Genomic DNA, 57,671 nt, shown 5'->3' on the forward strand with positions numbered 1-57,671 from the left:
CCCTCAGGAAGAGAAAACAACCGTGATTCCGGGAGTAGTGGCGAGCGAAACCGGATGAGGCCAAACCGTATGCGTGTGAGACCCGGCAGGGGTTGCGTGTGCGGGGTTGTGGGATCTCTCTTCTACGGTCTGCCGGCCGTAGGGCGAGTTATAAACCGTTGATGTAGACGAAGGACATGCGAAAGGTCCGGCGTAGAGGGTAAGACCCCCGTAGTCGAAATGTCAGCGGCTTGCTTGAGAGACACCCAAGTAGCACGGGGCCCGAGAAATCCCGTGTGAATCTGGCGGGACCACCCGCTAAGCCTAAATATTCCCTGGTGACCGATAGCGGATAGTACCGTGAGGGAATGGTGAAAAGTACCCCGGGAGGGGAGTGAAATAGTACCTGAAACCGTGTGCCTACAAGCCGTGGGAGCGTCGGAAACACTTCGGTGTTTCTCGTGACTGCGTGCCTTTTGAAGAATGAGCCTGCGAGTTTGCGGTGTGTTGCGAGGTTAACCCGTGTGGGGAAGCCGTAGCGAAAGCGAGTCCGAACAGGGCGATTCAGTAGCACGCTCAAGACCCGAAGCGGAGTGATCTAGCCATGGGCAGGTTGAAGCGGAGGTAAGACTTCGTGGAGGACCGAACCCACCAGGGTTGAAAACCTGGGGGATGACCTGTGGTTAGGGGTGAAAGGCCAATCAAACTCCGTGATAGCTGGTTCTCCCCGAAATGCATTTAGGTGCAGCGTCGTGTGTTTCTTGCCGGAGGTAGAGCACTGGATAGGCGATGGGCCCTACCGGGTTACTGACCTTAGCCAAACTCCGAATGCCGGTAAGTGAGAGCACGGCAGTGAGACTGTGGGGGATAAGCTCCATGGTCGAGAGGGAAACAGCCCAGAGCATCGACTAAGGCCCCTAAGCGTACGCTAAGTGGGAAAGGATGTGGAGTCGCACAGACAACCAGGAGGTTGGCTTAGAAGCAGCCACCCTTGAAAGAGTGCGTAATAGCTCACTGGTCTAGTGATTCCGCGCCGACAATGTAGCGGGGCTCAAGCGTACCGCCGAAGTCGTGTCATTGCAGCAATAAGCCCCAACGGGTGCTGTGATGGGTAGGGGAGCGTCGTCTGCCGGGTGAAGCAGCACCGGAAGGTAGTTGTGGACGGTTGACGAGTGAGAATGCAGGCATGAGTAGCGATACACACGTGAGAAACGTGTGCGCCGATTGACTAAGGGTTCCTGGGTCAAGCTGATCTGCCCAGGGTAAGTCGGGACCTAAGGCGAGGCCGACAGGCGTAGTCGATGGATAACCGGTTGATATTCCGGTACCCGCTGTGAAGCGTCAAACATCGAGCATCGTGATGCTAAGGCCGTGAAGCCGCCCTGATCTCTTCGGAGTTGAGGGGAGTGGTGGAGCCGCTGAACCAAGCGGTTAGTAGGTGAGTGATGGGGTGACGCAGGAAGGTAGTCCATCCCGGGCGGTGGTTGTCCCGGGGTAAGGGTGTAGGACGGTGTGTAGGTAAATCCGCACACCTTGTGTCTGAGACCTGATGCCGAGCCGATTGTGGTGAAGTGGATGATCCTATGCTGTCGAGAAAAGCCTCTAGCGAGTTTCATGGCGGCCCGTACCCTAAACCGACTCAGGTGGTCAGGTAGAGAATACCGAGGCGTTCGGGTGAACTATGGTTAAGGAACTCGGCAAAATGCCCCCGTAACTTCGGGAGAAGGGGGGCCACACCTGGTGAGAACACTTGCTGTTCGAGCTGGGGGTGGCCGCAGAGACCAGCGAGAAGCGACTGTTTACTAAAAACACAGGTCCGTGCGAAGCCGTAAGGCGATGTATACGGACTGACGCCTGCCCGGTGCTGGAACGTTAAGGGGACCGGTTAGCTCCATTTCGGTGGGGCGAAGCTGAGAACTTAAGCGCCAGTAAACGGCGGTGGTAACTATAACCATCCTAAGGTAGCGAAATTCCTTGTCGGGTAAGTTCCGACCTGCACGAATGGCGTAACGACTTCTCGACTGTCTCAACCATAGGCCCGGTGAAATTGCACTACGAGTAAAGATGCTCGTTTCGCGCAGCAGGACGGAAAGACCCCGGGACCTTTACTACAGTTTGATATTGGTGTTCGGTTCGGCTTGTGTAGGATAGCTGGGAGACTTTGAAGCTCATACGCCAGTGTGGGTGGAGTCGTCGTTGAAATACCAGTCTGGTCGTGCTGGATGTCTAACCTGGGTCCGTGATCCGGATCAGGGACAGTGTCTGATGGGTAGTTTAACTGGGGCGGTTGCCTCCTAAAGGGTAACGGAGGCGCCCAAAGGTTCCCTCAGCCTGGTTGGTAATCAGGTGTTGAGTGTAAGTGCACAAGGGAGCTTGACTGTGAGACCGACGGGTCGAGCAGGGACGAAAGTCGGGACTAGTGATCCGGCGGTGGCTTGTGGAAGCGCCGTCGCTCAACGGATAAAAGGTACCCCGGGGATAACAGGCTGATCTTCCCCAAGAGTCCATATCGACGGGATGGTTTGGCACCTCGATGTCGGCTCGTCGCATCCTGGGGCTGGAGTCGGTCCCAAGGGTTGGGCTGTTCGCCCATTAAAGCGGTACGCGAGCTGGGTTTAGAACGTCGTGAGACAGTTCGGTCCCTATCCGCTGTGCGCGTAGGAGTCTTGAGAAGGGCTGTCCCTAGTACGAGAGGACCGGGACGGACGAACCTCTGGTGTGCCAGTTGTTCTGCCAAGGGCATGGCTGGTTGGCTACGTTCGGGAGGGATAACCGCTGAAAGCATCTAAGCGGGAAGCCTGCTTCGAGATGAGGACTCCCACCCACTTGATGGGGTAAGGCTCCCAGTAGACGACTGGGTTGATAGGCCGGATCTGGAAGCCAGGTAACTGGTGGAGGTGACCGGTACTAATAGGCCGAGGGCTTGTCCTCAGTTGCTCGCGTCCACTGTGTTAGTTCTGAGGCAACGAACAGTTGCCGGCTAGAGCTGAAACGCATAACTACAAAGTGTGCTTGTTCGCTCGAAACCATTAGGGTTTCGGTGGTCATAGCGTAGGGGAAACGCCCGGTTACATATCGAACCCGGAAGCTAAGCCTTACAGCGCCGATGGTACTGCAGGGGGGACCCTGTGGGAGAGTAGGACGCCGCCGAACAATCTTTGGAGGACCCCTGGTCCCAGCGTTCAGCTGGGACCAGGGGTCCTTTTGTTTTTACAATGCTTGCGGTACCGAAGACAGGAGTCACCATGTCCACCAACTCTCCCGACGACCGACCGGAGCGCGATCAGCGGCGACGGGACAGTGGGGACCGTGGCGACCGCGGCGGCTACCGCGGCGACCGTGGTGACCGCAGTGACCGTGGCGGCTTCCGGCGCGACGACAACCGCGGCGGCGACCGCGGTGGCGACCGTGGCGGGTTCCGCCGCGATGACCGCCGTGATGACCGTCCCTCGTACGGTCGCCGTGACGACGACCGCAGTGGCGACCGTGGCGGCTTCCGCCGTGACGACAACCGTGGTGGCGGCTACGGCCGGCGCGACGACCGTCGTGATGACCGACGTGACGATCGCCGGGATGACCGTCCCTCGCGTCCCAGCTTCCAGCGCGATGACCGCGGTGACCGTGGTCCCCGTCGTGACGACCGCGGTGGCCGCCCCGGTGGCTTCCGCCGCGATGACCGACGCGACGACCGCCCCTCGTTCCGCCGTGATGACGACCGGGGTGGCGACCGCGGTGGCCGCCCCGGTGGCTTCCGTCGCGATGACCGTCGTGACGACAGCCGTGGCGGTGGCTACGGCCGCCGTGACGACCGCCCGTCCTACGGTCGCCGTGATGACGACCGCGGTGGCGACCGTGGCGGCTTCCGCCGTGACGACCGTCGCGATGACAACCGTGGTGGCGGCTACGGCCGGCGCGACGACCGCCGTGACGATCGCCGGGATGACCGTCCCTCGCGTCCCAGCTTCCAGCGCGATGACCGCGGTGACCGTGGTCCCCGTCGTGACGACCGCGGTGGCCGCCCCGGTGGCTTCCGCCGTGACGACCGACGCGACGACCGCCCCTCGTTCCGTCGCGATGACGACCGCCCGTCCTACGGTCGCCGTGATGACGACCGCGGTGGCGACCGTGGCGGCTTCCGTCGCGATGACCGTCGCGATGACAGCCGTGGCGGTGGCTACGGCCGCCGTGACGACCGCCCGTCCTACGGTCGCCGTGATGACGACCGCGGTGGCGACCGTGGCGGCTTCCGCCGTGACGACCGTCGCGATGACAACCGTGGCGGTGGCTACGGCCGGCGCGACGACCGCCGTGACGATCGCCGGGATGACCGTCCCTCGCGTCCCAGCTTCCAGCGTGACGACCGCGGTGACCGTGGTCCCCGTCGTGACGACCGCGGTGGCCGCCCCGGTGGCTTCCGCCGCGATGACCGACGCGACGACCGCCGGGACAGCCGGGGCGACGACCGCCGTGGCGGTGGCTACGGTCGCCGTGACGACCGGGACCGCGACCGGGACCGTCACCACGACCGGGAGCCGATCAAGCGGCTGCCGATCCCGGAGGACGTCACCGGCGACGAGATCGACAAGGACGTCCGGCAGGAGCTCCAGAGCCTGCCCAAGACGCTCGCCGAGGACGTCGCCCGCAACCTGGTGATGGTCGCCCGCCTCATCGACGAGGACCCCGAGGGTGCCTACGGCTACTCCAAGGTGGCCCTGCGCCTGGCGTCCCGTGTGGCCGCCGTCCGCGAGGCCGCCGGTTTCGCGGCGTACGCGAACCAGAAGTACAGCGAGGCCCTCGCCGAGTTCCGTGCCGCCCGCCGGATGACGGGCGGCGTGGAGCTGTGGCCGGTGATGGCCGACTGCGAGCGTGGGCTCGGCCGGCCGGAGAAGGCGCTGGACATGGCCGGCGCCCCCGAGGTGCACAAGCTGGACAAGGCCGGTCAGGTGGAGATGCGGCTCGTCGCGGCCGGTGCCCGGCGTGACATGGACCAGCTGGACGCGGCCATCGTGACCCTCCAGAGCTCCGAGCTGGCCTCCAACTCCATCCAGCCGTGGACCGCACGGCTGCGCTACGCCTACGCCGACGCGCTGCTCGCGGTCGGCCGTGAGGACGAGGCGCGGGAGTGGTTCGCGAAGGCCGTCGAGGCCGACCGGGACGGCAGCACCGACGCCTCCGACCGGCTCGCCGAGATGGATGGCGTGGAGTTCGTGGACGCCCTGGACGAGCACGAGGGCGAGGGTGACTCCGCCGAAGCCAAGGCCGCCGACGTTGACGTCGACGCCGATGCCGAGTCTCCCGAGGTCCCGGAGGCCAAGGCTCCCGAGGCCGAGGCCGACGACAGCGCCGATGACGACCTGGTCGACGACGAGGGCGACGCCGAGCGCGACGAACAGCGCGACAAGGACTGACGACTGACGCCCGTCGGTGAGTGATCGAGGGGGCAGGTTCCCGACGGAACCTGCCCCCTTTCGCATACCCGCGACCGTCCCCGGAGCAGCGCCCCGAGCCGCCCGGGATCAGATCTCCAGCGCCCGCAGCACCAGCCCCGACGCCGGCTTCGGCCCGAACGACGTCGACTTGCGCGGCATGGTCACGCCCTGGCGGGCCAGATCGCGTACGACCTCCTCGCGCACCGGGTGCATCAGCACGGCCGTACCGCCGTCGCGCTCGGCCTTCGCCACGGTCGCGGCCGTGTCATGGATGTAGGCGATGTGCGCCGGGGAGTCCTCGGGGATGTGCCAGACGTGTTCCAGCAGGGCCGCGTGCAGGACCGTGGCGTCCAGGGAGCGCCAGGCGGCCGGGCGGTCCGCGGGGACGGCACGGTCCAGCAGCGCCGGGTCCGGGCGGTCCAGCAGATGGAAGGCGCCGTCGCCGGCCAGCAGGAAGGCGTTGCCAGCGCAGGACGCGTCCGCCAGCGCCGCCAGGGCCTCGGCCAGCGGCACCTGGAGGTGTCGTACCTGGAACAGGCCCTCCACGGCGGCCAGCGCGTCCGCCACCGGCAGGCCGTGCAGCAGCCGGTGAATGGCGCGCACGCGCAGCGGATAGCGGGCCGTGTCGACCAGCAGGACGAGGCCGTAGTCCCAGGGGCCGGGCCCGGACTGCTCGTCGCGCAGCCGCAGATAGGTGGCCCAGCGGTGGTGGCCGTCGGCGATCAGGGCCTGGTGATGGGCCAGACCGGACTGGATCCTGGCCACGTCGGTGGCGTCCGTGATCGCCCACAGGCGGTGCCGGAAGCCGTCCTCGGTGGTGGTGGCCAGCAGCGGCGGCTTCTCCGCGGTGCGCTCCACCACCTCGGCGGCCGTGCCGTCGCCGCGGTAGGTCAGCAGCAGCGGTTCCAGGTTGGCGCGGGTGGCGCGCATCAGGGCGGCGCGCTCGGCGACCACCGGCGCCATGACGCCCTCGTGCGGCAGCACCACGCCCTCGGCCGGTTCGGAGACCCGCAGCGTGCCGATGACACCGCGCTGGAGCATGCCCTCGCCGTCGCTCTGCTCGTACACGTACAGGGCGGGTTCGGGGTCCGCGGCGAGGATGCCCTCGGCGAGCCAGCGGCGCAGCGTGTCGGCGGCCTGCTCGGTGCGTTCGCTGGGCGTGTGGGCCTCGGGGAGGATCAGCCGGACGATGTTGTGGGGGTCCGCCGACTGGAGGTGGTGCACTCCGTCGGGCCGTACCACGACGTCGTACGGCGGGGAGGTGACGGAGGCCAGGCTGCCGACCCGATCGGGGTCGTATCGAAGGCCGCGGAACGGGGTGAGTTCCAGGCCCCGGCGCGCCATTGCTTCCGAGTGACCTGCTGTGTCCATCCCGGCATCGTATGTCAGTGGCATGCGGGATGATCGGGGGTAAGCGAGCGAGCGAGGAGCGATGCGGATATGAGCGACGGCGTCAGGACCGGGCCCGAGAGCAGCGAGCGGCCCCTGAGCGAGGCGTACGACACGGCGCTGCTCGACCTCGACGGGGTGGTGTACGCGGGTGGCAACGCGATCGCGCACGCCGTCGGCTCCCTGGAGCGGGCCCGCGCGGGCGGGATGCACCTGGCGTACGTCACCAACAACGCGCTGCGTACGCCGGGCGCGGTCGCCGAGCATCTGACCGAGCTGGGGATACCGGCGGCGGCCGAGGACGTCATCACCTCGGCGCAGGCGGTGGCCCGGCTGATCGCGGAGCAGGTGCCGGCGGGGGCGCGGGTGCTGGTGATCGGCGGTGAGGGGCTGCGGGTGGCGCTGCGCGAGCGGGGCCTTGAGCCGGTGGAGTCGGCGGACGACGATCCGGCGGCGGTGGTGCAGGGGTACGGCGGGCCCGAGCTGACCTGGGACCGGTTCGCGGAGGCGTCGTACGCGGTGGCGCGCGGGGTGCCGTGGTTCGCGTCGAACACCGATCTGACGATCCCGAGCGGGCGCGGGATCGCGCCGGGCAACGGGGCTGCGGTGGAGGTCGTACGGATCGCGACGGGCAAGGAGCCGCAGGTGGCGGGCAAGCCGCTGCCGCCGATGCACCGGGAGACGGTCATCCGGACCGGCGCGAAGCGGCCGCTGGTGGTGGGGGACCGGCTGGACACCGACATCGAGGGCGCGTTCAACGGCGGGGTGGACTCGCTCCTGGTGCTGACCGGCGTCACCGACGGCCCCCGGCTGCTGGCCGCGACGCCGGAGCACCGGCCGACGTATGTGGACGCGGATCTGCGCGGGCTGCTCACCGGCCAGCCGGAAATCACCCGGGAGGGTGAGGGATTCCGGTGCGGCGGGTGGACGGCGACGGCCGGGAACACCCGGCTGGAGCTGGACGGCGACGGCGAGGCCCTCGACGGACTGCGGGCGCTGTGCGCGGCGGCGTGGACGGCGGCCGGGGAGGGCTCCTGCGAGCTGGACGGAGGGAAGGCGCTGGCGCGGCTCGGACTCTGAGTCGCCTTCAGCCGGCTCGGCGGCTGAGCCGCCCGTCAGGGCGTCGCGCGGCTTTCGGTACCCGGGGACCTCGACCCCAAAGGAGGATAGGCTAACCTAACCTCGTGTTGGTCGACAGTCCTCCGGAACCGCGCGCGGCGACCGCCCCCGCGCCCCCAACCCGCCGTGCGGTGCGGCCCCTTGGGCTGCTGCTCTCCGTCGTGCTCCTGACGCTGGTCGCCGTGGCGAGCATCGCGATCGGGGCGAAGGCGCTCACCCTGGCACAGGTCTGGCACGGCCTGTTCCACGGCTCGGGCACCTACGGCGACGTCGTGGTGGACGAGCGTCTCGCGCGCACCGTGCTCGGGCTGCTGGCCGGCGCCGCCCTCGGCCTGTCCGGCGCGGTGCTCCAGGCGCTCACCCGCAATCCGCTGGCCGACCCCGGGCTGCTCGGCATCAATGCCGGCGCCTCGGCGGCCGTCGTCACCGCCATCTCCTTCTTCGGCGTCACCAGCCTGAGCGGCTATGTGTGGTTCGCCTTCCTCGGCGCCGCGGCGGTGGGGGCGCTGGTCTGGTTCCTGGGCGGCAGCCGGGGCGCCACCCCGGTCCGCCTCGCCCTCGCCGGTACGGCGATCAGCGCCGCTCTGTACGGCTATCTCCAAGCCGTGATGATCATGGACGACGCGGCGCTCGGCCGGATGCGCTTCTGGACCGTGGGCTCACTGGCCTCCGCGAGCGAGACGACCATCGTGCAGGTGCTGCCGTTCCTCGCGGTGGGCGGTGTGCTCGCCCTCGGGCTGGCCCGGCCGCTGAACGCCGTGACCATGGGCGACGACACCGCCCGCGCCCTCGGCGCCCATCTGAACCGCACCCGCGCCCTGGCCATGCTGGCCGCCACCGTGCTGTGCGGCGCCGCGACCGCCGCCTGCGGCCCCATCGTCTTCGTCGGCCTGATGGTCCCGCACGCGGTGCGCTCCTTCACCGGCCCCGACCTGCGCTGGATCCTGCCGTACGCCGCCGTCCTGTCGCCCGTGCTGCTGCTCGGCGCCGATGTCATCGGCCGGGTCGTGGCCCGCCCCGCGGAGCTCCAGGTCGGCATCGTCACCGCGGTCATCGGCGGCCCGGTCTTCATCTTTCTGGTACGACGACGGAGGACGGCCCAGCTGTGAGGACACACCCCAGGAGCCGTGCCGTACGCGTCCCCGGCGGGCTGTCGCTGCGCCTGGACCCGCGTGCGCTGACCGTCGTCGTCCTGCTGCTGCTCGCCGCGCTCGCCGCCGGTCTCGCGCTGATCGGCACCGGCGACGCGCGGATCCCCGTGGCCGACGTGGTGCGGACGCTCGCCGGCAACGGCAACGCCTACCAGCACTTCATCGTCCATGAACTGCGCCTGCCCCGGGTCCTCGTCGGGCTGCTGGTGGGCGCCTCGCTCGGGCTCGGCGGCGCCCTGTTCCAGTCCGTCTCCCGCAATCCGCTGGGCAGCCCGGACGTGCTGGGTCTGTCGCAGGGGGCGACGGCGGGCGCGCTGGTGGTGATCGTGCTGATGTCCGGCAGCGCCGCCGAGGTCACCCTCGGCGCGCTGATCGGCGGCCTGGTCACCGGGCTCGCCATCTATCTGCTCGCCTGGAAGCAGGGGGTGCACGGATACCGGCTCGTCCTGGTCGGCATCGGCGTCAGCGCGGTCGTCACCGCCGTCAACGGCTATCTGCTCACCAAGGCCGACCTGGTCGACGCGGCCCGCGCGGTGGTCTGGATGACCGGCTCGCTCGACGGCCGCGACTGGGACCAGGTCTGGCCGCTGCTCGGGCTGTGCGCCGTGCTGCTGCCGCTGGTCCTCACCTACGGCCGGGGCCTGCGGATGCTGGAGATGGGCGACGACACCGCGGGCGCCCTCGGAGTGCCGGTGCAGCGGGTGCGGCTGATCCTCATGGTCAGCGCCGTGCTGCTCACCGCGGCCGCCACCGCCGCCGCCGGACCGGTCAGCTTCGTCGCCCTCACCGCCCCCCAGCTCGCCCGCCGCCTCACCCGCTCGCCGGGCCCCAACCTGGTGGCCTCCCTCTGCATGGGCGCCGCCCTGCTCGTCACCGCCGACTGGGCCTCGCAGCGCGTCTTCGGCGCGGGACGGCTGCCCGTCGGCGTGGTCACCGGCGTCCTCGGCGGCGGCTATCTGCTGTGGCTGCTGGTCACCGAGCGCCGGGCCGGCCGGATATGAGCGCCACCCGTTTCCCTAGGAGCACTGTGAACCGCCTGTCCGCCGAGCACGTCACCCTCGCCTACGACCAGCGGGTCATCGCCGAGCAGTTGTCGGTGGAGATCCCCGACCACTCCTTCACGGTGATCGTCGGGCCGAACGCGTGCGGCAAGTCGACGCTGCTACGGGCCCTGTCCCGGATGCTGAAGCCCAGCCAGGGCAAGGTCCTGCTCGACGGGCAGGCCATCGGGTCGCTGCCCGCCAAGCAGGTCGCCCGCACCCTCGGCCTGCTCCCGCAGTCGGCCGTCGCGCCGGAGGGCATCACCGTCGCCGACCTGGTCGGCCGGGGCCGCTATCCGCACCAGGGCCTGCTGCGCCAGTGGTCCACCGAGGACGAGCGCGTCGTCCAGGAGTCCATGCGGCAGACCGGGGTCGCGGAGCTGGCCGAGCGGTATGTCGACGAACTCTCCGGCGGGCAGCGGCAGCGGGTGTGGATCGCCATGGCGCTCGCCCAGCAGACCCCGCTGCTGCTCCTGGACGAGCCCACCACCTATCTCGACATCCAGCACCAGATCGATGTCCTCGACCTGTGCGCCGAACTGCACGAGACCCAGGGCCGCACCCTGGTCGCCGTCCTGCACGACCTGAACCACGCGGCCCGCTACGCCACCCATCTGATCGCCCTGCGCGGCGGTGAGGTGATCGCCGAGGGCGCGCCGAACGACATCGTCACGGCCGAGCTGGTGGAGCGGGTGTTCGGGCTGAAGTGCCAGGTCATCGAGGACCCGGAGACGGGGACCCCGCTGGTCGTGCCGGCCGCCCGCAAGGCACGGGCTCAGCGGGTCACAGCAGCTTCCTGAGCCGGAACAGATCCAGCAGGCTCGCCTCCAGGCGCACCCGGCCCTTGCCCCAGGCGGTCGCGAAGTGCAGCCCGCCGCCCACCAGGGCCAGCAGATCGTCACCGGCCATCGCCAGCCTGATCTGCGCCCGCTCCCGCGGGGGTCCGGGCAGGGTCTCGTCCACCGCCAGGCGGCCCCCGGTCATCCGGCCCGCGAAGGTGACGTCCAGATCGGTGATGTGGCAGCTCACCGAGCGTTCGAGCGCGGCGGCGTCCCGCACGTCGCCCTCGGCGCCCCCCATGTTGTCCGAAAGCTTTCGCAGTGCGGCGCGGCACTCCTCGATCGTGGCCATCGCCACCGACGGTACCCCAGCGGTTCGATGTAGCGTCTGGGCATGAGCGAGTCCGTGTCCGAGGCCGAGATCGCCGGGAACCCTGAGACCGCCGGGCGGGCCGAGCCCCCGGCCGAGTCCCACGCGCCGCCCGAGCCCGCGTACGACCCCGCGGCCCCGACCCCCCTGAACCTCCCGCGCACCCCCACCGGCGACGCCGAGGTGGACGCGCGGCTGGCGCGGCTGGCCGATGCCGACCACCTCGCCACCGACGGACATGTCGAGGTGTACGAGGATGTACACCGGGGGCTGCGCGACGCGCTGACCGCGCTCGACGGCCGCCCGGGACCTCCGGTCCCCTCACCGTCGTACGAACAAAGCAGGAGCTGAACCGAACGTGGCAGGAGTCGCACGCCGTCGTCTGGACGCGGAGCTGGTCCGCCGGAAGCTCGCGCGCTCGCGTGAGCACGCCAGCCAGCTGATCGCCGCCGGGCGGGTCACCATCGGCAAGACCGTGGCGACCAAACCGGCCACGCAGGTGGAGACCGCCGCCGCGATCGTGGTCCAGGCCGACGACAGCGACCCCGACTACGTCTCCCGGGGCGGCCACAAGCTCGCCGGCGCGTTCGCGGCCTTCGTGCCGCTGGGCCTGGTGGTCGAGGGCCGGCGCGCGCTGGACGCCGGCGCGTCCACCGGCGGCTTCACCGATGTCCTGCTGCGCGCGGGCGCCGCCCATGTGGTGGCCGTGGACGTCGGCTACGGGCAGCTCGCCTGGTCGTTGCAGAGCGATGCCCGGGTCACCGTCAAGGACCGTACGAACGTACGGGAGTTGACGCTCGACGCGATCGACGGGGAACCTGTTGATCTCGTCGTGGGCGATCTGTCCTTCATCCCGCTCGGGCTGGTGCTGCCCGCCCTGAAGCGGTGTGTGAAGGAGGACGCCGACCTCGTGATGATGGTCAAACCGCAGTTCGAGGTGGGTAAGGAACGACTCGGCAGCGGGGGTGTCGTACGGAATCCGCAGCTGCGGGCGGAGGCCGTGCGAGGGGTGGCCGAGAAGGCCTGGGAGCTGGGGCTCGGGGTGCGGGGGGTCACCGCGAGTCCGCTGCCGGGACCCTCGGGCAATGTCGAGTACTTCCTGTGGCTGCGGTCCGGCGCCCCCCGCCTGGACCCGGCCGATGTCGACCGTGCAGTGGCGGAGGGGCCGCGTTGACACAGAATCTGGCGCGTACTGTTTTCCTGCTGGCCCACACCGGGCGGCCGGCGGCGATCCGCAGTGCGGAACTCGTCGTCAAGGGCCTGCTCACACATGGCATCGGGGTGCGGGTGCTGGAGGAGGAGGCGTGCGACCTGCCGCTCCCCGACGAGGTGGAGCTGGTGGGCGAGGCGACCCCGGCGTGCCTCGACGGCTGCGAGCTGCTGATCGTGCTCGGCGGCGACGGGACGCTGCTGCGGGGCGCGGAGTTCGCCCGTGCCTCCGGGGTGCCGATGCTCGGCGTCAACCTGGGGCGCGTGGGATTCCTCGCGGAGGCGGAACGCGATGACCTCGATCGGGTGGTCGACCGGGTGGTGGCGCGCTCGTACGAGGTCGAGGAGCGGATGACCGTCGATGTGGTGGTGCACCGCAACGGGGACATCGTGCACACCGACTGGGCGCTCAACGAGGCGGCCGTGCAGAAGGCCGGCGCGGAGAAGCTGCTGGAGGTCGTCCTGGAGATCGACGGGCGGCCGGTGACCGGGTTCGGCTGCGACGGGGTGGTGCTGTCCACGCCGACCGGGTCCACGGCGTACGCGTTCTCCGCCGGGGGGCCGGTGGTGTGGCCCGAGGTGGAGGCGCTGCTGATGGTGCCGATCAGCGCGCACGCCCTGTTCGCGAAGCCGCTGGTGACATCGCCGGACTCGGTGCTCGCGGTGGAGGTGCTGCCGCATGTCCCGCCGGGGGTGCTGTGGTGCGACGGGCGGCGGACGATCGAGCTGCCGCCGGGGGCGCGGGTGGAGGTGCGGCGGGGGGCGGTGCCGGTGCGGCTGGCCCGGCTGCATCATTCCTCGTTCACCGACAGGCTGGTGGCGAAGTTCGCCCTGCCGACGACGGGGTGGCGGGGCGCGCACTAGCTCTTCGGCGGGGTTCTGTCTCGTCGGCGGGTGCGGGTGCGTCGTGGCTTGTCGCGCGGTTCCCACGCGCCTTCGGGCGCGGATGATCAGGTGGGGCATGTGCGCTCGCCGCCCGAGACCTCGTATGGTCTGTTCCGTGTTGGAGGAGATGCGGATACGGTCGCTCGGGGTCATCGACGATGCCGTCGTCGAGTTGTCGCCGGGGTTCACCGCGGTCACCGGTGAGACGGGCGCGGGCAAGACCATGGTGGTCACCAGCCTCGGGCTGCTGCTCGGAGGGCGGGCCGACCCGGCGCTCGTGCGGATAGGGGCCCAGAAGGCGGTCGTGGAGGGGCGGATCTCCGTGCCCGCGGGCGCCACCGCCGTCGTACGCGCCGAGGAGGCCGGGGCCGAGCTGGACGACGGCGCCCTGCTGATCAGCCGTACCGTCTCCGCCGAAGGCCGCTCACGGGCCCATCTGGGCGGGCGCAGCGTGCCCGTGGGGCTGCTCGCCGAGCTGGCCGACGACCTGGTGGCCGTGCACGGGCAGACCGACCAGCAGGGGCTGCTGAAGCTGTCCCGGCAGCGCGGCGCCCTCGACCGGTACGCGGGCGACGCGGTCGCGGTGCCGCTCGCCAAGTACGGCGAGGCGTACCGCCGGCTGCGGGCCGTCGCCGTCGAGCTGGACGAGATCACCACACGGGCGCGGGAGCGGGCGCAGGAGGCCGACATGCTCCGCTACGGCCTCGACGAGATCGCCGCCGTGGAGCCGCGGCCCGGGGAGGACGCGGAGCTGGCCGAGGAGGCCGAGCGGCTCGGGCACGCGGAGGCGCTGTCCTCCGCCGCGACGGCCGCACACGCCGCCCTCGCGGGCAACCCCGAGGACCCCGAGAGCATCGACGCCCAGGCCCTCGTCGCGGGCGCCCACCGGGCCCTGGAGGCCGTACGCGCCCATGACCCGGCGCTGGCCGCGCTCGCCGAGCGGATCGGCGAGGTCGGGATCCTGCTCGGCGATGTGGCCGGTGAGCTGGCCGGATACGCCGGTGACCTGGACGCCGATCCGCTGCGGCTCGCCGCGGTCGAGGAGCGCAGGGCCGCCCTGACCGCCCTGACCCGCAAGTACGGCGACGATGTGAACGCCGTGCTCGCGTGGGCCGAGCGCGGCGCCGCGCGGCTGACCGAGCTGGACGGCGACGACGAGCGGATCGGCGAGCTGACCGCCGAGCGGGACGCGCTGAGCGCCGAACTGGGCGGACTCGCCCAGGCGTTGACCGAGGCGCGGGCCGAGGCCGCCGAGCGGTTCGCCGCCGCGGTGACCGCGGAACTCGCCTCGCTGGCCATGCCGCACGCACGGGTCTCCTTCGACATCCGGCAGACCGAGGACCCCGAGGGCGTCGAGGTCGGCGGGCGCACGGTCGCCTACGGCCCCTCGGGCGTGGACGAGGTCGAGCTGCTGCTCGCCCCGCACCCGGGCGCCCCGCCGCGGCCCATCGCCAAGGGCGCGTCCGGCGGTGAGCTGTCCCGGGTGATGCTCGCGGTGGAGGTCGTCTTCGCGGGCACGGACCCGGTCCCGACGTATCTGTTCGACGAGGTCGACGCGGGCGTCGGCGGCAAGGCGGCGGTCGAGATCGGCCGGCGCCTTGCCAAGCTCGCCCGCAACGCCCAGGTCGTCGTCGTCACTCACCTGCCCCAGGTCGCCGCCTTCGCCGACCGGCAGCTGCTGGTCGAGAAGACCAACGACGGCTCGGTGACCCGCTCCGGTGTCAAGGTCCTGGAGGGCGAGGACCGCATCCGTGAACTCTCCCGCATGCTGGCGGGCCAGGAGGACTCGGAGGCGGCCCGCGCCCACGCGGAGGAACTGCTGGCGACGGCACGGGCGGATCAGTAGCCGGACCTAGGGTGTCGGGATGACCGGCACCCGAAAGTCTTGCTCCTTCCTGCTCTCCGCCGCGCTCACCCGGGCCGGTTTCGTGGCGCTGCGCGCCAACCCGCCCGGGCAGCCCGCGCGTTGGGAGCGGACCAACTACGCGGGCCGCACCGTCGAGCTGTGTGCCGGGCCCGCCGTGGCGGTCGGTACGGCGCTCGCGGCCGCCCGGGCGCACCCCGCGGCCGGGCTCGCCGTGCTGGCGGCCGGGGCGTGCGGCGCGTACGACGACGTGACCGGTTACTCCTGCGGGGACACCCGGCGCGGCTTCCGGGCCCATCTCGGCGCCCTGCGCGACGGCGAAGTCACCAGCGGCGCCGTCAAGTTGGCCGGGATCTCCGCGGCCGCCCTGGTCGCGGGCGCGCTGCTGAAGGAGCGGCCGCTGGACAAGCTGCTCGCCGGAGTCGTCATCGCGGGCGCCGCGCACGGCGTGAACCTCGTCGACGTACGACCGGGACGCGCGCTCGGTGCGGTGCTGGCGCTCGGCCTCCCGGGACTGCTGGGCGAGGGGCCCGGCGCGGAACTGGCGGCCGTCGCCGCGGGCGGTGCGGCGGCGGTGCTGCGCGAGGATCTCGGCGAGCGGACGATGCTCGGGGACACGGGGGCGCACGCGCTCGGCGCCGCGCTGGGGGCGGCCGTGGTGGCGGGCGGAGGGCGCGCGGGACTGCTCGCGGGCGCCGTCGCGGTGGTGACCGCCGCCGGGTCCGGGGACCGGGTCACCCGGTGGGCGCGGGCGCTGTGAGCGCCTGACCTCGGGGGACGCGCGGCGGGTCCCGTCATCTCGACAATGGCCCCATTCACCCGTGTGGGTGATGTGCTCCGGCGCATTGCCCCGGCCCGCCGCCCCGTGCGCCTGCCGGATATTGCCCCGACGGCCCTGCCTGCTGGCATGCTGGGCGGGGACAGCGACCGCGCGGGAGGCGCGCGGGGCACATCGCGCCGCCCCCGTGCGCCCGCTACTTTCTGTACGTTGCCTCGTGACCGCCCCACGCCGAACCAGGAGCCCGGCCTCGTGAGCCCCCTGAGCAGCAACGCACCGCACGGCCGGCCGCCGCTGCGCACCGTGCAGGTGCTGGGCGGGGGCGACGCCGGCGGGAGCGCGCATGTGCGCTCCCTGACCGCGGGTCTGGTCGCCCGGGGCGTGCGGGTCACGGTGTGCGCTCCAGTCGAGGCCGACCGTACCTACGACTTCGCCGGGACCGGCGCCGGCCACATCCATGTGCCGCGCAGCAGCGACCCCGCCTCGGTGGCCGCGCTCCGGGCGGCCTGTACGGACGCCGACGTGGTGCACGCGCACGGTCTGCACGCCTCCTTCCGGGCGGTGCTCGCACTCGGCGGGCGCACCACCCCGCTGGTCGTCACCTGGCACAACCGGACGTACGCCGAGGGCGCCCGGGCCCATCTGCTGCGTCTGCTGGAGCGGCGCGTGGCGCGGTCCGCGACTGTGGTCCTCGGCACCAGCCCGGACCTGGTCGACCGCGCCCGCAGGACCGGCGCCCGGGACGCCCGGCTCGCCGCCGTGACCCTGCCCGGCCGCACCCGCCCCGCGCCCACGCCCGACGACCCCGACCGGCTGCGGCCCAAGGCCCGTGCCGAACTCGGCGCCACCGGCCGCCCGTTGCTCCTCGCCGCCGGAGCGCTCGACCGGCATCGCGGCCATGAGACCCTGCTGGACGCCACCCGCGCCTGGCGGGACCTGGACCCCGCGCCGCTGGTCGTCATCGCGGGCGAGGGCCCGCTGCGGCCCCTGCTCCAGCGGCGCATCGAGGCCGAGCGGCTGCCGGTACGGCTGCTCGGCCACCGCGAGGACCTGCCCGAACTGCTCGCCGCCGCCGATCTGGCCCTGCTGACCAGCCGCTGGGAGTCCCGCTCCGCCCTCGCCCAGGAGGCCCTGTACACGGGCGTCCCGCTGGTCGCCACCCGGGTCGGCGGCATCCCCGACCTGGTGGGCGACGCCGCCGAACTCGTGCCGTACGGCGATCCGTCGGCCCTCGCCGACACCGTCGCACGGCTGCTCGCCGACCCGGCACGGCGCGAGCTGCTGCGCGAGAAGGGCGCGCGTCAGGCCGCCGGCTGGCCGAGCGAGGACGAGACGGTCGCCCAAGTCCTCAGCGTCTACGACGAGTTGACCCAGCCGCTCATTCCCTAGGGCGCGTGCCGCCGGGCGCGCAGTGCGAGGCTCAACGCCAGGACGGTCTGCGGGTCGTCGAGGTCGGTGCCCAGCAACTCACCGATGCGGGCGAGGCGGTTGTACAGCGTCTGCCGGTTCAGATGGAGTTCGCGGGCGGTCTCCGCCTTGCGGCCCGCGTGCGCGAGATACGTCTCCAGGGTGGGCAGCAGCGGCGGCTTGGACCGCCGGTCGTGGTCGCGCAGCGGACCGATCGCCCGGTCCACGAAGGCCGCGAGATCCGGATGGTCGCGCAGCCGCCACAGCAACAGGTCGATGTCGAGGCGGCGGGCGTCGTACCAAGGGCGGTCGCTCAGGCCCTGCGCGGCCGTCGCCGTCTCCGCCGCGTGCCGCAGCCCCGCCGAGGCCGCCGCCCAGCCGCCCGCCATGCCGACGACCACCACCGGCGGGGGAGTGCCGGGCCGCCGCATCCCGGCGCGCTCGACCCCGGCCCGCAGCGCCGCCGCCACCCGGTCCGCGACCGCCGCGCGCTCCGACTCCGAGCGCAGCCCGAGCAGCACCAGCACCCGGCCCTCCACCGGCCGTACGCCCAGCAGTACCGGCACGCCCACCGCGGCCAGCTCCTCGGAGACCGCGCGGGCGAGCACCGCCCAGCCGCCCCCGGCGGGGGAGAGGGGGTCGCCGACCCGCATCACCACCGGCAGCACCGGGCTCCCGCCGGGCTTGAAGCCCAGCACCCGGGCCTGGGCGGGCGCGTCCTCCGCGGAGACCCGGCCCTCGGCGAGATCGGTGAGGAAGTCACCGCGACCGCGCGCCGCCAGCTCCTCCTCCTGCCGGGCCTGCATCAGCACCACGGCCAGGATGCCCGCGGCCCGCTCCGCGGCGATCCGGTGCACCGGCGACAGCGGCGAGCGCACCGGCAGCAGCACAAGGCGGGCGCGCACGGAACCGCCCGTACCGGGACCACCGCCGGGGACGTCCACCAGCACCGAACCGGCGGGCGGCGGCGCGTCCTTGTGCGGGCCGCGCAGCCCCTCCCACACCTGGAGCGGGTCCGCGCCCTCGGGCCCCTCACCGGCCGCGTACAGCAGCCGGCCGTCGGCGGTCTCCAGGAACACCGGGTTGCCGCTGAACCCGGCCAGGATGCCCAGCACCTGCGGCACCCCGCCCCCGCCCAGCAGCGCCTCGGTGCAGCGCCGGTGCACCTCCTCGGCCCGCTGGAGCAGCGCGTAGTGGCCGTTGACGATCTCGGTGTGGATCTCCTCGGTGACCGCCACGAACGGCACCTCGCGATGCAGCTGCACCAGCGGCAGATTGGCCGCGCGCGCGGTGTCCACCAGCGCGGCCGGCAGCCGGCTGAAGCGCGGGCCCAGCTCCACCACCAGCGCGGCGATCCCGCGCTCGGCCAGCGTGCGCACGAACGCCCGCTGCTCGGCCGGCCGGGTGCCCAGGCCGTAGCCCGTGGTGAGCAGCAGCTCGCCGCCCTTGAGCAGCGAGGCGATGTTCGGCACCTCGCCCGCGTGCACCCAGCGCACGGTACGGCTGAGCCGGTCCGCGCCCGCGATGATCTCCGGCAGCCCGCTGCGCAGTCCGGGCAGTTCCAGGGCCCGCTGAACGGTGATGCCCGCGCCGTGGGTGTCGGGTCTGCTGTCCGTACCGCTGTCCATGAAGCGGACGCTACCTGCGAAAACGCCTCAGCAACATCTCCGTGTGCGGGCGAGTGCTACACCGGCCTGATGTTGGGGTTGAACCGGAAGACGTTGTCGGGGTCGTAGCGCCTTTTCACCTTCTCCAGGCGCAGCGTGCTGCCCGCGCCCAGGCCCGCCCTGACCCGCTCGGGGCCCTCGTCGCCGATGAAGTTCAGATACACGTCCCCCGTGGTCCAGGGCCGGACGGCGGCCCGCGCCTCGCGCACCCAGCCGATGCACCGCTCGTCGTCCGCCGGGTCCGCCCAGCTGGCGGCCGGGTGCACGGCCCAGGGCGCGTCCCGGTACGGCACCGGGTAGCTGTGCGGACCGGATGCGAGCGCCCCGCCCTGGGGGAGCAGCGCGTGCCGGGTGAGGGTCGGGGCCGGCATGCGGTCGCCGAGGGCGCAGTAGGCGTCCACCGCGTCGTCCGGCAACGAGCCGAGGCACTCCGCCGACCAGTGGTTCCGCAGCCCGGCCGGGGCGTCGAGCATGCGCTGCGCCTCGGCGTACGGCAGCGGGCCCAGGACCTGGGCCGCGTGCGGCGCCGCCAGCAGCGGTCCGGCGAGTCTCCGCAGCTCCTCCTCGCCGCCCGCGTAGGTCAGCAGGGCCAGGCACAGCCGGCGGCCCACCAGACGCGGCGGCACGAAATCCGCGGGAGGGCCGGTGAGGTACAGCACCGCCCCGCCGAGCGCGTCCGGTCCGGTGCGCAGGATCTCCCGGAAGGCGCGCACCACCCAGGGGCCGTACTCCGGCAGGAAGAGCAGCGACGCCACGCAGAACAGCGGGAGTTCGTGCAGTTCCAGGGTGAGCGCGGTGGCGACGCCGAAGTTGCCGCCCCCGCCGTGCAGGGCCCAGAACAGCTCCGGGTTCTCATCGGCGCTCGCCTGCGTCCGCTCGGCGTCCGCGGTCACCAGCTCCACCCCGAGGAGGTTGTCCGCGGCCAGCCCGAAGGCGCGGTCCAGCCAGCCGGTGCCGCCGCCGAGGACGTACCCGCCGATCCCCGTGGTGGAGTCCCGGGCCCCGGTCGTCGCCAGCGCGTACGGCTGGGTCGCCCGGTCCAGCTCGCTCATCGTGGCCCCGCCCTCGACGCGCACCGCCTGCGCCACCGGGTCGACCGTGACCCCGCGCATCCGGCGCAGATCCACCACGAGCGCGCCGTCCCCGAGCGCGGCGCCCGCCACACCGTGCCCGCCCCCGCGCACCGCGACCGGCAGATCCAGCTCCCGTGCGAAGCGCACCGCGCGGACGACGTCGGCCGCGCCCGCGCAGCGCGCGATCACGGCCGGGCGCCGGTCGATCATCGCGTTGAAGACGGCGCGGGCGGCGTCGTATCCGGGGTCCTCGGGGGCGAGGGCATCGCCGGTGAGATCCGCACGGAGAGCGGCGAGGGCGGCACGGGCCTTGGAACGGGGCGCCATGGCAGGCCCCCTTCCGGGAAGGGGGATTCGTGCGCTTCCAGCCTAGGGTGGCTAACCCCCGTACGCCCCCGACGCCGTCAGCCGCAGTGCCGTGTCGATCAGCGGCACATGGCTGAACGCCTGCGGGAAGTTGCCCACCTGGCGTTGCAGCCGCGGGTCCCACTCCTCGGCGAGCAGCCCGAGGTCGTTGCGCAGCGCGAGCAGCTTCTCGAACAGCTTGCGGGCCTCGTCGACGCGGCCGATCATCGCGAGGTCGTCGGCCATCCAGAACGAGCAGGCGAGGAACGCGCCCTCGTCGCCCGGCAGACCGTCCACGCCCTCGGACTGGCCCTCGGTGGGGTAGCGCAGGATGAAGCCGTCGGAGGTGGACAGCTCGCGCTGGATCGCCTCGATGGTGCCGATCACGCGCTTGTCGTCCGGCGGCAGGAAGCCCATCTGCGGGATCAGCAGCAGGGAGGCGTCCAGCTCCTGGGAGCCGTAGGACTGGGTGAAGGTGTTGCGCTCCTTGTCGTAGCCCCTCTCGCACACGTCCCGGTGGATGTCGTCGCGCAGTTCGCGCCAGCGCTCCAGGGGGCCGTCCGCGTCACCGGACTCGATCAGCTTGATGGTGCGGTCCACCGCGACCCAGGCCATCACCTTGGAGTGCACGAAGTGCCGGCGCGGGCCGCGCACCTCCCAGATGCCCTCGTCCGGCTCCTGCCAGTGGTCCTCCAGGTACCGGATCAGCTTCAGCTGGAGCAGGGACGCGTAGTCGTTGCGGGCGAGGCCGGTCATATGGGCCAGGTGCAGGGCCTCGGTGACCTCGCCGTACACATCCAGCTGGAGCTGGTGGGCCGCGCCGTTGCCGACCCGGACCGGGGCCGAGTCCTCGTAGCCGGGCAGCCAGTCCAGCTCGGCCTCGCCCAGCTCGCGCTCGCCCGCGATGCCGTACATGATCTGGAGGTTCTCCGGGTCGCCCGCGACCGCGCGCAGCAGCCACTCGCGCCAGGCGCGGGCCTCCTCGCGGTAGCCGGTGCGCAGCAGCGAGGACAGGGTGATCGCGGCGTCGCGCAGCCAGGTGTAGCGGTAGTCCCAGTTGCGCACGCCCCCGATGTCCTCGGGCAGGGAGGTGGTGGGGGCCGCGACGATGCCGCCGGTGGGCGCGTACGTCAGCGCCTTCAGGGTGATCAGCGAGCGGATCACGGCCTCGCGGTACGGCCCGTGGTAGGTGCACTGCTCCACCCACTCGCGCCAGAAGCTCTCCGTCGCCTCCAGCGACTGCTCGGGCTCCGGCAGGGCGGGCGGCCGCTTGTGCGAGGGCTCCCAGGAGATCGTGAACGCGATCCGGTCACCCGGGGCGACCGTGAAGTCGGCGTACGTCGTCAGGGACTTCCCGTAGGTCTCGACCTCGGTGTCGAACCACACCGAGTCGGGCCCGGCGACGGCGACCGTGCGGCCCTCGTGCTTGTGCACCCAGGGCACGACCCGGCCGTAGGAGAAGCGCATCCGCAGCGCCGAGCGCATCGGCACCCGGCCGGTGACGCCCTCCACGATCCGGATCAGCTGGGGCGCGCCGTCACGCGGGGGCATGAAATCGGTCACGCGGACCGTGCCGCGCGGGGTGTCCCACTCCGATTCCAGGATCAGCGAGTCGCCCCGGTAGCCCCGGCGGGCGGCCGCGGGCGGCTGGGCGTCGGCCGCGTGCGCCGGGCCGAGCCGCCAGAAGCCGTGCTCCTCGGTGCCCAGCAGGCCGGCGAAGATGGCATGCGAGTCGAAGCGGGGCAGGCACAGCCAGTCCACCGTGCCGTCCCGGCAGACCAGTGCGGCGGTCTGCATGTCTCCGATGAGTGCGTAGTCTTCGATGCGCCCGGCCACGTGCAACTCCAGTCGAACGGCCACGTCACACCCCCGCGCGAGGGGGCTGTCGCTAGTGCGGTCAAGGGTTCGTTGTTGTGCGTCGTTGAGCGGTGAAGCAAAGCAGCCCGCCGAGCCCTGAGGCAAAACGACAGTCTTTGCTCAACGAACTGCCGCGCTCTCGTTGTTCCGGGGGATCCAGGCGGGGGTGTGCCGTCGTCCGGCCGGGCCCGGCAGGGAATGTCCGAGCAGGATACGACGCACCCACAGGATCCGCGTGCCGCTCCGGGCAACCCGTGTGAGCCGAATGAGTGACCCCCCGGTGATGATCGTGTGTGCCCGCCGGGACTGTGCTCATGCCCCGGACGCCTGGGGGAGCTGTGGCGTCGTACCTCCCCGGTACGGGCCGGTGCGGGCCCCGCCGTGCGCACCCCCGTGCGCAAGGTGGCCGAAAGTCGACGCATCCGTGTACGGAGCGTGGCCGGAAGCCATCGCCTCCGGGCGCTGATACCCTGGTAGCCCGTGGACCGGTGGGCCCAAAACCCCCGAACCGCAGCGACGGCACCCTCGGAGCGATCCGGGACGTACAGCCGTACCGCACGACAGCCAGCGACCACGGGAGCCCCCTCTTGGCCATGCCGCCCAAATCCACGACGACCAAGCACATCTTCGTCACCGGGGGTGTCGCCTCCTCGCTCGGCAAGGGCCTCACCGCCTCCAGCCTGGGCATGCTGCTCAAGGCCCGCGGACTGCGCGTCGTGATGCAGAAGCTCGACCCGTACCTGAACGTCGACCCGGGCACGATGAACCCCTTCCAGCACGGTGAGGTGTTCGTCACCAACGACGGCGCCGAGACCGACCTGGACATCGGCCACTACGAGCGCTTCCTCGACCGCGACCTCGACGGCTCGGCCAACGTCACCACCGGCCAGGTCTACTCGACGGTGATCGCCAAGGAGCGGCGCGGCGAGTACCTCGGCGACACCGTGCAGGTCATCCCGCACATCACCAACGAGATCAAGCACCGCATCCGGCGCATGGCCACCGACGAGGTGGACGTCGTCATCACCGAGGTCGGCGGCACCGTCGGCGACATCGAGTCGCTGCCGTTCCTGGAGACCGTCCGCCAGGTCCGTCACGAGGTGGGCCGGGACAACGTCTTCGTGGTGCACATCTCCCTGCTGCCCTACATCGGCCCCTCCGGCGAGCTGAAGACCAAGCCGACCCAGCACTCGGTTGCCGCCCTGCGCAACATCGGTATCCAGCCGGACGCCATCGTGCTGCGCTGCGACCGCGAGGTCCCCACCGCCATCAAGCGCAAGATCTCGCTGATGTGCGACGTCGACGAGGCCGCGGTCGTCGCCTGCCCGGACGCCCGTTCGATCTACGACATCCCGAAGGTCGTGCACACCGAGGGCCTGGACGCCTATGTCGTGCGCAAGCTGGACCTGCCCTTCCGGGACGTGGACTGGACGACCTGGGACGATCTGCTGGACCGCGTCCACAACCCCGACCACGAGGTCACCCTCGCCCTGGTCGGCAAGTACATCGACCTGCCCGACGCCTATCTGTCGGTCACCGAGGCGCTGCGCGCCGGCGGCTTCGCCAACCGCGCCCGCGTCAAGATCAAGTGGGTCACCTCCGACGACTGCAAGACCCCGGCCGGCGCCAAGGCGCAGCTCGCCGGCGTCGACGGCATCTGCATCCCGGGCGGCTTCGGCGACCGCGGTGTGCTCGGCAAGGTCGGCGCCATCCGCTACGCCCGCGAGAACAAGATCCCGCTGCTCGGCCTCTGCCTCGGCCTCCAGTGCATCGTGATCGAGGCCGCGCGCAACCTGGCCGAGATCGCCGACGCCAACTCCACCGAGTTCGACCCGGCCACCGCCCACCCGGTCATCTCCACCATGGCCGAGCAGCTGGACATCGTGGCCGGCGAGGGCGACATGGGCGGCACCATGCGCCTGGGCATGTACCCGGCCAAGCTGGCCGAGGGCTCCATCGTGCGCGAGGTGTACGAGGGCAAGGAGTACGTCGAGGAGCGCCACCGCCACCGCTACGAGGTGAACAACGCCTACCGCGCGGAGCTGGAGAAGAAGGCGGGCATCCTGTTCTCCGGCACCTCCCCGGACGGCAAGCTCGTGGAGTACGTCGAGTACCCGCGTGACGTGCACCCCTACCTGGTCGCCACCCAGGCGCACCCGGAGCTGCGCTCCCGTCCGACCCGCCCGCACCCGCTCTTCGCCGGTCTGGTGAAGGCGGCCGTCGAGCGGAAGATCGCCCAGTAACCCAGGCGCTGTACGGTGGCCGGGGCGCGCGCATCCGAACGGAGCGCGCCCCGGCCGGCTGCGCACATGGGGAAGGACAGGGCATGACGACGATCAAGGACACCCCCGAGGAGTGGGAGATCCGGGCGACGGACACCCCCTTCGTCGGCAACAAGACCTCGGTGCGCACCGACGACGTGGTCATGCCCGACGGCTCGGTGGTCCACCGCGACTACCAGGTCCACCCGGGCTCGGTCGCCGTCCTCGCCCTCGACGAGCAGGACCGGGTGCTGCTGATCAACCAGTACCGCCACCCGGTGCGGCACAGGCTGTGGGAGATCCCGGCCGGACTGCTCGACGTGCCCGGCGAGAACCCGCTGCACGCGGCCCAGCGCGAGCTGTACGAGGAGGCCCACGTCAAGGCCGAGGACTGGCGGGTGCTGACCGACGTCTACACCACCCCCGGAGGCTGCGACGAGGCCGTCCGGATCTTCCTCGCCCGCGGGGTGTCCGAGGCCGAGGGCGAGCGCTTCGCGGTGGAGCACGAGGAGACCGACATGGCGTACGCCCGGGTGCCGGTCGACGAGCTGGTGCGCCGGATTCTCGCCGGTGATGTGCACAACAACTGCCTGGTCGTCGGGGTCCTCTCGCTGGTGGCCGCGCGCGGCGGGGACGGCCTGGACGCGCTGCGCCCGGCGGACGCGGAGTGGCCGGCCCGGCCTTTCGCATCCTGACCGCCCGGTCTCTCACCTCCTGAACGCCCGGCCTCCCCTGCCCTGAACGCCCCCCTCACGTCCTGACCGCCCCGCCCCTCACGGGCCGGCCGCCGTCGCCCGGACCCCGTCCCCGGGACCTTCGCACGCATTGGTGTGACCATCGCCTGATCCGATCGGGCGATGTCCCCGCCGTCCCCGTCGTGCTCCGAGCGGAACGTCGCAGAGAGTGAACTAGGCTCTTGAACGCCCGTACCGGAAGATCCGGCGGGCTTGCGCGTGCGGTGTGGGACGGGAGTGTGGCCCGTGACGGATCAGGCGGTGGACACAGGCGATGCGCGGCTGTCCGCGCCCTCGGCCGACGGGAACCAATTCCTGGGCCGCGCACGGGAGTTGAAGGAGTTGCGCGCCGACATCGAGCGCGCTGGCCTGGACACCCTCGCCGGCCGCAAGGCCCCCCGCGCACGGGTGCTGCTGATCGCGGGCCGCCCCGGATCGGGCCGTACCACCCTCGCCGAGGAGCTCGTCCGACAGGTCGCCCACCGTTACCCCGACGGGGTGCTGCGCGCCCGGCTCGCCGAGCCCGACGGCACCCCCGTACCGGTCGAGCGGGCCGCCCGCGAACTGCTCGGCGCGCTGTGTGTGCCCGCCCCGGCCGGAGCCGCCGAGGACGACCTCTCCGAAGCCCTGCGCACCGCCCTCGCCGACCGCAGGAAGCTCCTCCTCCTGGACGACGCGGCCGGCGCCGAACAGGTCGACGCCCTGCTCCCGGACGCCCCGGACTGCCTGGTGGTGGCCGTCTCCAAGGGCCCGCTCACCGGCATCTCGGACGTCCGCCCCTGCACCCTGGGCGGCCTGGACACCAAGTCCGCCCTCGAACTGCTCACCCGCTCCACCGGCTCGGTCCGCATCACCGTCGACCCGCGCTCCGCCGAGAGCCTGGTGGAGGCGTGCCAGGGCCACCCGGCCACGCTGGTGCTGGCCGGCGGCTGGCTCGCCGCCCGCCCCAAGGCGTCCGTCGCCGACCTCGCCAAGCGGATGCACAGCTACCCGCAGGACGGCGCGGAGGAGGCGGACGCGAGCCCGCTGGCCCGGATCTTCCGGCTGATCCACGAGGAACTGCCCGGTCCCGCCGCCCGGATACTGCGACTGCTGAGTCTCGCCCCGGCCGGCCCGGTGGACGACCACACCGCCTCCGCGCTGGCCGGCTGCTCCGTCGAGGCCGCCCGCGCCACCCTGGACGACTTCGTCGCCCTCGGCCTGCTGCGCCCGGTCGACTCGCCGCTCGCCGAGTACGACATCCCCGGCTGGCTGCATCCGCTGCTGCGCTCGCTCGCCGAGGCCCAGGAGCGCCCGGGGGAGCTCCAGCTGGCCCGGGCGCGGATGCTGGAGCGGACCGTACGGCTGCTGCACTCCTGCCGGGCCATCACCGAGACGGACAGCGACCGGGCCCGGGAGAAGGTCCAGGGCCTGCCCCGGCCGCTGCGCTTCGCCGACCCCCGCGCGGCCGCCGACTGGCTGCGCGTCCGCAAGCCCGCGCTGCTGGCCTCCGCCCGGCTCGCGGTGGCCGACGGAGAGCTGGACACCCTGGCCAGGCGGCTGCTGTCGCAGCTGGTCAGGGCGCTGGCCGCGCATGTCGGCACCCAGGCGGCCGCCGTCGATCTGTACGGCGTGCACAGCCTCGTCCTCGATGTCGCCGAGCGGCGCGGACTGCCCAGGGAGCGGGCGGCGGCGCTGCTGAACCTGGGCGATCTGGACGCCCAGACCGGCCGCACCCAGGGCGCGCTGGCCCGCTACCGGGCCGCGCTGGACGCCGGACGCGAGGCGAACGACCCGTACGCGACCGGCCGCGCGATGGAATCCGTAGGCGGTGCCCATCTGGAGCTCGGGGACTACGACCGGGCCGCCGACTGGTTCGGGCGCGCGCTGGCCGACCGGCTGGCCCGCGGTGAGCGCGCCGAGGCCGCGCGGCTCTACGGCCGGATCGCCACCGCCCACACCTACGCGGGCCGCTACGGCGAGGCGCTGCGCAACTGGCGGGCGTCCTGCGCGGCCTACCGCAAGGGCGGCGATGTGGCCGCTCTGGCACGGGCGTTGAGCGAGACCGCCCGGGTCCAGGAGTACGCGGGGCGCCCCCAGGAATCGCTGCGCACCTGCCAGGAGGCGGTGGAGTGGGCGCGGCGGGCGGACGACGTCCGGCTCCAGGCCGCGTTGCAGCTGCGTCTCGCGGACACCCTGGAGCGCCTCGGCGACCCGACGGCGGCCCGGTTGCACCGGGCCACGGCCGGGCGTCTCCTGGGCGAGGAGGCACCGGAGCGGCCCTCCCAGCAGGCCATAAGCCAGGAACAGGACGCGAACGCCTGCGAAATCCGCAGTGCATCCAATGAAGATTGATGCAATGAAAGGCTAGACAGGCGGAACACCTTCATTAAACTGGCTCTGCCGCATGCTCCTGCGGTGTCTCCCGGTATGCCTGGGCATGTCTGGGTACATCCGTAATGCACCCCCCAAACCCTCTGAGCCAAGGACCGTGATCGACGTGAAGGTCGGCATCCCCCGCGAGGTCAAGAACAACGAGTTCCGGGTGGCCATCACCCCCGCCGGCGTGCACGAGCTGGTGCGCAACGGCCACCAGGTCGTCATCGAGCGGGGTGCCGGCCTCGGCTCCTCGATCACGGACGCCGAGTACGTGGCCGCCGGTGGCCAGATCCTGGACACCGCCGACGAGGTCTGGGCCGCCGCCGACCTGCTGCTCAAGGTCAAGGAGCCGATCGCGGAGGAGTACCACCGCCTTCGCAAGGACCAGATCCTCTTCACGTACCTGCACCTGGCCGCCTCCAAGGAGTGCACGGACGCGCTCATCGAGTCCGGCACCACCGCCATCGCCTACGAGACGGTCGAGCTGCCGAACCGCGCGCTCCCGCTGCTCGCCCCGATGTCCGAGGTCGCGGGCCGGCTGGCCCCGCAGGTCGGCGCCTACCAGCTGATGCGCGCCAACGGCGGCCGCGGTGTGCTGCCCGGCGGTGTCCCGGGTGTGACCCCGGCCAAGGCCGTGGTCATCGGCGGCGGTGTCTCCGGCTGGAACGCCACCCAGGTCGCCGTCGGCATGGGCTTCGACGTGACCCTGCTCGACCGCGACATCAACAAGCTGCGCGAGGCCGACAAGATCTTCGGTACGAAGGTCAAGGCGATCATGTCCAACGCCTTCGAGCTGGAGAAGGCCGTGCTGGAGGCCGACCTGGTCATCGGCGCGGTGCTGATCCCGGGCGCCAAGGCCCCGAAGCTCGTCACCAACGAGCTGGTCGCCCGTATGAAGCCCGGAAGTGTCCTTGTCGACATCGCGATCGACCAGGGCGGCTGCTTCGAGGACTCCCGTCCCACCACGCACGCCGAGCCGACCTTCCAGGTCCACAACTCGGTCTTCTACTGCGTCGCCAACATGCCCGGCGGTGTGCCGAACACCTCCACCAACGCGCTCACCAACGCGACGCTGCCGTACATCGTCTCCCTCGCCAACAACGGCTGGGTCGAGGCGCTGCGCCGCGACGCCGCGCTCGCCCGGGGTCTCAACACCCATGACGGCAAGGTCGTTTACAAGGAGGTCGCCGAGGCCCACGGCCTGGAGCACATCGAGCTGGCCGCGCTGCTCGGCTGACCCTCGCGACCCGGCGCACGACCTGGTGAGTCGCTCAGTGGCCCACCGGTAAAAGGCGATTCGTCAACACGTCTCGTCAACCGCCCACGCCCGGCCGGACCTTGCCCGACAAGGTCCGGCCGGATGTGTGTATGGTCACTTTGCGACGCTCGGTCAACTCGCCTCGAACGTAACCGTTCAACCGATTCGCACCCCGGTGAAACCTGCTGTGCGACGGCCGTACGCCCTTGACAGCGACATGTTTCATTGCCGACACATCCTGCCGGGTCCGGCGGATTGTGTTGCTGCGGACCGCCGACACGCCATAGAGTCGCCAACCGTCGGCATGGTGCCACGCTGACCTTGTCTAGAAGTTTCCTGGTCACCAAGGAGGTAAGACGACTTGTGAATGAGTCGACATTTTCTCCCGGGGGTGGTCAACCAGGAATGCCCGCAGGGGGCCAGGGGCCCGCGGGATTCGAGGCTGTCGGCTCCGTAGCTGTGCGCACCTTCGCAGCCCACCAGAGTCTGGGAACTCAGATGCCCCGGACAGCACACCAGAGCATGGATGGCCATCACGTGAACGCCATGGCCGGCGACGGAAGTGGCGCGCCCCACAACCAACTCGCCGACTACGACGAACTGCCCGAGGGGCACTTCTACGACCCCGACGCCGAGTACGAGCCCGATCCGGAGTACGCCGCCACGCTCGCGCCCGACGCGGCCCGCCAGCGCCGTGAGCGCATCGGTCCCACCGGTCGCCCGCTGCCGTACTTCCCGATCCCGGGCCCGCTGACCGATCACGGCCCCGCGAAGATCATCGCGATGTGCAACCAGAAGGGCGGCGTCGGCAAGACCACGTCGACCATCAACCTGGGTGCCGCGCTCGCGGAGTACGGCCGACGGGTACTGCTCGTGGACTTCGACCCGCAGGGCGCGCTGTCGGTGGGTCTCGGCGTCAACCCCATGGAACTCGACCTCACGGTCTACAACCTGCTCATGGAGCGGGGCATGGCCGCGGACGAGGTCCTGCTGAAGACCGCGGTCCCCAACATGGACCTGCTGCCCTCCAACATCGACCTGTCGGCCGCCGAGGTCCAGCTGGTCTCCGAGGTCGCGCGCGAGTCCACGCTCCAGCGGGCACTCAAGCCCCTGCTGCCCGACTACGACTACATCGTGATCGACTGCCAGCCCTCGCTCGGCCTGCTCACGGTGAACGCGCTGACCGCCGCGCACAAGGTGATCGTGCCGCTGGAGTGCGAGTTCTTCGCGCTGCGCGGTGTGGCCCTGCTGACCGAGACCATCGAGAAGGTCCAGGAACGGCTCAACCCCGACCTGGAGCTGGACGGCATCCTCGCCACCATGTACGACTCGCGCACGGTCCACAGCCGGGAGGTCCTGGCCCGGGTGGTCGAGGCCTTCGACGACCACGTCTACCACACGGTCATCGGGCGTACGGTCCGCTTCCCGGAGACCACGGTCGCCGGTGAGCCGATCACCACGTACGCCTCCAACTCCGTCGGTGCCGCCGCCTATCGCCAGCTCGCCAGGGAGGTGCTCGCCCGGTGTCACGCCGAGTGAGTCTGCCGGGGGCCGACGAACTCTTCCGTACGACAGGGGGGACGGCGCTCCAGCCGTCGACGCCCCGGCGCGCCGCGGGCGGTGACGCCCGGGTGCCGGCGCCCGCGCAGGACAGCGACGACGTGGCCGCCGCCGAGGACGCGCCGCAGGCCGTGCCCGTGCGGAACGGGGACGGCGAGGGCGCCGAGCACGTGGCGGCGGAGGCCGAACCGGCCGACGCCGAGTCCCGCGCCCGGCGCCGGGGGCCCGCACCGGACGGCTCCGCCGCCGAGCCGCGCAAGCGGGGCCGGGCGGCGAACCGGCGGCCCAGCGGGCGCGAGCGGCACGACGAGAAGATCACGGTGTACGTCTCCGCCGAGGAGCTGATGGACCTGGAGCACGCCCGGCTGGTGCTCCGGGGCGAGCACGGGCTCGCGGTGGACCGCGGGCGCATCGTGCGCGAGGCGGTGGCCGTGGTGCTGGCCGACCTGGAGTCCCGCGGGGACGCGAGCATCCTCGTACGGCGGCTGCGGGGGCGTTAGCGGTAGCCTGCGGGGCGATGACCTCGAACGACGCCCCCCGCCCCGGCCCCGGTGCCGGCCGTCGGCGTGCGCTGGGGCGAGGTCCGGGCGCTCCCGCGGCCGAGGTCGTGGACACGGCTGAGCCCGCTGGCCCCTCGCAAGAGGCGCCCGGCACCGCCGAACCCGAAGAGGCACCCGACGGCGTCTTCAAGGTCCGCCTCGCCAACTTCGAGGGGCCCTTCGATCTGCTGCTCCAGCTGATCTCCAAGCACAAGCTGGACGTGACCGAGGTCGCGCTGTCCAAGGTCACCGACGAGTTCATGGCGCACATCCGCGCGATGGGGCCGGACTGGGACCTGGACCAGACGACCGAGTTCCTCGTCGTGGCGGCCACGCTGCTCGATCTGAAGGCGGCCCGGCTGCTGCCCGCCGCCGAGGTGGAGGACGAGGGCGACCTGGCGCTGCTCGAAGCGCGCGATCTGCTGTTCGCGCGGCTGCTCCAGTACCGGGCGTACAAGCAGATCGCCGACATCTTCAACGCCCGGGTCGACGAGGAGGCCCGCCGCTACCCCCGTACCGTCGGCCTCGAACCCGAGCACGCCGAGCTGCTGCCCGAGGTCGTGATCAGCATCGGACCCGAGGGCTTCGCGAAGCTCGCGGTCAAGGCGATGCAGCCCAGGCCCGAGCCGCGGGTGTACGTCGACCACATCCACGCCCCGCTGGTCAGCGTGCAGGAGCAGGCCGTCGTCGTGGTCACCCGGCTGCGCGAGCTGGGCGAGGCCAGCTTCCGGGAGCTGGTGGCGGACACCGATGACACGCTCACCGTGGTGGCCCGTTTCCTGGCGCTCCTGGAGCTGTACCGGGAGAAGGCCGTCGCCCTGGAGCAGGAGGCCGCCCTCGGGGAGCTGCTGGTGCGCTGGACCGGCGGGGACGGGGCGGCGGTGCCGATGGTCACCGACGAGTTCGACCGGCCGCCCGAGCGGCCGGGCCCCGAGGAGGAGAGCAAGCCGTGAGCGAGACCACGGAGACCACAGCGGCCCCGGCGGGTCCGGGCGATGTCGCGGGGCTGGAGCTGCGGCCCGCCCTGGAGGCCGTCCTGATGGTCGTGGACGAGCCCGCGACCGAGGAGCACCTCGCCAGGATCCTGGAGCGGCCCCGGCGGCAGATCGCGGACGCGCTGCGGGCGCTGGCCGGCGAGTACACCGTGCAGGGCCGCGGCTTCGAGCTGCGCCAGGTCGCGGGCGGCTGGCGCTTCTACACCCGCGCCGCCTACGCGCCCGCCGTCGAACGCCTCGTCCTGGACGGCCAGACGGCCCGGCTCACCCAGGCCGCGCTGGAGACCCTCGCGGTCGTCGCCTACCGCCAGCCGGTCAGCCGCAGCCGGGTCTCCGCGGTTCGCGGAGTGAACTGCGACGGTGTGATGCGCACCCTGCTCCAGCGCGGTCTGGTCGAGGAGGCGGGCGCGGAACCCGAAACAGGTGCGATCCTGTACAGGACGACGAACTACTTCCTGGAGCGGATGGGCCTGCGTGGCCTGGACGAGCTCCCGGAACTCGCGCCCTTCCTCCCGGAGGCGGAGGCGATCGAGGCCGAGACCCAGGAGGGAGTCCCGTCGTTCGACCCGGACGCGCCCGACGCGCCGGGTGCAGAGGACGCAGACGACTAAGACGGAACTTTGATGCGAAGCAGCGGCAGCGGCAAGAGTGGCGGGCGCGGTAACTACCGCGGCGCCGGCAACAACCGGGACGAGCGGCAGGGGCAGGGCCGGCCCAGCAAGCCCCGCCCCGAGGAGCGCCGCTACGACGTGGGCCCCGGCGCGACCCAGGACGGCCCCAAGTCCGGGCGCGGCGGTGCGGCGCGCGGCGGCGCCAAGGGCGGGCCCCGGCGGCCCCAGCAGGGCGGCCGTACGGAGCCCGCGCGCTCGCGTGAGTACGAGACGCGGGTCGAGGAGCGCAACCGCGACCGGTACGCGGGCAAGAAGGACATCAAGCTCCCCAAGACCTTCCCGGGCGCCGAGCAGGAGGGCGAGCGGCTCCAGAAGGTGCTCGCGCGCGCGGGCTACGGCTCCCGGCGCGCCTGCGAGGAGCTGATCGAGCAGTGCCGTGTCGAGGTCAACGGCGAGATCGTCACCGAGCAGGGCAAGCGGGTCGACCCGGAGAAGGACGAGGTCAAGGTCGACGGCCTGACCGTGGCGACCCAGTCGTACCAGTTCTTCTCGCTGAACAAGCCCGCCGGTGTCGTCTCCACCATGGAGGACCCGGAGGGGCGTCAGTGCCTCGGCGACTACGTCACCAACCGTGAGACGCGGCTCTTCCACGTCGGCCGGCTGGACACCGAGACCGAGGGCGTCATCCTGCTCACCAACCACGGTGAGCTGGCGCACCGCCTGACCCATCCCAAGTACGGCGTGCAGAAGACGTACCTCGCGCACATCGTCGGCCCGATCCCGCGCGACCTCGGCAAGCGCCTGAAGGACGGCATCCAGCTGGAGGACGGCTACGCGCGCGCGGACCACTTCCGGGTGGTGGAGCAGACCGGCAAGAACTACCTGGTCGAGGTGACCCTGCACGAGGGCCGCAAGCACATCGTGCGGCGCATGCTCGCGGAGGCCGGGTTCCCGGTCGACAAGCTGGTGCGCACCTCGTTCGGCCCGATCACCCTGGGCGACCAGAAGTCCGGCTGGCTGCGGCGGCTGTCGAACACCGAGGTCGGCATGCTGATGAAGGAAGTCGAACTGTAGGCCGGGCTCCGAAAGCGCCTTGCGTCGATCATCATCCCCCTTTATGGTCACGGTGACGATAAAGGGGGATGGTGTACATGTCCAAGCGGCCCGCGACCGGCTCGCTCCTCGGCCTCGCGCTGGGGGACGCGCTCGGCTTCCCGACCGAGTTCAACAAGGTGCCCGAGATCCTGGCCAAGTTCGGGCCCTGGCGCGAGATGCCGCTCGCGCGGCGCGCCTTCGTCTCCGACGACACCCAGATGACCCTCGCCCTCGGCCGGGGTCTGCGCACCGCCATGGAGCGCGGCCGACTCGCGCCGAAGCGCCTGGAGCGGCCGGTGCGCGAGGAGTTCGTGGACTGGTACCACTCACCGGACAACAACCGGGCGCCCGGCAACACCTGTCTGACCGCCTGCCGGCTGCTGGAGGACGAGGGCCGCGCCTGGCAGGACGCCAGTCAGCTCGGCTCCAAGGGCTGCGGCGCCAATATGCGTGTCGCGCCGATCGGGCTCGCGCCCGGCCTGAGCGACGAACAGCGCGCCGGCGCGGCCCAGTTGCAGTCCGGGCTCACACACGGCCACCCCACCGCGCTGGCCGCGTCCGATCTCACCGCCCGCGCGGTCCACTTGCTGGCGCGGGGCACCGAACCGTCGGCGCTCCTCGGGGAGTTGCGGGAGTACGCCCTCGCGAACCGGACCCGCTACGACGAGACGTGGCTCGGCGATCTGTGGACCCGCTCCCAGGACCCGACGCCCGAGCACTTCGTGGCGCGCGGCTGGGACGAGTGCCTGGCGATCCTGGACCGGCTCCGGGAGGCCGCGCGGACCCACTCGCCGCAGGACGATCCGTGCCTGGCCACCGGGGAGGGCTGGATCGCCGAGGAGGCGTTCGCGACCGGGCTGCTGTGCTTCCTGCTCTTCCCCGACGAGCCGCTGACCGCCCTGCGCAGGGCCGCCTGCACCGCCGGTGACTCCGACTCCATCGCCTGTCTGACCGGCGCCTTCGCGGGCGCGCGGCTCGGTGTGGACGCCTGGCCCGCGGACTGGGCCGAGCGGATCGAGTACCGGGAAGATCTGTTGGCGCTCGGCACACTCTGGGACGCTTAGGCTCATGATCGACAACCTCGACATAGACCTCGCGCCCGTGGTCGCCGAACAGCCCGACCCGCTGCTGTTCGTCACCGTCTCCGGGGCCCACCTGTACGGCTTCCCCTCGCAGGACTCGGACGTGGACCTCCGAGGCGTCCATCTGCTGCCCGCCGCGGACCTCCTGGGCCTGCGCGAGCCGGAGGAGACCCGGTCGAAGACGTGGGTGCGGTACGGCGCGGAGCTGGACCTCGTGACGCACGATCTGCGCAAGTTCGTACGGCTGATGCTGCGCCGCAACGGCTATGTGCTGGAGCAGTTGCTGTCCCCGCTGGTCGTGCACACCGGTGCGGCGCACCGCGAGCTGTCCGCGCTCGCCCCGGGCGTGATCACCAGCCATCACGCCCACCACTACCGGGGGTTCGCGGTCACCCAGTGGCGGCTGTTCGAGAAGACCGGCGAACTCAAGCCGCTGCTCTACACGTTCCGCGTCCTGCTCACCGGCATCCACCTCATGCGCACCGGCGAGGTCCAGCCCCATCTGCCCACGCTGATAAAGGAGTGGGACGCGCCCGCCTACATCCCGAGCTGATCGCCGCCAAGGCCGCCCAGGAGCACGGCACCTTCCCCGGCCTCGACCAGCCCCGCATCGCCGACGACGTGGAACGCCTGCACACCGCCCTCGACGACGCCCAGTCCACGACGTCCCTGCCGGACGCGGCGACCGGTCATGAGGCGCTGCATGACTTCGTGGTGCGGGTGAGGCTGGGCGGCTGAGGAGGGCAGGGCGGGTCGGCTCCGGTGCGGCCGGGTGGCCGAGTTGCCGGGGGCGGGTCGGCTCCCGCGTGGCCGTACGGCCGGGTGGCCGGGTGGCTTGGACGTCCGGGTCGTCCTCCCCTGGGGCCTGGTCGGCCCTGAACCGGCTCCGCGAGGGCGGGCGGGGGTGAATGCCCGTGCGGGTGGGCCGGGTGCGCGCCCGGCTCATGGGGAGGGTGGGCCGTCCGCCCGTGCGGGAGTCCGTCGAGCGGGGCGCCGGTCGACCGGGCCCGGGCGCCGTGTGCGGCCGCCGGGCGGGGGTCGGTCGTGAGCTGTCCGCACCTCCCGTACGGGCGTCCCTGCGCGAGTCGCCGGGTGAACCTGCGGGCCCGGACCCACACGGTCGGACGAGGTCTCGCGTCAGCCCCGGCCCTTCAGCGTCCGCTCCCGTACGCGCGAACCCACCAGGCGCCCGCTCCGAACCGCCCGGCGGTATGGTGCCGCGAATCGCCGGGCGGCCTCCCGTCTACGGGCGCCGCCGCCCCGCCCCGCTCGCCGGCGGGTTGCTCCGAGCCGGCCCACCCGCAGGCACCGGCACCCCGGCCCGATCCGCTCGCGGCACGCCGGGGTCCGTCCGCCCTCGGGCGGACCCGCCCACGGCTGCCGCCCCGCCCCCGTCGTCGAAGCGGCTCGCCGGCCTCACCCCAGCCGCGCCGACTCCAGCGCCGAATCCCTGCGCGCGCGGAACAGGAAGTCCGCCACTCGGGCGTGGTCCGGTTCCGGGGGCAGTGAGGTGTGGTGGAGGGCGGTTTCCGTCTCCGTGGCCAGTCGGGTCATCCAGGCCTCGACGGCCGTCCAGGGGACCTCGCCCCGTTTCACCGCCAGCAGGGGCTCGCGGCGGTCGCCCACGTCGAGATGCAGCTCGCCGGTGCGCAGCAGGTCGCGGCAGCAGGCCAGCAGGCGCAGCAGATGCATGGCGTGCTTCCAGCGCGGGGCGCCCGTCGTACGGACGTCGGCGTCCAGCTTCTTGCGCTGGCCGAGGGCGTAGCGGGTGAAGGTGTCGTACACCTTCACGGAGAGGAACGCCCCGCGCAGGGACAGCAGTTCGCGCCCGGTGTCGTCCAGGTGCTCCACCAGCGGGGAGTGCAGGCACTCCAGGATGTTCGGATTGCCGCGCAGCGCCAGCTCGCAGAACCGCTCGAGCTCCCAGGAGAACTGTTCCTCGCCCGGCCCCTCCACATGCGCCGGCGGCTTCTCGAACCGCCAGAACAGGGCGGTGGGCGCGAGATACACGCCCCGCCGGTCGGTGTCGCTCGCGTCCGTGGCCAGACCGAAGGCCCGGGACCCCATGACGCAGGCGTAGATCGTGTGGTCGCGTACCAGGTCCTCGGGCTGCATGCCGGGAGCCTACGCGGCCGGCCCCTCAGCTCAGCTGGATAGAGTTTCCTTCGACCTTGATCGGGCGCTCGGCCAGCGGCTTCGTCGCGGGACCATCGGCCACCGAACCGTCCTCGATCTTGAACCGGCTGCCGTGGCACGGGCAGTCGATGGTGCCGTTCTGCACCCGGCTCACCGTGCAGCCCATGTGCGTGCAGACCGCCGAGAACGCCTTGTACTGGCCCTTCGCCGGCTGCGTCACCACGATCTTCTGCGCGTCGAAGACCTTGCCCCCGCCCTCGGGGATGTCGCTCGTGCTCGCGAGCTTCTTCGCGTCCGCCGCCGCGGACGTGCCCGCGCCGGTCGGGGTCGCCGCCGTAGGACTCGCCGGCGAGGGGCTGTCCGTGCTGTCGGCGGCCGCGCTCGTGTCGCCGTTGCTGCCGCCGCAGCCGGTCGCGAGCGCCGCCGCGCCCGTCGCGATCACCATGCGCCGCGTCGCGCCCTGGGTCATGTCACCACTCCGTACACATGTCGGGATGCGGATACCGATACCGGTTTCTGGAAGAAAGCATGGAAAATGCATGAAACCGGATGACTTGTATCGTCTCAGTGATCGGGCGCCGCGCGCCGTGCCCACGCGGGCTGACTAGGCTGGACGGTCGAGCACGACAACACCTGTCAGCACCTGTCAGCTAGGAGCAGCACCGTGGCGGTACGAGCGGTCCGGGGAGCCGTCCAACTGGAACGGGACGAGGCCGGGCACATGGACGAGCAGGTCAGCGCCCTGCTCACCGCCGTCCTGGAGCGGAACGGACTGACCGCGGACGACCTGATCAGCATCTGGTTCACCGCCACCCCCGATCTGCACAGCGACTTCCCGGCGGCCGCCGCCCGGGGGCTCGGCATCACCGACGTGCCCCTGATCTGCGCCCAGGAACTGGACATCGCCGGCGCCATGCCCCGGGTCGTCCGGATCCTCGCCCATGTCGAGTCGGACCGTCCGCGCGCCGACATCGCCCATGTCTACCTCGGCGCCGCGGCCGCCCTGCGCAAGGACATCGCCCAGTGAGAACCGCACTCGTCATCGGCACCGGCCTGATCGGCACCTCCGCCGCCCTGGCCCTGACGCAGCGCGGCGTCACCGTGCACCTCGCCGACCACGACCCGGAACAGGCCCGTACCGCCGCCGCGCTCGGCGCCGGCACCGACGCGGCCCCCGAGGGACCCGTCGACCTGGTGATCGTCGCCGCCCCGCCGGCCCATGTGGCCGGACTCCTCGCCGACGCCATGCGCCGGGGACTGGCCCGCGGCTACCTCGACGTGGCCAGCGTCAAGGGCGGCCCGCGCCGCGAGCTGGAGGCGCTCGGCCTTGACCTCGGCGCCTACCTCGGCACCCATCCGATGTCCGGCCGGGAGAAGTCGGGCCCGCTGGCCGCGACCGGCGATCTCTTCGAGGGCCGGCCCTGGGTGCTCACCCCCACCCGGGACACCGACACCGAGGTGCTCAACCTCGCCCTGGAACTGGTCTCGCACTGCCGTGCCGTCCCGGTCGTCATGGACGCCGACGCCCACGACCGCGCGGTCGCCCTCGTGTCCCACATGCCCCACCTGGTCTCCAGCATGGTCGCCGCCCGTCTGGAACACGCCGACGAGGCCGCCGTACGCCTGTGCGGACAGGGCATCCGGGACGTGACCCGGATCGCCGCCTCCGACCCGCGCATGTGGATCGACATCCTCTCCGCCAACCCGGGCCCGGTCGCCGACCTGCTCGCCGACGTCGCCGCCGACCTGGACGAGACCGTGGGCGCCCTGCGTGCCCTCCAGTCCTCGGACGAGGACAAGCGGCGGGCCGGCAGCACCGGCATCGAGGCCGTGCTGCGCCGCGGCAACGCGGGCCAGGTACGGGTGCCCGGCAAGCACGGCAGCGCGCCGCGGGCCTACGAGACCGTCGTCGTGCTCATCGACGACCAGCCCGGCCAGCTGGCGCGGATCTTCGCCGACGCGGGCCGCGCCGGGGTCAACATCGAGGACGTGCGCATCGAGCACGCCACCGGACAGCAGGCAGGCCTGGTGCAGCTCTCCGTCGAACCGCAGGCCGTGCCGGTGCTCGCCGACGCGCTGCGCGAGCGGGGCTGGGCGCTGCGGCAGTAGCCCGGCGGGGCGGGCGGGGGACCGGGTGCGGCCCACCGAGGGGCCGGGCGGGGTCCGGCGGTGGTATGCGTCCGGACGAGTGACCCACACCCAGTAACCTTGTGCGGGGCGCTCTCGCTCCCCGACCCCGCCCGCACACCGCACCAGGAAGGTGTCCCCCCGTGGAAAACGGCGCCGCCCCGACCGCCAAGCCCGTGATCGTCGCGATCGACGGTCCCTCCGGCACGGGCAAGTCGAGCACGTCGAAGGCCGTGGCCGCCCAGCTCGGTCTGAGCTACCTGGACACCGGCGCCCAGTACCGGGCGATCACCTGGTGGATGGTGCACAACGGCATCGACCTGGCGGACCCGACCGCCATCGCCGCCGTCGCGGGCAAGCCGGAGATCGTCTCCGGCACCGACCCGGCCGCCCCGACCATCACGGTCGACGGTGTGGACGTGGCCGCCCCGATCCGCACCCAGGAGGTCACCTCCAAGGTCAGCGCGGTCAGCGCGGTGCCCGAGGTGCGCACCCGGATCACCGAGCTCCAGCGCTCGCTGGCCACCGGTGCCGAGCGGGGCATCGTGGTCGAGGGCCGGGACATCGGCACGACGGTGCTGCCGGACGCCGACCTCAAGGTCTTCCTCACCGCCTCCCCGGAGGCCCGCGCCGCCCGCCGCAGCGGTGAGCTGAAGGGCGCCGACCTGCACGCCACCCGCGAGGCGCTGATCAAGCGCGACGCCGCCGACTCCAGCCGCAAGACCTCTCCGCTCGCCAAGGCCGACGACGCGGTCGAGGTGGACACCACCGAGCTCACCCTCGCCCAGGTCATCGAGTGCGTCGTCACCCTGGTCGAGGAGAAGCGGGCGGGGAAGTGAGCCTGCCCTCCGCGAGACGGGAAGCGAGTCCGCCCTCCGAGAAGGGCGCCGAGGTCGGCCGGCGCATCGGCGTCGGCCTGATGTACGGGCTGTGGCGGCCGCGTGTGCTCGGCGCCTGGAAGGTGCCCGCGAGCGGTCCGGTGATCTTCGCCGTCAACCACTCCCACAACATCGACGGCCCCATGGTCATGGGTGTGGCGCCCCGGCCGACGCACTTCCTGATCAAGAAGGAGGCGTTCATCGGCCCGCTGGGCGCCTTCCTGACCGGCATCGGCCAGCTGAAGGTGGACCGCACCGCCGCCGACCGTGCCGCCATCACCCAGGCCCTCGACCTGCTGGCGGCCGGGGGAGTGCTGGGCATCTTCCCCGAGGGCACCCGGGGCGAGGGCGACTTCGCCTCGCTGCGCGCGGGCCTCGCCTACTTCGCGGTCCGCAGCGGGGCGCCGGTCGTGCCGGTGGCCGTCATGGGAAGCTCGGACCGGCCGGGGCGGTTGATAAAGGCGCTGCCCCCGGTGCGCTCGCGCGTGGACGTCGTCTTCGGAGACCCGTTCGACGCGGGCGACGGATCCGGGCGGCGTACGCGCCGGGCGCTGGACGAGGCGACCGAGCGCATCCAGAAGCAGCTCACCGCCCACCTGGAAAACGCCAGGCGCCTCACCGGGCGCTAGGCGACACTTGAGTAGTGGATCAGCCCACTGAGGGATAAGCCCACCAGGGCCTGTTCCACCGATCACCACGATGAACAACGAGGTACGGACTTCATGAACGACGACATCCAGCCCGACGGCTCGGCCGAGCACGAGTACGAGCACGGGGCTCTCGGCGATGCCGAGTACGCGCAGTTCATGGAGCTCGCCGCGGTCGAGGGCTTCGACATCGAGGACGTCGAGGGCGCCATCGAGGAGGCGGGTCACGGCCCGCTGCCCGTGCTCGCCGTCGTCGGCCGTCCGAATGTCGGCAAGTCGACCCTGGTCAACCGGATCATCGGCCGCCGCGAGGCGGTCGTCGAGGACAAGCCCGGTGTCACCCGCGACCGCGTCACCTACGAGGCCGAGTGGGCGGGCCGCCGCTTCAAGGTGGTCGACACCGGCGGCTGGGAGCAGGACGTCCTCGGCATCGACGCCTCCGTGGCCGCCCAGGCCGAGTACGCGATCGAGGCCGCCGACGCGGTGGTCTTCGTGGTCGACGCCAAGGTCGGCGCCACCGACACCGACGAGGCGGTCGTACGACTGCTGCGCAAGGCCGGCAAGCCGGTGGTGCTGTGCGCCAACAAGGTCGACGGCCAGAGCGGCGAGGCCGACGCCTCGTACCTGTGGAGCCTGGGCCTCGGCGAGCCCCACCCCGTCTCCGCGCTGCACGGCCGCGGCACCGGCGACATGCTGGACGCCGTCCTGGAGGCGCTGCCCGAGGCGCCCGCGCAGTCCTTCGGCACCGCCATCGGCGGCCCCCGCCGCATCGCGCTCATCGGCCGCCCGAACGTCGGCAAGTCCTCCCTGCTGAACAAGGTCGCGGGCGAGGAGCGCGTCGTCGTCAACGAGATGGCGGGCACCACCCGCGACCCGGTCGACGAGATGATCGAACTGGGCGGTGTCACCTGGAAGTTCGTGGACACCGCGGGCATCCGCAAGCGTGTCCACCTCCAGCAGGGCGCCGACTACTACGCCTCGCTGCGCACCGCCGCCGCGGTGGAGAAGGCCGAGGTCGCGGTCGTCCTGATCGACGCCTCGGAGAACATCTCCGTGCAGGACCAGCGGATCGTCACCATGGCCGTGGAGGCGGGCCGTGCGATCGTCGTCGCCTTCAACAAGTGGGACACGCTGGACGAGGAGCGCCGCTACTACCTGGAGCGGGAGATCGAGACCGAGCTGGCCCAGATCGCCTGGGCGCCCCGGGTGAATGTGTCGGCGCGCACCGGCCGCCACATGGAGAAGCTGGTCCCGGCCATCGAGACCGCCCTCGCCGGCTGGGAGACCCGCGTTCCCACCGGCCGGCTCAACGCCTTCCTGGGCGAGCTGGTCGCGGCCCACCCGCACCCGGTCCGGGGCGGCAAGCAGCCGCGCATCCTCTTCGGCACCCAGGCCGGCACCAAGCCCCCGCGCTTCGTGCTCTTCGCCTCCGGCTTCATCGAGGCGGGCTACCGGCGCTTCATCGAGCGCCGGCTGCGCGAGGAGTTCGGCTTCGAGGGCACCCCGATCCATATCTCGGTGCGGGTGCGCGAGAAGCGCGGCTCGAAGAAGAAGTAACCGCCGTACGACGCGAAGGGCGGCCCCTGTCCGACAGGGGCCGCCCTTCGCGTCGTAACGGTGTCACGCGCCGCGGCGCGGTCCTGGAGGCAGTGCGGCGGGCACATGGTGCATCCCGGTGTCCTGCTGCGGCCGCCCGATGGTGCCGACGCGCTGCCACTGCGACTGCTGGCGGGCGCTGTAGGCCCCCGCGCTGTAGGCGCTGTACGAGCTGCTGAACGAGCCCGCCCGATGGCCGCCGTACGACCAACCGGTGCGGTCCGGCAGGCCGAAGGGGACGAACCTCATCCCCTCCTCGCCGCTGCGGTCGCCCGGCAGCGTGCGGAACGCCTTGACCCACTCCGAGGCGAGCATGTCGAAGATCGGCGTGGCCGACGCACCACCCGCCCCTTCGTGCCCCGTCCGGGCGGACGGAACGGAGGAGAACGAGGACCGTCGGGGCGAAGTGTCGTATGCGTGCACGTATGTCCAAACGACAGCGCGCGAGAAGAGATGCGGTTTCGCAACCTTCCTTTGGCCGCGGCCCCTTGAACGCGCGGGCTCAGGTCCCCGCGAGCGGGAGCGCCGCCGCGACCAGCCGGCCGTAGGCCGCCGCCTTGTCGAGCGAGTCGCGCAGCAGGTCCTCGCGCGGCTGGCGGCCGATGGAGCCCACCGGCGCGGCGAACATCAGCACCTGCTGGTGCTTGTTGGCCGCGGCCCGCCAGCCGTCGGTGACCTGGAGCGGCTGATGGGCCTGCCACCAGGCGACCGGGTGGCCGCCGGGCGGGCCCGGCTGGAGGACCGCGTGCAGCTGGCCGACCGCCAGCAGCACCGACCAGCCGTGCAGCACCGGCGGGACGGCGGCCAGCTCGGTCACCGGCATGAAGCCCTGCTCGATGAGGAGCGGCAGGAAGTCGTCCCCGGGGCCGACGGTGCCGGGGCGCACGATGGGCGAGGTGGGCTCGACCACCAGGGCGGGGTGCAACTCGCCCTCGATCAGGACGAGTCCGCTGGTCACACCGAGCACCGCCTGCTCGGGCACGGGCCGCTGCGGCTCGCCGCCCTCGGCCTGTGCGCCGATGGAGCGGACGGCGCCCTGCAACTGCTCCTCGGTGACCTGGACGACCTGCGAGGGCAGGCAGCTGGCGTGGGCGAAGGCGAGGACCGCGGTCTCCTCGCCGACGAAGAGAACGGTGCTGGTGCGCTCCTGCTCGGAGTCGCCCGGGGTGCGGCAGGACGTGCAGTCGTAACTGCCCGGGGCGTTCTCTCCGGCGAGCAGCCGGTCGGCTTCTTCGTCGCCGATCTCGGCGCGTACGGCGTCACTGACGTCGAGCATGCGCGGCACGGGTGGCTCCCTTGGGATGCGTGCGGGACCGGTCGGGTGGCTCCCGGCCGATGAGCCCCAGGGTTCCGGGCTCATGAAGAAGACAACGGGCGTCCTGTGGTGGGGGTCACGCATGGCGGAGCATCGGTTCGAATCAACCGTCACAGCTGATCACCCAGAGTGTGGAATCGGCCACTCATCGTCAACTCTGTGGTGGGTCAGGCTACTTGAACGGGTGAAGTGGGTCACAGGGAGTCGTCGGACGGGGGCGAAAAATCAGTAAATCAGCGTATGTAGTGGGTGGCCGGAAATCGCCGATACCAGCGGTAACTGCGAACTGGCCTGGCACGACGGTCATTTGGTTGATGTCCGGCACACGCTTTCTCTACATTCCTCCGCCGTGTGCAACGAGCACCGCTCGGGTTCGTCCGTCACCCGGCACCGGCAACGCGTCATCGCCGGCACCGGGGGGCACGGACGGGGCGGGCGCGAGGAACCGCGGTCCTGCGCGGCGAGCCGCGCTCCGCCCGGGGGAACCCGGGTTCTTGGAGAGGGAGTTATATGTCCGAGTGTGCCGATACCAGCCGTACCACCACCCGTGACGACAGCGCCCGCAGAGGCCGCACGACGGCCGTGCTCGCCGGCGCCGCGCTGCTGGCCCCGCTGGGGCTGCTGGCCGCGACCGGCAGCGCAGCCGCCGCGGACAACGGGGTGTGGGACCGCATCGCCCAGTGCGAGAGCGGCGGCAACTGGCACATCAACACCGGCAACGGCTACTACGGAGGACTCCAGTTCTCCGCCCACACCTGGAGCGCGTACGGCGGTGGCGCCTACGCCTCGACCGCCGACCGGGCCTCCAGGAGCGCGCAGATCGCCGTCGCGACACGGGTCCAGCGGGCCCAGGGCTGGGGCGCCTGGCCGGTCTGCTCCGGCCGCGCGGGAGCCATGGGCTCCGCCCCCTCACCGGTGAGCCTCGACAAGGGCAGCACGACGAAGAAGTCGGCGCCGTCCAGGACACCGAGGACCTCGAACACCTCGAACACTCCGAAGACCTCGAAGGCACCGAGCCACCCCTCCCGCGGCACCGGCGGCTACACCGTGCGCCGGGGCGACACCCTGTCCGGGATCGCCGCGCGGCACGGCGTCGGCTGGCGCCACCTGTACGCGGCGAACCGGTCCGTCATCGGCACCGACCCGGCTCTCATCGTCCCGGGAACGCACTTGGCCCTCTGAGCCGCGCTCACTTCCGTGCCCGACGGCCCCTCGGCTCCGGCCGGGGGGCCTCGGCCGCGTACGCCGGGTGATGCAGATCGAACGCCGGCGACTCCGAGCGGATCCTCGGCAGCGTCACGAAGTTGTGCCGCGGCGGGGGACAGGACGTCGCCCACTCCAGGGAACGGCCGTAGCCCCAGGGGTCGTCGGTGTCGACCTTCTCGCCGTGACGGGCCGTCTTCCAGACGTTGTAGAGGAAGGGGAGCGTGGAGAGGCCGAGGAGGAACGCGCCGATGGAGGACACGGTGTTGAGCGCCGTGAAGCCGTCCGCCGCCAGATAGTCGGCGTACCGGCGCGGCATCCCCTCCGCCCCCAGCCAGTGCTGCACCAGGAACGTCGTGTGGAAGCCGACGAACAGCGTCCAGAACTGGATCTTCCCCAGCCGCTCGTCCAGCATCTTCCCGGTGAACTTCGGCCACCAGAAGGCGAACCCGCCGAACACCGCGAAGACGACCGTGCCGAAGACGACGTAGTGGAAGTGCGCGACCACGAAGTACGAGTCCGTGACATGGAAGTCCATCGGGGGCGACGCGAGGATCACCCCGGTCAGCCCGCCGAACAGGAACGTCACCAGGAAGCCCAGCGCCCACAGCATCGGTGTCTCGAAGGACAGCGAGCCGTGGATCATCGTGCCGGTCCAGTTGAAGAACTTCACCCCGGTCGGCACCGCGATCAGGAACGACATGAAGGAGAAGAACGGCAGCAGCACCGCGCCCGTCGCGAACATGTGGTGCGCCCACACCACGATCGACAGGCCGGTGATCGTCATCGTCGCGCCGACCAGCGTCACATATCCGAAGATCGGCTTGCGGCTGAAGACCGGGATGATCTCCGTGACGATCCCGAAGAACGGCAGCGCGATGATGTAGACCTCGGGATGCCCGAAGAACCAGAACAGGTGCTGCCACAGCAGCGCCCCGCCGTTCGCCGCCTCGAACACCTGCGCCCCGAACCGCCGGTCCGCCTCCAGCACCAGCAGCGCCGCCGCCAGCACCGGGAAAGCCAGCAGGATCAGGATCGAGGTGAACAGGGTGTTCCAGGTGAAGACCGGCATCCGGAACATCGTCATGCCCGGCGCCCGCATCGCGATGATCGTGGTGATGAAGTTGACCGCGCCGAGGATCGTCCCGAACCCGGACAGCGCGAGCCCCATGATCCACAGGTCGGGGCCGATCCCGGGGGAGTGCGTCGCGTCGTTGAGCGGCGCGTAGGCGAACCAGCCGTAGTCGGCGGGCCCGTCAGGCGAGAGCAGGGACCCCAGCACGATCAGCCCGCCGAACAGGAAGAACCAGTACGACAGCATGTTCAGCCGGGGGAAGGCCACGTCCGGGGCGCCGATCTGGAGCGGCATCAGCTCATTGGCGAACCCCGCGAAGCTCGGCGTCGCGAACAGCAGCAGCATGATCGTGCCGTGCAGCGTGAACAACTGGTCGTACCGCTCCGCGCTCATCAGCTGGAGCCCCGGCCGGGCGAGTTCGGCGCGCATCAACAGCGCCATCACCCCGGCGGCCAGGAAGAAGCCGAAGCCGGTGATCAGATACAGATGGCCGATCTTCTTGTGGTCCGTGGTGGTGAGCCAGTCCACCACCACCCGGCCCGCCCGCGGCCGGTCGCGCACCGGTCCCGGCGTCGCGTGCGCGGTCTCGGTCCCCATCGCTCGCCCCTTCGCGTCGTCGCGCCCCGGGCCCGCACCGGCGGTCCGCCGCGGTCGGCGGGCCTGGTACCCGGGAGCGCCCGCGGTACGCACACCCCACACCGGCATGTGCGGAATCCGTGAATTTTCCTATGCGGTGTCAGCTCCGGTGGCATAGCGCGGGATTCCGCCGGGGAATCATGCTCCCGGGGCCCGTCCCGATCTTCATCACGGCACTTTCCGCCGGGTAATTCGAGGGGGCGGCACGACACGCGGGAATTCAGTTCGAATCCCCCGGCCGGCGGTACGGAAACCCCCGATCGTGTGAGGAAGTTCGACCGAAACGAGACCCCGGAAGCTGTGACAGAAGTGTGACGGGAGTCTGGTCCTGCTCTTACCCTGCCGCTCCCGGCTTCCGTCACCGCGTGTGTCGCCCTAGCGTGGCCGTATGGCACCGATTCCCACTCCGCCAGCGGAGCCCCAGGACAGCCCGGACGGGTACGTCGGCCTCGACGCCGAGCAGGCCGAGCGGCGCGCCCGGGAGCGCGGCTGGTCGACCGTGCGCGCGCTGCCGCCGGGCGCGATCATCACCATGGAGTACCGGATGGGGCGGCTCAACTTCGAGGTGCGCGACGGCCGGGTGGCCCGCGCCTGGAAGGGCTGACCGGTCCCGCCGCGACCGCGGACGGCGCGAAGGCCCCGCTCCCGGGGAGGGAGCGGGGCCTTCGCCGTGGCGTGGGGCCCGTGGTGCGTACCGTCGCCCGGGTCCTCAGCCGCCCGTCAGCGGGCGGGCCGGGGAGGCGCCGCGCGGTGCCCGGTCGGCGCCGGGCGGGCGGCGGGGGCCCGCCGGGGTGACCGGGCTGCGTTCCGAACGGGCCGTGTGCGGGCTGGGCGCGAGATGCGCCAGGCCCCGGGAGGCGCGGGTCGAGGAGACCGGCTCGCGGGCCGGCGCGGACTGCTCGGCCGAGGCGCCGCGCGGCCCGGCGAGCACCACCGGGGCGACGGGGGCGACCGGTTCGGACACCGGCCGGGTGCGCCGGGCGCGCCAGCGGTCGCGCAGGTCGAACAGCCACGCCTCGGTGCGTGCGATCAGCGACTCGAACCAGGGCAGGGCGAGCAGGATCAGCAGGCCGGCGGCCCAGCCGAGGAGCACATCGCTGAGCCAGTGCGTACCGAGGTAGACGGTGGTGAGGCCGACGCCGAGCGAGGTGATCGCGGAGACGGCCGAGAGCCAGCGGCGGGTGCGGGGGGTGGAGGCCAGGTAGGCCAGGATGCCCCAGGTGACCACCGCGTTGGCGGTGTGGCCGCTGGGAAATATATCGCCGCCCCTGACCATCTCGTTCGAGCCGATCACGGTCGCGTAGTGCGGACCGAGCCGCCCCATGCCGTACTTGGCGGCGCCGACCGTGATGTTCAGCAGCAGCAGCGAGGTGGCGAGGGTGAGCAGCGGGCGGAGCGTGTGCTGCCGCCAGGAGCGCCAGCCGAGCCAGGCCGCGACCATCACCGCGGTGGGGCCGCGCTGGCCGAGCACCACGTAGTAGTCGAGGAAGGCGTGGATCTGCGGCCACTGCTGGTACGGCCGGAAGAACATGACCTGCCAGTCGAGCCGGACGAGCCAGGAGGTGGTCACCACGGCCCACACGATCGCCAGGTAGAAGGCGAGGGTCGCGGAGAACAGCACGACCCGGTGCCGGCTCATCACCGGCACATCGATATGGGCCGGCCGTTCCGGCTCGCGGTCCAGCCTGGCGAACACCCGGTCCAGACGCCGGGTGAGGTTCCGTTCGGTACGCACCCAATCGACGTTACAGCGAGTGAGCTGTGGTCCCGGTCGAAACAGCGTCTTTGTGATGACGATGTGATGTGGGAAACCTCTCAAGGGCGGCCGAATTTCACGGGATTCCGCAATCCGGTGAGGCCGTCCTCTGTAATTCCTTTGATCATGCCGGGTGTTGTTTATATGGCACTTATAAATGCGTTAACCCGGTCCTGGGTCGCAATTCCCCGGGGCGTCATCGGGCCGCCGGAGTGGATCATGGAGGCCCGGAGCCGTTCAGCCAGAACGCCCCGTACACCGCGGAGACGATCGCCAACCCCACCGTGACCAGGGCGGATCGGGAGGTCCGCAGCCGGGCGAGCGCGGCGGCGAGCGGGAAGAGCACCGGGAAGGCGGGCAGCAGCAGCCGGGGCTTGGAGCCGAAGTAGCTCGACGCGCACAGCGCGAGCGCGAGCACGACGCCGGTGTACGCCAGCAGTTCGAGCGGCTGGCCCCGGCGGACGCCGGTGACGTACAGCCAGAGCAGCAGCGCGACGCCCGCGATCAGGCCGACGCCCGCGAGCGCGGCGGGGAACGAGGTGAACTTCTCGGCCACGAAGCGCGCGAATGCGTACCCGCCGTCGAAGCCGTTGCGCCACCCGGCCTGGACGTCCAGATAGCCGAGCGGCCCCTTGCCGGTGCGACGGCCCACCCAGAGGACATAACCGGCCGCGCCGAGCGGGGCGAGCGACACGCCGAGGAGACGGCGGACGGTGGAGTGCGCGGGGGCGCGTGTCGAGGACCGAGCGCCGTCCGAACGCGCCGCGCTTCGGTCCCGCACGAACGAGACCGCTGCCGCGACCCACACCGCCGCCACCACCGCGCCGCCCACCGGCCGGGTCAGCCCCGCGAGCGCCGCGAGCAGCCCCGCGCCCACCCACCGACCGGTCAGCAGCGCGTACAGCGCCCAGGCGGCCAGCGCCGTGAACAGTGACTCGCTGTACGCCATCGACTGCACGGCCGCGACCGGCAGCACCGCCCACAGCAGCACCGCGCAGACCCCGGTCCGGGCTCCGTACACGTGCTCGGCCACCGCGAAGATCCCCGCCGCCGCGACCAGCGAGGCCACCAGGCTCACCACGAGCCCCGCGTGCGCGTACGACAGCGGGGTGAGCGCGTGCAGCAGCCGCTCCAGCCAGGGCAGCAGCGGGAAGAACGCCAGGTTCGAATGGATGTCGCCGTTCGGCAGCCGCACCTGGTAGCCGTAGCCCAGTTCGGCGACCCGCGTGTACCAGAGGGAGTCCCAGCGCCCCGTCAGCAGCGTCAGCGCGCTCTTGCCGCGCGCGGCGCTCCACACCGCCAGCACCACCAGGCCCAGGGCGCGGACCGCCGCGTACGCCAGCACGGCCGGCACCGCCCGGCGCAGCAGCGGGACGGCGGACGGGACGGCGGGCGGGGCGTGGGCCGCGGCCACGCCGGTCCTGAGATCGGTCACGGGCTCGATTATCGACCGGACGGGGGAACGCTCCGGCCGCCGGACCGGTACGACGTGGTGCACCCCACAGGGGTCGCCGCCCGGGGTGAGAGGTCCGCCACGCGGCGGCGGGGCGGACTCGCGTAGGCTGACGAGCCATTCCCGTGGGTTCAGCGGGGTCCGGGAACACCGCTTCTTCCCGGCCGTACGACAAAGGGAGAGCCTGTCGCTCCGCCCCGCACGAGGGAACATCTGGGAGGTGCGTACATGTCCGGGACGACCACGGCCGCGCTCCGGCCGCGCCGTCGGACGGCCGGGCCCGGTGCCAACCGCTGGGTCGTCCTCGTCGTCCTCTGCGTCAGCCTGCTGCTCGTCGCCCTCGACGCGACCGTGCTGCATGTGGCTGTCCCCGCGGTCAGCGAGGACCTGCGGCCCAGCGCCATCCAGCTGCTCTGGATCGTCGACGTCTACCCCCTGGTCTGCGCCGCGCTGCTGATCCTCTTCGGCACCCTCGGCGACCGCGTCGGACGCCGACGCGTACTCCTGCTCGGCTACGGCCTGTTCGGCGTGGCCTCCGCGGTGGCCGCCTGCGCGCACTCCGCCGAGGTGCTGATCCTCGCCCGCGCCCTGATCGGCGTCGGCGGCGCCATGATCATGCCCGCGACCCTGTCGATCCTGCGCCAGGTCTTCCCCGACCGGCGTGAGCGCGCCCTCGCCATCGGTGTGTGGAGCGCGGTCGCCGCGGTCGGCGCGGCGGTCGGACCGCTGCTCGGCGGCTTTCTGCTGGAGCACTTCTGGTGGGGCTCGGTCTTCCTGATCAACATCCCGCTGATGCTGATCAGCCTCCCCGTCGGACGGCTGCTGCTGCCCGAGTCCCGGGGCGAGACGGACGGCCCCTGGGACGTGGTCGGCGCGCTGATGGCGGCCGCGGGCCTGTTCGGCGTCGTGCTCGGCGTGAAGCGGCTCGGCGGCGGCGAGGACCCCACGGGCCCGCTCACCCTGCTGCCGCTGCTGGTCGGCGCGGCCCTCCTGGTCCTCTTCGTACGGCGCCAGCGGCGGCTGCCGCATCCGCTGGTGGACCTGTGCATGTTCCGCAGGCCCGCCTTCAGCACCTCGGTGGGCTGCATCGTGCTGGCCATGCTCGCGCTGGTCGGCCTTGAGCTGATCGCCGCGCAGTATCTGCAACTGGTGCTCGGCCTGTCCCCGCTCGCCACCGGGCTGCGGCTGCTGCCGCTGACCGTGGCGGCGATGGCGGCCGGTCTGCTGGGCGCGCGCGTGCTGCGCCGGTTCGGGCCGCGCCGGATGGTGTGCACCGGCTTCTGTCTGACGGCGGCCGCGGTGCTGACCCTGACCGCGATGGGCCCCGCCGACAACTCCCCGCTGCTGCTGTCCGCCTTCGTGCTGCTCGGCCTCGGCCTGGAGACCACGCTGTTCGGCGCCTACGAGTCGATGCTCAGCGAGGCCCCCGCCGACCGGGCCGGCGGGGCGGCGGCGATCGGCGAGACGTCGTACCAGCTCGGCGCCGGTATCGGTATCGCGCTGCTCGGCAGTGTGATGAACGCCGCCTATACGCCCCGGCTGCACACGGTCCCCGGGGTCTCCGCCCCGGACGCGACCGCCGCCGGGCACTCGCTGGGCGAGGCGTACGACGTCGCCGACCGGCTCGGCGGCCCCACCGGGGCGGTGCTGCGCCGGGTGGCACGGGACTCCTTCGTGCACGGGCTGCATCTGACCCTGCTGGTGAGCGCGGGCCTGTTGCTGCTGGGCGCGGTGATGGCGCTGCGGCTGCCGCGGATCATGCAGTGCGGCGCGGAGACCGAGTCCGGTGTGGAGCCCGGGACCCGCGCGGAGACCGGAACCGGCGCGGAGCCGGAGACCGGCGCGGCGACCGGGACCGCCGGGGATGCGGAGAGCGTGCCGGGCGCCGTCGAAGCGGCCGCCGAGCCGCCCGCCCCCGAGCCCGGCGTCGCCGGGTTGCCTTCCCCGCGCGGCTCCGAGCAGCCGCGCGCCGCCGGGCAGCCGCAGCTCCCGGAGAAGCCGCGGGTCTCCGCCTGACCCCTCTGGACGTGCGGGACACTGCGCCGTAACGTCGGCCGCACAGCCGTAACTAGCGCTGCTAGTTTTCAGTACCCGGAGGGTGTCCCATGTCCGCGAAGCTGCCCCCGTTCGACGCCGCCGACCCGCTCGGGATCGACGATCTGCTGGACCCCGAGGACCTCGCGATCCGGGACACCGTCCGCGGCTGGGCGGCCGACCGGGTGCTGCCGTACGTCGCCGACTGGTACGAGAAGGGCGAGCTGCCCCAGATCCGGGAGCTCGCCCGGGAGCTGGGCGGGATCGGTGCCCTCGGGATGTCCCTCACCGGGTACGGCTGCGCGGGCGCGTCGGCCGTGCAGTACGGGCTGGCCTGCCTGGAGCTGGAGGCCGCCGACTCCGGTATCCGCTCGCTGGTCTCCGTGCAGGGCTCCCTCGCCATGTACGCCATCCACCGCTTCGGCAGCGAGGAGCAGAAGCAGGAGTGGCTGCCGCGGATGGCGGCCGGCGAGGTGATCGGTTGCTTCGGCCTGACCGAGCCGGACCACGGCTCCGACCCGGCCTCCATGCGTACCCATGCCAAGCGCGACGGCGAGGACTGGGTGCTCAACGGGCGCAAGATGTGGATCACCAACGGGTCGGTCGCCGGGGTCGCCGTCGTCTGGGCACAGACCGAGGAGGGCATCCGCGGCTTCGTCGTACCGACCGACACGCCCGGCTTCTCGGCGCCCGAGATCAAGCACAAGTGGTCCCTGCGGGCCTCCGTCACCAGTGAACTCGTCCTGGACGACGTGCGGTTGCCCGCGAGCGCGGCGCTGCCGGAGGTCATCGGGCTGCGCGGCCCGCTGAGCTGTCTCTCGCACGCCCGCTACGGCATCGTCTGGGGCGCGATGGGCGCGGCGCGCAGCAGCTTCGAGTCGGCCGTGGAGTACGCGAAGACCCGTGAACAGTTCGGGCGGCCCATCGGCGGCTTCCAGCTCACCCAGGCCAAGCTCGCCGACATGGCGGTCGAACTGCACAAGGGGATCCTGCTCGCCCACCATCTGGGGCGGCGGATGGACGCGGGCCGGCTGCGCCCGGAGCAGGTCAGCTTCGGCAAGCTGAACAACGTCCGCGAGGCCATCGAGATCTGCCGTACGGCGCGGACGATCCTCGGTGCCAACGGGATCTCCCTCGAATACCCCGTGATGCGGCACGCGACCAACCTCGAATCGGTGCTCACCTACGAGGGCACCGTCGAGATGCACCAGCTGGTGCTGGGCAAGGCGCTCACCGGGCTCGACGCGTTCCGGTGAGCCACCGAACGGGCGGGGCCGGTGTGCGGCCCCGCCTCAGCTCTGGTTGAAGAAGCCGTCCGTGCGGTGCGCGGACGCGTCACCGCTGATGATCTCCGTGTCGGCCGGGGTCAGCAGGAACACCCGCGTGGAGACCCGGTCGATGGAACCGCGCAGACCGAAGATCAGCCCCGCCGCGAAGTCCACGACGCGCTTGGCGTCGCCGGGCTCCATGCCGGTGAGGTTCATGATGACCGGGACCCCGTCCCGGAACAGCTCGCCGATGGCACGGGCGTCCCGGAAGCTGTCCGGGGTGACCGTGGCGATCCGCCGGCTCTTCTCCTCGGCCTTGTCCGCGGCCACCTGAACCCGCGGGTCGGTCACCCAGGCGTCCCCGGACGTGGTGCCCTCGGAGTAGTCGTCGTCGTAATAGCGCTCGTCATCGTTGTCGTCGACGAGGCCGAGCCACGCACTCGCCTTGCGTACCGATCCCATGGACGCCTCCTCTCACAGCGGTCTCTCGTGCTTGCGCACCTTCCCCTATGGTCATCCATGATGCTGACAGCGCGCCAAGTGGATAGTCGCCGCACGGGGGGTTTGTGACGGTACTGGTGCACAGCCGATCCGTCGAGACTCCTTGTCCCCCAAGGGTTGTGACACGTACGGCTGCTGACTGTGAGTGAAATATGATGGTCGGCGGCGGATGGGTGACGCTCGGTGCGTCCGGGTGAAGCCATCGCCACCTCAACACACGGGGGAAACGCTGTGTTCGGAATAGTCAGGCCCTGCTCGCATCGGCTGGGTGACCGCTTCAAGTCCGAGTGGATGGCGCATCTGTGCGGGCTCTGCCTCGCGTTGCGCGGCGACCATGGTCAGTTCGCACGTGTCGTCACCAACTATGACGGTTTGTTGATCTCTGTGTTGACGGAGGCTCAGCTCGGCCGGAGCGAGGGCGGACGGCGCCTGGCGGGGCCCTGTGCGCTGCGCGGGATGCGGCCGGCGTCCGTCGCGCAGGGCGAGGGCGCGCGGCTCGCGGCGGCCGTCTCCCTGGTGCTCGCCGCGGCGAAGGTCCGCGACCACGTCGCCGACCGGGACGGGCTGCTGGCCCGCCGGCCCGTGGCCGCCGCCGCCCGCAAGGTCGCGGCGAGCTGGGGCCGGGCCGGGGCGGCGGGCGGGGCGGCGGTCGGCTTCGACACCGGTGTCCTGGTGGACGCCGTCGAGCGGCAGCTCGGCATCGAGACGCTGGCCGGGCCCGGTACCCCGCTGCTGACCGTCACCGAGCCCACCGAGACGGCCACCGCCGCCGCGTTCGCGCACACCGCGCGGCTGTCCGGCCGGCCGGGCAACGCGGCCCCGCTCGCCGAGGCCGGACGGCTCTTCGGGCGGCTCGCGCATCTGCTGGACGCGGTGGAGGACCAGCAGGCCGACGCGGCGGTCGGCGCCTGGAACCCGCTCACCGCGACCGGCACCTCCCGCGCCGAGGCGCGCAGGCTCGCCGACGACGCGGTGCACGGCATCCGACTCGCCCTGAAGGACGCCGAGTTCAGCGACGGCGGGCTGGTCCATCTGCTGCTGGTGCACGAGCTGCGCCGCTCGGTGGACCGGGCGTTCGGCACGACGACCTGCGGACACACCGGTGCGGAGGGCGCGTTCGGGCCGCCGACCGGGCCGTACGCGCCGGGGAACCCGGGCAACCCGGGGCCGCAGGGGCCGTATGTGCCGGGCGGCCCCTACGGCACCCCGCACGGCAACCCCTACGGCACCCCCCAGGGCGGGGGGCCGCAGGGCCCGGACAAGCGGGGCTTCTGGGCCGGCTGCGCCGCCGCCCTGGCCGTGTGCTGCACCTGCAAGGTGTGCTGCGCCGACGAGTTCGAGGGCCCGTGGTCGCGCAAGCGGCGCGACGGCTGTTGCGCCTCCTGCGACTGCAACTGCGACTGGTCGTGCTGCGAGGCCCTGGAGTGCTGCGAGTGCTGCGAGTGCTGTGCCTGCGACTGCGGCTGCTGAGCTGCACCGGGCCGCGTGACCCCGGCCTCTGGCCGCGTGACCCCGGCTCGGGCGGCTGACCCCCGCTCGGGCCGATGACCCCCGTTCAGCCCTTGATCTCGGGCGGGGAGATCTGTGACTTCCTGATCGCCGAGCCGGTCGTGCCCCACTTCTTCAGGATCTTGTCGTAGGTGCCGTCGGCGATCAGCCGGTCCACCGCGGCCCGGAAGGCGGGCGCGAGCTTCGTGCCCTTCTTGAAGGCGAAGCCGACGTCCAGGCGGTGGAACTCATTGAGGAACTTCAGGCCCGGCTGCCGCGCGACGGCGTAGCGCAGCCCGTTGATCGTGGACATCACGACATCGCTGCGGCCCTGCTGCACCGAGGACCAGATCGCACTCGGGTCGGCGTACGTCTGCACCTGGTACGGCTTCTTGCCCGCGTCGGCGCACAGATGCCTGCTCTCCTCCAGCGTGGCCTCGAACGTGGTGCCGGCGCCGGTCGCCACGTTCAGCCCGCACAGCTGCTTCAGATCGGTGATCCTGCCGAGCTTGCTGTCCTCGCGGGTGGCGAAGCCCTGGCCGTCGTTGATGTAGGTGACGAAGTCGATGGTCCTGCGCCGCTCGTCGGTGACCCCGAAGTTGCTCGCGCCGAAGTCGTACTTGCCGCTGTCCAGGGCGGGCAGGATCGCCTCGAAACTCGCCTGGTCCACGGTCAGTTCGAGCCCCAGCACCTTGGCGACCGCCTTGGTGAAGTCGACGTCCTGGCCGGTCAGCGTTCTGCCGTCGGCGAGGTACGTGGTGCCGGGCGGGGTGCCGCCGACGCTGATCGCGGCGGTGAGGTGCCGGGTGCCGGGCGGCAGCAGCTTCGCCGCCGCGGGGTCGGTCCGCTCGCCCGACACCACGTCCGCGGTCGGCACCGCCTCGGACCTGGCCGCGACCCCCGAGGCGTCCGTACCGCCCGGACCCGAGCCGGAGCCGCATGCGGTGAGAAGCAGAACGGCCGAGGTCAAGGCGGTAAAGGGCATGACAAATCGATAAATCGGCGTACGCATCGACGGCGTTCTCCTGAACGGGAAAAGGGGGTGCGCGAGTGCGAGGGGAGGGGCGCGTGTGAAGGCGCGGTGGAGCGGGGGATGCACGGAAACGCGGATACGCGGCAACGCGTGGGATCGGAAACGCGGAGAGCGCGAAGCGGGCCCGCCGGAGGGCGGGCATGCGCAGGGGGTCAGCTCAACAGGAGGAGGACCACACGCGACCGAAGTCGATGTGGGAGCGGGTGACCAGCCACTGCTGTGGATGCATGGGGCAAGTGGAACAGGCATCCGGTTCCGCGTCAACTGACTTGAGACGTACTGCTCACACTATGGACACCCTTGACAGCGCGGGCGATCGCTTGCGTACTCTCGGTGTACGGCCCTGCTGAGGGGCTCGGCCGTGACCGCGCCGCCCGTCCGGCGCGGCCGTGTGAAGGCATCACCCGTTCCGACGTTCGACCGATCGCGTCACGGAGCCTTCGCATGTCATCCGACACCCTCGCCCAAGCACCCACCGCCCCGGAGATACCCGGGCCCCCGGCCGTCCCCCGGATCGTGCCCCAGCGCCGCTACGGACAGTGGACCGCCGCCGTCGTCGTCCTCGTCCTGCTCGGCCTCGCCATCACCTCCGTCGTCCGCAACCGGGCGTTCCAGTGGGACGTCGTGGCCGAGTACTTCACCACCGGCTCGGTGCTGCGCGGACTGTGGCTCACGCTCTGGCTGACCGCCGTGGTGATGACCCTCGGCTTCGCCCTCGGCACCCTGCTCGCCGCGTTCCGGCTGTCCGCCAACCCCGTGCTGCGCGCGGTCGGCTGGGGCTATGTGTGGCTGTTCCGGTCCATCCCGATCCTGGTGCAGCTGCTGCTGTGGTTCAACATCGGGGCGCTGTACCCGACGGTGCTCGGGGTGAAGACGGTCGACCTGCTCAGCCCGGTCGCCGTCGCCGTCGTCGGCCTCACCCTGCACGAGGCCGCCTACGCCGCCGAGGTCGTGCGCGGCGGCATCCTCTCCGTCGACCGCGGCCAGATCGAGGCCGCCCAGGCACTCGGCCTGAGCCGGTGGCGCCGCTGGCGGCGGATCGTGCTGCCGCAGGCGATGCGCTCCATCGTGCCGCCCGCCGGCAACATGCTGATCGGCACCCTCAAGGGCACCTCCATCGTCAGCGTCATCGCCGTCAACGACCTCCTGTTCTCGGCCCAGTTGATCTATCACCGCACCTACCAGGTCATCCCGCTGCTGATGGTCGCCACCCTCTGGTACGCGGTCGTCACCACCGTGCTCGGCATCGGTCAGGCGTACGTCGAGAAGTACTACGCCCGCGGCACGGGCGGGACCCGATGAGGCCCCAGCTGGTGATCGTGGGCGCCGGGCCGCGGGGGACCGGCCTCCTCGAACGCATCGCCGCCAACGCCCCCGAGCTGTATGCCACCTCGGGCCTCGACATCCATCTCGTGGACCCGCATCCACCGGGCGGCGGACGCATCTGGCGCGAGGAGCAGTCGCCGCTGCTGTGGATGAACTCGCACGCCGAGGACGTCACCATGTTCACCGACGACACGGTGCGCATGGACGGACCGGTGCGCGAGGGCCCCACGCTGCACGAGTGGGCCGCCCTTGACGGCCGTACCTTCGCCGACCGCCGACTCCAGGGCGGATACCTGCGCTTCGTGTACGAACGGGCCCTGGCCGAGCTGCCCCCGGACATCACCGTGCATCACCACCCCACCCGC

Annotated in this window: 47 protein-coding genes, 2 rRNA genes and 1 pseudogene (2 of these 50 cut by a window edge); 36 read left to right on the top strand and 14 right to left on the bottom strand. The window is 71.6% G+C overall.

Translation table 11 applies throughout. From position 1 onward, the window contains the following. The 3 genes from HEP81_RS29765 to HEP81_RS29775 all read left to right on the top strand — a co-directional run. Nucleotides 1–2,910, top strand: a 23S ribosomal RNA gene (locus HEP81_RS29765) (it extends 210 nt beyond the left edge of the window). 105 nt (nucleotides 2,911–3,015) lie between these two features. After that, nucleotides 3,016–3,132: ribosomal RNA gene (gene rrf / locus HEP81_RS29770) — 5S ribosomal RNA — on the top strand. 1,391 nt (nucleotides 3,133–4,523) lie between these two features. Beyond that, nucleotides 4,524–5,387: a tetratricopeptide repeat protein gene (locus tag HEP81_RS29775; protein WP_106979970.1), complete on the top strand. Its 864-nt coding sequence runs from the start codon at nucleotides 4,524–4,526 to the stop codon at nucleotides 5,385–5,387. A 108-nt stretch (nucleotides 5,388–5,495) separates the two neighbouring features. Here HEP81_RS29775 and HEP81_RS29780 read toward each other — a convergent pair whose 3' ends face one another. Beyond that, nucleotides 5,496–6,779, bottom strand: a complete 1,284-nt coding sequence (locus tag HEP81_RS29780; RefSeq protein WP_037658188.1) for a DUF1015 domain-containing protein — start codon at nucleotides 6,777–6,779, stop codon at nucleotides 5,496–5,498. Between the two features lie 69 nt (nucleotides 6,780–6,848). Here HEP81_RS29780 and HEP81_RS29785 point away from each other — a divergent pair, with 69 nt between their 5' ends. From HEP81_RS29785 to HEP81_RS29800, 4 genes are all read left to right on the top strand, one after another. Continuing rightward, nucleotides 6,849–7,877 (top strand): HAD-IIA family hydrolase, encoded by a 1,029-nt coding sequence (locus HEP81_RS29785; RefSeq protein ID WP_037658190.1) that lies wholly within the window; start codon nucleotides 6,849–6,851, stop codon nucleotides 7,875–7,877. Between the two features lie 104 nt (nucleotides 7,878–7,981). Beyond that, nucleotides 7,982–9,025 (top strand): FecCD family ABC transporter permease, encoded by a 1,044-nt coding sequence (locus HEP81_RS29790; protein WP_037658191.1) that lies wholly within the window; start codon nucleotides 7,982–7,984, stop codon nucleotides 9,023–9,025. Then, nucleotides 9,022–10,068 (top strand): FecCD family ABC transporter permease, encoded by a 1,047-nt coding sequence (locus HEP81_RS29795; RefSeq protein ID WP_037658193.1) that lies wholly within the window; start codon nucleotides 9,022–9,024, stop codon nucleotides 10,066–10,068. Before HEP81_RS29790 ends, HEP81_RS29795 begins: the two co-directional genes overlap by 4 nt. After that, the gene (locus HEP81_RS29800; protein WP_106979971.1) at nucleotides 10,065–10,907 is read left to right on the top strand and encodes an ABC transporter ATP-binding protein; all 843 of its coding nucleotides are present in this window, start codon (nucleotides 10,065–10,067) and stop codon (nucleotides 10,905–10,907) included. Before HEP81_RS29795 ends, HEP81_RS29800 begins: the two co-directional genes overlap by 4 nt. Here the strand turns inward: HEP81_RS29800 and HEP81_RS29805 are convergent. Then, nucleotides 10,891–11,238, bottom strand: coding sequence for a hypothetical protein (locus HEP81_RS29805; RefSeq protein ID WP_037658197.1), 348 nt, complete (start codon nucleotides 11,236–11,238; stop codon nucleotides 10,891–10,893). The genes HEP81_RS29800 and HEP81_RS29805 overlap by 17 nt on opposite strands. Before the next feature lie 42 nt (nucleotides 11,239–11,280). Here HEP81_RS29805 and HEP81_RS29810 point away from each other — a divergent pair, with 42 nt between their 5' ends. The 6 genes from HEP81_RS29810 to HEP81_RS29835 all read left to right on the top strand — a co-directional run bounded on the left by HEP81_RS29810 (nucleotide 11,281) and on the right by HEP81_RS29835 (nucleotide 17,381). Beyond that, nucleotides 11,281–11,607: a hypothetical protein gene (locus HEP81_RS29810; protein WP_037658199.1), complete on the top strand. Its 327-nt coding sequence runs from the start codon at nucleotides 11,281–11,283 to the stop codon at nucleotides 11,605–11,607. A gap of 7 nt (nucleotides 11,608–11,614) precedes the next feature. Further along, nucleotides 11,615–12,430: a TlyA family RNA methyltransferase gene (locus tag HEP81_RS29815; protein WP_037658201.1), complete on the top strand. Its 816-nt coding sequence runs from the start codon at nucleotides 11,615–11,617 to the stop codon at nucleotides 12,428–12,430. Next, nucleotides 12,427–13,329: an NAD kinase gene (locus tag HEP81_RS29820; RefSeq protein WP_037658208.1), complete on the top strand. Its 903-nt coding sequence runs from the start codon at nucleotides 12,427–12,429 to the stop codon at nucleotides 13,327–13,329. The genes HEP81_RS29815 and HEP81_RS29820 overlap by 4 nt, the downstream gene beginning before the upstream one ends. A 124-nt stretch (nucleotides 13,330–13,453) precedes the next feature. After that, a complete protein-coding gene (recN, locus tag HEP81_RS29825; protein WP_190276046.1) occupies nucleotides 13,454–15,196 on the top strand; it encodes a DNA repair protein RecN in 1,743 nt (580 codons plus the stop codon). Nucleotides 15,197–15,215: 19 nt separating this feature from the next. Continuing rightward, nucleotides 15,216–15,974, top strand: coding sequence for a hypothetical protein (locus HEP81_RS29830; RefSeq protein ID WP_037658210.1), 759 nt, complete (start codon nucleotides 15,216–15,218; stop codon nucleotides 15,972–15,974). A 270-nt stretch (nucleotides 15,975–16,244) separates the two neighbouring features. Next, nucleotides 16,245–17,381, top strand: coding sequence for a glycosyltransferase family 4 protein (locus HEP81_RS29835; RefSeq protein WP_037658213.1), 1,137 nt, complete (start codon nucleotides 16,245–16,247; stop codon nucleotides 17,379–17,381). Here the strand turns inward: HEP81_RS29835 and HEP81_RS29840 are convergent. Genes HEP81_RS29840 through HEP81_RS29850 form a run of 3 tightly spaced genes read right to left on the bottom strand, consistent with a single transcriptional unit; the run spans nucleotide 17,378 to nucleotide 22,320 of the window. Next, nucleotides 17,378–19,027, bottom strand: a complete 1,650-nt coding sequence (locus HEP81_RS29840) for a PucR family transcriptional regulator (protein ID WP_037658216.1) — start codon at nucleotides 19,025–19,027, stop codon at nucleotides 17,378–17,380. The genes HEP81_RS29835 and HEP81_RS29840 overlap by 4 nt on opposite strands. A 56-nt stretch (nucleotides 19,028–19,083) precedes the next feature. After that, a complete protein-coding gene (locus tag HEP81_RS29845) occupies nucleotides 19,084–20,466 on the bottom strand; it encodes an FAD-binding oxidoreductase (protein ID WP_037658218.1) in 1,383 nt (460 codons plus the stop codon). A 51-nt stretch (nucleotides 20,467–20,517) separates the two neighbouring features. After that, nucleotides 20,518–22,320, bottom strand: coding sequence for a glycoside hydrolase family 15 protein (locus HEP81_RS29850; protein ID WP_037658221.1), 1,803 nt, complete (start codon nucleotides 22,318–22,320; stop codon nucleotides 20,518–20,520). A gap of 614 nt (nucleotides 22,321–22,934) precedes the next feature. Between HEP81_RS29850 and HEP81_RS29855 the strand changes: the two genes are divergently transcribed. From HEP81_RS29855 to HEP81_RS29905, 11 genes and pseudogenes are all read left to right on the top strand, one after another. Beyond that, nucleotides 22,935–24,584 carry a CTP synthase gene (locus HEP81_RS29855; protein WP_037658223.1) on the top strand — a complete coding sequence of 550 codons (1,650 nt, stop codon included), beginning with the start codon at nucleotides 22,935–22,937 and terminating at the stop codon, nucleotides 24,582–24,584. Nucleotides 24,585–24,667: 83 nt separating this feature from the next. Continuing rightward, nucleotides 24,668–25,297 (top strand): NUDIX domain-containing protein, encoded by a 630-nt coding sequence (locus HEP81_RS29860; RefSeq protein WP_037658226.1) that lies wholly within the window; start codon nucleotides 24,668–24,670, stop codon nucleotides 25,295–25,297. A gap of 285 nt (nucleotides 25,298–25,582) precedes the next feature. Next, the gene (locus tag HEP81_RS29865; protein ID WP_037658229.1) at nucleotides 25,583–27,670 is read left to right on the top strand and encodes a tetratricopeptide repeat protein; all 2,088 of its coding nucleotides are present in this window, start codon (nucleotides 25,583–25,585) and stop codon (nucleotides 27,668–27,670) included. 136 nt (nucleotides 27,671–27,806) lie between these two features. Beyond that, the gene (gene ald, locus HEP81_RS29870; RefSeq protein ID WP_037658232.1) at nucleotides 27,807–28,931 is read left to right on the top strand and encodes an alanine dehydrogenase; all 1,125 of its coding nucleotides are present in this window, start codon (nucleotides 27,807–27,809) and stop codon (nucleotides 28,929–28,931) included. Between the two features lie 426 nt (nucleotides 28,932–29,357). Beyond that, on the top strand, nucleotides 29,358–30,491 hold the full coding sequence (locus tag HEP81_RS29875; RefSeq protein ID WP_078967494.1) for a ParA family protein: 1,134 nt from the start codon (nucleotides 29,358–29,360) through the stop codon (nucleotides 30,489–30,491). Beyond that, nucleotides 30,476–31,012 (top strand): hypothetical protein, encoded by a 537-nt coding sequence (locus HEP81_RS29880; protein WP_037658236.1) that lies wholly within the window; start codon nucleotides 30,476–30,478, stop codon nucleotides 31,010–31,012. Before HEP81_RS29875 ends, HEP81_RS29880 begins: the two co-directional genes overlap by 16 nt. A 17-nt stretch (nucleotides 31,013–31,029) precedes the next feature. Next, nucleotides 31,030–32,004 (top strand): segregation and condensation protein A, encoded by a 975-nt coding sequence (locus tag HEP81_RS29885; protein ID WP_051850313.1) that lies wholly within the window; start codon nucleotides 31,030–31,032, stop codon nucleotides 32,002–32,004. Then, nucleotides 32,001–32,657: an SMC-Scp complex subunit ScpB gene (scpB, locus tag HEP81_RS29890; RefSeq protein ID WP_037658237.1), complete on the top strand. Its 657-nt coding sequence runs from the start codon at nucleotides 32,001–32,003 to the stop codon at nucleotides 32,655–32,657. The genes HEP81_RS29885 and scpB overlap by 4 nt, the downstream gene beginning before the upstream one ends. Nucleotides 32,658–32,669: 12 nt before the next feature. Continuing rightward, a complete protein-coding gene (locus tag HEP81_RS29895; RefSeq protein WP_037658241.1) occupies nucleotides 32,670–33,731 on the top strand; it encodes a pseudouridine synthase in 1,062 nt (353 codons plus the stop codon). Between the two features lie 77 nt (nucleotides 33,732–33,808). Then, nucleotides 33,809–34,816, top strand: coding sequence for an ADP-ribosylglycohydrolase family protein (locus HEP81_RS29900; protein ID WP_106979974.1), 1,008 nt, complete (start codon nucleotides 33,809–33,811; stop codon nucleotides 34,814–34,816). Between the two features lie 4 nt (nucleotides 34,817–34,820). Continuing rightward, nucleotides 34,821–35,572, top strand: a pseudogene (locus HEP81_RS29905) (nucleotidyltransferase domain-containing protein). A 678-nt stretch (nucleotides 35,573–36,250) separates the two neighbouring features. On the opposite strand, the gene HEP81_RS29910 reads toward HEP81_RS29905, so the two are convergent. Together HEP81_RS29910 and HEP81_RS29915 are read right to left on the bottom strand one after the other, a co-directional pair. Next, nucleotides 36,251–36,949, bottom strand: coding sequence for a nucleotidyltransferase domain-containing protein (locus tag HEP81_RS29910; RefSeq protein WP_037658245.1), 699 nt, complete (start codon nucleotides 36,947–36,949; stop codon nucleotides 36,251–36,253). Nucleotides 36,950–36,974: 25 nt separating this feature from the next. Then, nucleotides 36,975–37,439: a Rieske (2Fe-2S) protein gene (locus HEP81_RS29915; protein ID WP_037658247.1), complete on the bottom strand. Its 465-nt coding sequence runs from the start codon at nucleotides 37,437–37,439 to the stop codon at nucleotides 36,975–36,977. A gap of 195 nt (nucleotides 37,440–37,634) precedes the next feature. Here HEP81_RS29915 and aroH point away from each other — a divergent pair, with 195 nt between their 5' ends. The 5 genes from aroH (at nucleotide 37,635) to der (ending at nucleotide 42,179) form a co-directional block, all read left to right on the top strand. Further along, nucleotides 37,635–37,997 carry a chorismate mutase gene (gene aroH, locus HEP81_RS29920; RefSeq protein WP_037658249.1) on the top strand — a complete coding sequence of 121 codons (363 nt, stop codon included), beginning with the start codon at nucleotides 37,635–37,637 and terminating at the stop codon, nucleotides 37,995–37,997. Next, a complete protein-coding gene (locus HEP81_RS29925) occupies nucleotides 37,994–39,079 on the top strand; it encodes a prephenate dehydrogenase (RefSeq protein ID WP_037658251.1) in 1,086 nt (361 codons plus the stop codon). Before aroH ends, HEP81_RS29925 begins: the two co-directional genes overlap by 4 nt. 161 nt (nucleotides 39,080–39,240) lie before the next feature. Next, a complete protein-coding gene (cmk, locus tag HEP81_RS29930) occupies nucleotides 39,241–39,936 on the top strand; it encodes a (d)CMP kinase (RefSeq protein ID WP_037658253.1) in 696 nt (231 codons plus the stop codon). Further along, nucleotides 39,894–40,604, top strand: coding sequence for a lysophospholipid acyltransferase family protein (locus HEP81_RS29935; protein ID WP_381129080.1), 711 nt, complete (start codon nucleotides 39,894–39,896; stop codon nucleotides 40,602–40,604). The genes cmk and HEP81_RS29935 overlap by 43 nt, the downstream gene beginning before the upstream one ends. 93 nt (nucleotides 40,605–40,697) lie before the next feature. Further along, complete coding sequence (der, locus tag HEP81_RS29940) at nucleotides 40,698–42,179, top strand: ribosome biogenesis GTPase Der (protein WP_037658254.1); 1,482 nt, start codon at nucleotides 40,698–40,700, stop codon at nucleotides 42,177–42,179. Nucleotides 42,180–42,242: 63 nt separating this feature from the next. Here the strand turns inward: der and HEP81_RS29945 are convergent, their stop codons facing one another. Together HEP81_RS29945 and HEP81_RS29950 are read right to left on the bottom strand one after the other, a co-directional pair. Continuing rightward, nucleotides 42,243–42,641 carry a hypothetical protein gene (locus HEP81_RS29945; protein WP_037658256.1) on the bottom strand — a complete coding sequence of 133 codons (399 nt, stop codon included), beginning with the start codon at nucleotides 42,639–42,641 and terminating at the stop codon, nucleotides 42,243–42,245. A gap of 79 nt (nucleotides 42,642–42,720) precedes the next feature. Then, entirely contained in the window at nucleotides 42,721–43,503 is a 783-nt protein-coding gene (locus tag HEP81_RS29950; protein ID WP_037658257.1) for a hypothetical protein, read from the bottom strand. Between the two features lie 540 nt (nucleotides 43,504–44,043). On the opposite strand from HEP81_RS29950, the gene HEP81_RS29955 reads away from it, so the two are divergent. Continuing rightward, entirely contained in the window at nucleotides 44,044–44,715 is a 672-nt protein-coding gene (locus HEP81_RS29955) for a LysM peptidoglycan-binding domain-containing protein (protein ID WP_037658259.1), read from the top strand. Nucleotides 44,716–44,722: 7 nt separating this feature from the next. On the opposite strand, the gene ctaD is transcribed toward HEP81_RS29955, so the two are convergent. After that, on the bottom strand, nucleotides 44,723–46,408 hold the full coding sequence (ctaD, locus tag HEP81_RS29960; protein WP_037658261.1) for an aa3-type cytochrome oxidase subunit I: 1,686 nt from the start codon (nucleotides 46,406–46,408) through the stop codon (nucleotides 44,723–44,725). Nucleotides 46,409–46,835: 427 nt separating this feature from the next. On the opposite strand from ctaD, the gene HEP81_RS29965 reads away from it, so the two are divergent. Continuing rightward, a complete protein-coding gene (locus tag HEP81_RS29965) occupies nucleotides 46,836–47,051 on the top strand; it encodes an I78 family peptidase inhibitor (RefSeq protein WP_037658262.1) in 216 nt (71 codons plus the stop codon). Nucleotides 47,052–47,156: 105 nt separating this feature from the next. Here HEP81_RS29965 and HEP81_RS29970 read toward each other — a convergent pair whose 3' ends face one another. Further along, nucleotides 47,157–48,182, bottom strand: coding sequence for a phosphatase PAP2 family protein (locus HEP81_RS29970; protein ID WP_037658264.1), 1,026 nt, complete (start codon nucleotides 48,180–48,182; stop codon nucleotides 47,157–47,159). A gap of 238 nt (nucleotides 48,183–48,420) precedes the next feature. Beyond that, nucleotides 48,421–49,638 (bottom strand): glycosyltransferase family 39 protein, encoded by a 1,218-nt coding sequence (locus HEP81_RS29975; RefSeq protein ID WP_037658266.1) that lies wholly within the window; start codon nucleotides 49,636–49,638, stop codon nucleotides 48,421–48,423. Nucleotides 49,639–49,884: 246 nt separating this feature from the next. Here HEP81_RS29975 and HEP81_RS29980 point away from each other — a divergent pair, with 246 nt between their 5' ends. Beyond that, complete coding sequence (locus HEP81_RS29980; protein WP_078967495.1) at nucleotides 49,885–51,672, top strand: MFS transporter; 1,788 nt, start codon at nucleotides 49,885–49,887, stop codon at nucleotides 51,670–51,672. An 89-nt stretch (nucleotides 51,673–51,761) separates the two neighbouring features. Further along, nucleotides 51,762–52,946 carry an acyl-CoA dehydrogenase family protein gene (locus tag HEP81_RS29985; RefSeq protein ID WP_037658268.1) on the top strand — a complete coding sequence of 395 codons (1,185 nt, stop codon included), beginning with the start codon at nucleotides 51,762–51,764 and terminating at the stop codon, nucleotides 52,944–52,946. 36 nt (nucleotides 52,947–52,982) lie between these two features. Here HEP81_RS29985 and HEP81_RS29990 read toward each other — a convergent pair whose 3' ends face one another. Continuing rightward, nucleotides 52,983–53,420, bottom strand: coding sequence for a cell division protein SepF (locus HEP81_RS29990; RefSeq protein ID WP_037658270.1), 438 nt, complete (start codon nucleotides 53,418–53,420; stop codon nucleotides 52,983–52,985). Between the two features lie 270 nt (nucleotides 53,421–53,690). Between HEP81_RS29990 and HEP81_RS29995 the strand changes: the two genes are divergently transcribed. Then, nucleotides 53,691–54,929, top strand: a complete 1,239-nt coding sequence (locus tag HEP81_RS29995) for a DUF5685 family protein (RefSeq protein ID WP_078967496.1) — start codon at nucleotides 53,691–53,693, stop codon at nucleotides 54,927–54,929. A gap of 85 nt (nucleotides 54,930–55,014) precedes the next feature. Here HEP81_RS29995 and HEP81_RS30000 read toward each other — a convergent pair whose 3' ends face one another. Further along, nucleotides 55,015–55,932 carry an ABC transporter substrate-binding protein gene (locus HEP81_RS30000; RefSeq protein ID WP_037658271.1) on the bottom strand — a complete coding sequence of 306 codons (918 nt, stop codon included), beginning with the start codon at nucleotides 55,930–55,932 and terminating at the stop codon, nucleotides 55,015–55,017. A 492-nt stretch (nucleotides 55,933–56,424) separates the two neighbouring features. On the opposite strand from HEP81_RS30000, the gene HEP81_RS30005 reads away from it, so the two are divergent. Beyond that, nucleotides 56,425–57,282, top strand: coding sequence for an amino acid ABC transporter permease (locus HEP81_RS30005; protein ID WP_037658272.1), 858 nt, complete (start codon nucleotides 56,425–56,427; stop codon nucleotides 57,280–57,282). Further along, on the top strand, nucleotides 57,279–57,671 hold the start of the coding sequence (locus HEP81_RS30010) for an FAD/NAD(P)-binding protein (RefSeq protein ID WP_037658274.1). 1,365 nt of this gene lie beyond the right edge of the window; the window shows 393 of its 1,758 coding nt (coding positions 1–393); its start codon is at nucleotides 57,279–57,281; its stop codon lies beyond the right edge, outside the window. The genes HEP81_RS30005 and HEP81_RS30010 overlap by 4 nt, the downstream gene beginning before the upstream one ends.

The organism is Streptomyces griseofuscus (genome assembly GCF_014673495.1).
Classification (GTDB): Bacteria; Actinomycetota; Actinomycetes; order Streptomycetales; family Streptomycetaceae; genus Streptomyces; species Streptomyces murinus.

Bases quoted from the DNA above. Each gene is read 5' to 3' on its own strand.
- HEP81_RS29990 (WP_037658270.1), bottom strand. From the start codon at position 53,420: ATGGGATCGGTACGCAAGGCGAGTGCGTGGCTCGGCCTCGTCGACGAC.
- HEP81_RS29895 (WP_037658241.1), top strand. From the start codon at position 32,670: ATGCGAAGCAGCGGCAGCGGCAAGAGTGGCGGGCGCGGTAACTACCGC.
- HEP81_RS29885 (WP_051850313.1), top strand. From the start codon at position 31,030: ATGACCTCGAACGACGCCCCCCGCCCCGGCCCCGGTGCCGGCCGTCGG.
- HEP81_RS29830 (WP_037658210.1), top strand. From the start codon at position 15,216: ATGACCGGCACCCGAAAGTCTTGCTCCTTCCTGCTCTCCGCCGCGCTC.
- der (WP_037658254.1), top strand. From the start codon at position 40,698: ATGAACGACGACATCCAGCCCGACGGCTCGGCCGAGCACGAGTACGAG.
- HEP81_RS29860 (WP_037658226.1), top strand. From the start codon at position 24,668: ATGACGACGATCAAGGACACCCCCGAGGAGTGGGAGATCCGGGCGACG.
- HEP81_RS29855 (WP_037658223.1), top strand. From the start codon at position 22,935: ATGCCGCCCAAATCCACGACGACCAAGCACATCTTCGTCACCGGGGGT.
- HEP81_RS29900 (WP_106979974.1), top strand. From the start codon at position 33,809: ATGTCCAAGCGGCCCGCGACCGGCTCGCTCCTCGGCCTCGCGCTGGGG.
- HEP81_RS29845 (WP_037658218.1), bottom strand. From the start codon at position 20,466: ATGGCGCCCCGTTCCAAGGCCCGTGCCGCCCTCGCCGCTCTCCGTGCG.
- HEP81_RS29810 (WP_037658199.1), top strand. From the start codon at position 11,281: ATGAGCGAGTCCGTGTCCGAGGCCGAGATCGCCGGGAACCCTGAGACC.
- HEP81_RS29965 (WP_037658262.1), top strand. From the start codon at position 46,836: ATGGCACCGATTCCCACTCCGCCAGCGGAGCCCCAGGACAGCCCGGAC.
- HEP81_RS29875 (WP_078967494.1), top strand. From the start codon at position 29,358: ATGCCCGCAGGGGGCCAGGGGCCCGCGGGATTCGAGGCTGTCGGCTCC.
- HEP81_RS29955 (WP_037658259.1), top strand. From the start codon at position 44,044: ATGTCCGAGTGTGCCGATACCAGCCGTACCACCACCCGTGACGACAGC.
- HEP81_RS30000 (WP_037658271.1), bottom strand. From the start codon at position 55,932: ATGCCCTTTACCGCCTTGACCTCGGCCGTTCTGCTTCTCACCGCATGC.
- HEP81_RS29980 (WP_078967495.1), top strand. From the start codon at position 49,885: ATGTCCGGGACGACCACGGCCGCGCTCCGGCCGCGCCGTCGGACGGCC.
- HEP81_RS29785 (WP_037658190.1), top strand. From the start codon at position 6,849: ATGAGCGACGGCGTCAGGACCGGGCCCGAGAGCAGCGAGCGGCCCCTG.
- HEP81_RS29915 (WP_037658247.1), bottom strand. From the start codon at position 37,439: ATGACCCAGGGCGCGACGCGGCGCATGGTGATCGCGACGGGCGCGGCG.
- ctaD (WP_037658261.1), bottom strand. From the start codon at position 46,408: ATGGGGACCGAGACCGCGCACGCGACGCCGGGACCGGTGCGCGACCGG.
- HEP81_RS29800 (WP_106979971.1), top strand. From the start codon at position 10,065: ATGAGCGCCACCCGTTTCCCTAGGAGCACTGTGAACCGCCTGTCCGCC.
- HEP81_RS29910 (WP_037658245.1), bottom strand. From the start codon at position 36,949: ATGCAGCCCGAGGACCTGGTACGCGACCACACGATCTACGCCTGCGTC.
- recN (WP_190276046.1), top strand. From the start codon at position 13,454: ATGGTCTGTTCCGTGTTGGAGGAGATGCGGATACGGTCGCTCGGGGTC.
- HEP81_RS30005 (WP_037658272.1), top strand. From the start codon at position 56,425: ATGTCATCCGACACCCTCGCCCAAGCACCCACCGCCCCGGAGATACCC.
- HEP81_RS29840 (WP_037658216.1), bottom strand. From the start codon at position 19,027: ATGGACAGCGGTACGGACAGCAGACCCGACACCCACGGCGCGGGCATC.
- HEP81_RS29805 (WP_037658197.1), bottom strand. From the start codon at position 11,238: ATGGCCACGATCGAGGAGTGCCGCGCCGCACTGCGAAAGCTTTCGGAC.
- HEP81_RS29985 (WP_037658268.1), top strand. From the start codon at position 51,762: ATGTCCGCGAAGCTGCCCCCGTTCGACGCCGCCGACCCGCTCGGGATC.
- HEP81_RS29780 (WP_037658188.1), bottom strand. From the start codon at position 6,779: ATGGACACAGCAGGTCACTCGGAAGCAATGGCGCGCCGGGGCCTGGAA.